Origin of the sequence: Haladaptatus sp. SPP-AMP-3, from assembly GCF_049568665.1 — an archaeon.
Lineage (GTDB): Archaea > Halobacteriota > Halobacteria > Halobacteriales > Haladaptataceae > Haladaptatus > Haladaptatus paucihalophilus.
The window spans coordinates 171,992-229,244 of the sequence record NZ_CP145901.1 but is presented as its reverse complement, the minus strand read 5'-3'; the positions used below and the strand labels follow the sequence as shown (position 1 = coordinate 229,244).

The window sequence follows — 57,253 nt, the reverse complement described above, 5'->3', positions numbered from 1 at the left end:
GAGACCCCGACATCGGTTCGTGAACCCCGCCTCGACCCAAACATCCAACTATCCGTCCCTCGTCTCTGTGCGAAGATGCCGCTATTTCGACGAACCGTCTCCGATTCACGGTTCCACCGCGAACCGACCGTCCGCTTCGTCACCCACCGATGAGTTCCGTTACGTCCAGCGAAACGACCCCGACAGAATGGCACAGCGTTCCGGAAGAACGCGTCTTCGAGGCGCTCGACTCGGACGAAAACGGGCTCTCGACCGACGAAGCGAACGAACGACTGTCGGAGTTCGGACCGAACCGGATTCGGGAGGACGAGGCCGTCTCGCCGTACGAACTCTTTCTCTCCCAGTTCCAGGACTTTCTCATCTACCTGTTGATTCTCGCGGCGCTCCTTTCCGTAGCCGTCGGACTCCTTCCGGGTGCCACCCCCAGATACGAGGAGGCCGGACTCATCCTCCTCATCCTGCTCGCGAACGGCGTTTTCGGGTTCTTCCAAGATTACCGCGCCGAGATGTCCATTAAGGCGCTCCGGGAACTCTCCACGCCGAACTCGACCGTTCTCCGCGACGGAGAGAAGGTGACTATCGACGCCGAGGATGTCGTACCGGGGGATATCGTCGTCATCGAGCAGGGCGACGCCATCCCCGCGGACGCTCGACTCGTGGAGGTGACGGCGCTCGAAACCAACGAATCGGCCCTCACCGGGGAGAGCACCACCGTCGCGAAGGGGACGGACCCCGTTCCCCCGGAGACGCCGCTGGCCGAGCGGGACGACATGGTGTTCATGAACACCACCGCCATCAAGGGACGGGGGAGGGCCGTCGTCGTCGAAACGGGGATGGACACCCAGGTGGGCGACATCGCGACCGAAATACAGGAAGCCGAGACGAGGGAGACGCCGTTTCAGAAGGAGGTGGACGCGCTCGGAAAGCGTATCGGAATCGGCATCGTCGGGCTGATCCTCGTCATCGCGGTGGCGCAGTTCGTCTTCACCGCGGCGGGTTGGCTGTCGATTTTGCTGACCGGCATCACGCTGGCCGTCGCGGCGGTCCCCGAGGGATTACCGGCGGTCGTGACGCTGACGCTCGCGATGGGGTCGCGCAAGATACTCAACCGCGACGCACTGGTGCGGCGACTCCCCGTGGTCGAAAGCCTCGGGTCGGTCGACGTCATCGTGAGCGACAAGACGGGGACGCTCACCGAGAATCAGATGACGGTCAAGCGGGTGTACACCGCGGGGACGAACGGAACCGTCACGGGAACCGGCCTCTCGACGGCGGGCGAGTTTCGTCACGAGGGCGACGATGCCGACCGCGAACGACTGGAACCGCTCCTGACCTGCGGGGCCTACTGCAACGACGCCGAACGAGCGCCGGATTTCGCCGACGACCCGTACTACGGTGACCCGACCGAAATCGCCCTGCTGGTGTCGGCCGCGAAGGCGGGAATCGACCCCGAGCACGAACGACTGCGCGAGATACCGTTCTCCTCGGAACGCAAACGGATGACCGTCATCGCCCGCGAATTTCCCTCGGCGCTCTCGGATACGGACGGGTTCGATGCCGCTACGCCAACGGCCTACATGAAGGGTGCCCCGGAGGTCGTTCTCGACCGGTGTAACCGCGTTCTGGAGGATGACGGCGTTCGGGAACTCACGGCGGCGAAACGGGAGGAAGTCCTCGACCGCAACCGGGCGTTCGGTTCGGACGCCCTCCGGGTGCTCGGCTTCGCCGTTCGCCCGGTCGAGGACCCCGAGGACGACCCGGAATGCGTCGAGCGGGACATGATTTTCGTGGGACTGCAGGGGATGATAGACCCGCCACGGGCGGAGGTTTCGGAGGCCATCGAGGACTGTCGGAACGCCGGTATCCGGGTCGTCATGGCGACCGGGGACAACGTTCAGACGGCCGGTGCCATCGCCCGGACCATCGGATTCGGTTCGGAGGAGGCCGTGGACGGGACGACGGTCGATACGCTCTCGGACGAGGCCCTTTGCGAGGTCGTCGAGAACGTCGACGTCTTCGCCCGCGTGTCCCCGCACCACAAGGTTCGAATTCTGAAAGCGCTGCAGGAGAACGGACACAACGTCGCCATGACGGGCGATGGGGTCAACGACGCGCCCGCGCTCCGCAACGCCGACGTCGGCATCGCGATGGGGACCCGCGGCACCGACGTCGCTCAACAGGCCTCCGATATGGTCCTTCAGGACGACAACTTCGTCACCATCCGCGACGCCATCGCGGAGGGCCGCGCCATTTTCGACAACATCCGAAAGTTCGTGAACCTGCTGCTGTCGGCCAACGCCGGGGAAGTGCTCACCGTCTTCCTCGGCGTTCTCGTCGGGAGCTTCTTCTTCCCGGGGCTGTTCGCGTCGGAATCGGACGCCCTCATCCTGACGCCCGTGATGCTCCTGTGGATCAACGTGGTGACCGACGGCCTTCCAGCGCTCGCGCTCGGCACCGACCCCAAGGCGTCTAACGTCCTCGAACGCCCGCCGCGAGGTGGCGACGAGTCGGTCATCGACCGACGAATGGTCGCTTCGATACTCACCATCGGACTCACGATGACGGTCGTCGGACTGGGACTCTTCTTCTACGGACTGCAGGCCGTTCGCGACATCACGACGGCACAGACGCTCCTGTTCACGTTCATCGTCACCATCGAAATGATAGTCATTCAGGTCATCCGGTCGCGGTTCGACCAACCGCTCCTCTCGAATCGGTGGTTGATAGCCGCCGTCGCCGTGTCGTTCGGCCTCCAACTGGTCGTCCTGTACACGTCGCTGCACACCCTGTTCGACGTGCGCTCCATCTCGGTTCGGGCGTGGGAACTGATAGCGCTCGGGTCGGTCGTATTCCTCCTCGTTATCGGCCTCGTCGAGCGCGCCGTCGATTGACCCGTCGGTATCGCTATTGCGTGCGAACTCGTACCATGCATATGACGAAGCGAATCCTCGTCCCCATCGACGGGTCGCCGCTCTCGTCGAAGGCGCTCGAAGTGGCGCTGTCCGACTATCCGGACGCCGACGTGACGGTCCTGCACGTCATGGACCCCATCGGGTCCGGGTTCAACATCGTCGAGGTGATGCGACCGAAGTTCCGGGACGGTGCCCCGCCGGGGTCCGTCTCGATAGAGTACTGGAACGAGTGGTACGAGTCGGCCCGAGCAAAGACGACGGAACTGTTCGATAAGGCACAGGAAATCGCGGACGAATTCGACGTCACGCTACGAACCGAGACCGAGTTCGGCGAACCGAAACACGTCATCGTCGAGTACGCCGAGGAGCACGATGCGGACCGCATCGTCCTCGGCAGCCACGGGCGGGCCGGTGCCACCCGGCTCGTCCTCGGAAGCGTCGCCGAGACGGTCACCCGCCGGGCATCGATGCCCGTCCTCGTCGTGAAATAGCTCCGCTATCCGTCGCTCGATACCCTCATTCGAGAGCGTACACGAGCGCCTCGTACGGCCGCAAGTCGAACTCCCGTATCGAGTCGCGGGACGCCGACTCGTAGTTGCCGATCAGCTTCTCCCAGCGGTCGTAGCTAACGTCGTTCGGAAGCCGAAACGTCGGCTCCCCGTCGAAGAAGTTCAGGACGACGAGGAGCGACCGCGACCCGTCCGTCGGCGTCCGAAGGTACGCGTATATCTCGGGGTGGTCGTCCAGCAGTTGCGCGTAGCGCCCGTACACCATGACGGGGGTGGAGTGACGGAGGTCGATGAGGCGACGGTAGTACTGCAATACAGAATCCTCGTCGTCGCGTTCCCGTTCGACGTTGACCTCGGGGTAGTTCTCACAGACCTTGATCCACGGTTCGCCGTCGGTGAACCCGGCGTTCCGTTCGTCCGACCACGGTATCGGCGTGCGGGCGTTGTCTCGGCTCCAGAAATCGACCGCCTCCCGAATCTGGTCGAACGTCGAAACGCCCCCGCTCCGCAACGCCAACATGACCTGTTGGATGGTCTCCTCGTCCCGATACTCGTCGAGTCGCTCGAAGGTCGGGTTCGTCATCCCGAGTTCGTCCCCCTGATAGACGAACGGGGTTCCGCGCAGCGTGAAGAGGTACGTCGCCAGCATCTTCGCGGATTCGACTCTGTACGTTCCCTCGTCGCCGAACCGCGAGACCATTCGGGGCTGGTCGTGGTTGCCGAGGAACAGGCTGTTCCACGAGTGCTCGCTGACGCCCCGCTGCCACGCCGCGGTCGCGTCGCGGAGTTCGTCGAGGTCCCAGTCGTCGAAGTCCCACGGTCCCGTATCCCCTCTGTCGATGTGTAAGTGTTGGAACGTGAATACCATGTCGAGGCCGTCCTCGTAGAACCGTCGCGCCTCCTCGACCGTGATGTGGGACGTCTCCCCCACGGTCATGATGTCGTACTCGCTGAGCACCCGGTCGTACATCTCCCGGACGTACTCGTGGACCCGCGGTCCGTCGATGAAGTACTCTCTCCCCCGTGGGGTCGAATCTGGGTCGCCGTCGGGGAGCGCCGTCGGTTTCGAAATGAGGTTGATGACGTCGAAGCGAAATCCGTCGCAGTCCTTTTCGAGCCACCAGCGGAGCACCTCGAAGATGTCCTCCCTGACGGCCGGGTTTCGCCAGTTCAGGTCCGGTTGTTTCTGGTCGAACAGGTGCAGATACCACGCCTCGCGGCGCTCGTCGTAACTCCACGCCGGGCCACCGAAAAACGACTCCCAGTTGTTCGGTGGGCTATCCGGGTCGCCGTCGACCCACCAGTAGTACTCGCGGTAGGGGTCCACCCCTCGCCGCGACTTGCGGAACCACTCGTGTTCGTCGGACGTGTGGTTCGTCACCATGTCCATGATGAGGCGAATCCCTCGCTCGTGGAGTTCGTCGCGCAGCGCCTCCCAATCCTCCATCGTCCCGTAATCGGAGTGTATCGACCGGTACTCTCGAACGTCGTAGCCGCCGTCGACGAGCGGCGAATCGTACACCGGGTTGAGCCAGACGACATCGACGCCAAGCTCGTCGAGATAATCCACCTTTTCGCGGATGCCTCGCAAGTCGCCGATGCCGTCCGCGTCCGAGTTGTAGAAGCTCCGAGGATAGATTTGGTAGACGACGGCTTCCTTCCACCACGCACTGTCGCGCCCCATGGTGGCTGTTCACCCTCATGTGCCTTGAGAGCGGCGACGAGCGCCATCTACTCTCTTTGTCCGTTCGCCACTGACCGACAGTACCGACGTCCGTCAGTTCGCGGCGCAGTTGTTCGGCCCCAGTTCGAGGGACTCGACGTCGCCGCCGGGTTGTTCTTTCCCCCAGTTGATTTGCTTTATCTCGTTGTAGTTCGCGGGTTCGTCGGCGAGGCTCTCGACGATGGTCTCGACGAAGGCCGTCTCGTCGTCGGCCTCGACGTAGCTGAGGAGTTCGTTGGTCGTCTCCTCCTGCAGGTTTTCGAGGTTCGTGGCGAGCGGGCGCATCTCCTCGTCGCTGAAGTGACCGGGGAGGACGAGCGTCTCGTCGTCGCGGTCGGTGAGGCGGTCGAGGCTGTCGAACAGTTCGCTCGCGGCCTCGCGTACGGCGTCCTCGTCCCCGTCTTCGAGGTCCGGCCGACCGACGCTCCGGAGGAACAGCGTGTCCCCCGAGAGGAGCGCGTCGCCGAACTCGAAGGAGACGCTCCCCGGCGTGTGGCCGGGCGTGTACACGACGTCGAGGGAGCGGTCGCCGACGGAAATCGCGTCGCCGTCTTCGATTTCGACCACTTCTTCGAGTTCGCCCGCGTCGTCGTCGTGGAGGTAGTACGGAACGTCGAGTTCGCCGGAGAGTCGTCGTGCGCCGGAAACGTGGTCCGCGTGCGCGTGTGTGTCCGCGACGCCGACGATATCGAGGTTCCGCTCGTCCGCGACGGTCAGATACTCGTCGATGTACTGGGTCGGGTCGACGACGACGGCCTCGTCCTCGTCGTGGACGAGGTAGGAAACGCACCCCGTTCCGGGGCGGACGACCTGAACGACGCCATCCGCCACGTCGAGGTCGTACTGACGGTGGACGCGGCCCCAGCCGTTCATCCCATCTTCGATGGATTCGGCGTCGTAGCCGTGCTCTCGGAGGAACTCGGCGGCGCGCGCCGACGTGATTCCACCGACGCAGACGACGGCTATCTCCTCGTCTTTGGGAATCTCGTCGAGATTGTCTTCGAGCGAGGAGTAATCGAATTCGAGGAGTTCGTCGTAGATGGGCAGGTTCGTACTGTCCGAAATTTGCCACTCCTCGTAGTCCTCTTCCCGTCGGACGTCGAGGACGTACAGGTCCTCGGCGTCGTCGTCCTGTACGCGTCGTGCGACCGTGGACGGCTCGAAGTTAGTATTGCTCATCTCACACAATACTATTTGCTCTATCGACTTAAACGCAATGGCATCGGTGATACACGCGGTCCGTCGCCTAGCGGTGTGCTATGGAACGGCGCGAAACGAAAGAGAGAACCGGGGTTTGAGAGGTTCGAGGTTCCGGACGATGCCGCGTTTCGTTCGGAATCGCGGCGACCGTCCGGTGGTAAGCGTGGTCTTCGATTTCAGTTGGTGAGCGCTTCTTCGCTGGCCGCGCAGTTGTTGGGGCCGAGTTCGAGCTCGAAGGCTTCCTCGTCGTCGGGGTCCTGCTGACCGAGGTTCGTGGCGATGATGTCCTCGTAGTTCGCCGGTCGCGGCGGCATGTCCGCGACGATGAAGTCGACGAACTCGTCTTCGTCCATCGTGAGCGCGTCCATGCGCTCCGTGAGGTCGCCGAGTTCAGCGGTGTACGTGCCGTCGTCGTTCGGGGTCGCCGCGTCGCTGAAGTGGGCGGGCGCGATGGCCGTGTCGTCCGACAGCGGCAGGACCTTCTCGTTGAGGCTCTCGTAGAGGATTTTCGCGGCGTTCTTCGCTGCCTCGGGGTCTTCGAGGTCCGGGCGCGCGACGCTCTCCGTGAACAGGCCGTCGCCGGTGAACAGCACGTCGCCGACGTGGTACGCGGTCATGCCGCTCGTGTGGCCGGGCGTGTGAACGACGCCGATTTCGACGTCACCGACGGTGAGCGAGTCGCCGTCTCGAACGGTTTCGTAGGGCTGGTCGTACTCGACGCCGCGGTCGACCGCGGGCTTCGGGAGCACCGCTTTCGCGTCCGTCGCCGCCGCGACGTCACGAATCCCGGAGATGTGGTCCGCGTGGACGTGCGTGTCGATGGCGTACTTCAGGTCCGCGCCGAACACGCGTGCGTCCTGGATGTACTCCTGCGAGAACGCGCGGAGGGGGTCGATGACCGCCGCTTCGCCGTCGGAGACGACGAGGTAGGCGAGACAGCCGCTCGACGGCCGTCGGTACTGTGCGATGGTCGCGTCGACGTCCACGTCGAGTTCCGTGTACTCGTAGATGCGCGCCCATCCCTTCATGCCGCGTTCGAGGTGTTCGACGTCGTAGCCGTCGTCTTCGAGGTGTTCCGCGACGAGTTCGCTGGAGCCGCCCTTCGCACAGAGGACGGTGATGCGCTGGTCGTCCGGGAGGTCGTCGTGGAGGTCCTCCGGGATGCCGTCCAGCAGTTCGAAGTAGGGGTAGTTGACGATGCCGACGGTCTCCCCGTCGATGTGCCACTCCTCGAAGTCGCCCTCGGAACGCGCGTCGAGGATAAAGACGTCCTCGCCCGCGTCGATGCGGTCTTTGAGTTCTTCGGGAGTGGTCGCTGCGACCGGTTCGTCGGTGGTTGCTTCGGTCATTGTCACTCTCGTCTATCTCCCGCTACCAAATAAGGCTTTTCATGGTTATCCGCATATCACACAATACTATCAGGTCAAACACCGTCTTTAGGATGATATAGTGATAATCGTGCGTGTATTGGGGGATGGTTGTGCCCGATGTACGAACTACTATCGATACGTTTTTCATACCCCATCCAGTATTGGGTGATGACGTCAATACTATGACCGAGTACGAAATCACGGAAACACTCGATGTGAAGGGGCAGAACTGCCCGATGCCCGTCGTCAAAACGAAGCAGAGTATCGACCAGCTCTCCGAAGGGGAAGTCCTCGAAGTACTCGCTACGGACCCCGGCAGCATGAGCGACCTTGGTGGCTGGGCCGACACGACCGATGGCGTCGAACTCTTCGACCAACAGGAAGGCAACGACGTGTACAAACACTACGTCCGCAAAACGGAGTGAATCTCTATGGATAAAATCGGAATCATCGTCGACAACGACAGCCCGAAAAGTCTCGCAATGGCGGTCAACCTCGGACACACGGCAATCGCGTCCGAAACCGAAGTCCTCGTCTACTTCACCTTCGACGGACTGACCCATCTCCTCGAAGGCGAACAGGACCTCTCCGAAATCGAGGACCTGCTCGACGCCGGAATGCCGAATCCCTACGACCTCCTCGACATGCTCGTCTCCGACGGCGGCGATCTCGTCACGACCGTCGCCTGTACGACGACGCTCGATATGCTCCAGTGGGACGAGGACGCGATAGACGACTCCCTCACCACCAAGTTCGCTGGCGCGGCGACGTTCCTCGAAGAGGTCGAGGACGCGGATCAGGTGTTCACGTTCTAACGACGAACCGACCACCTCACCGACACACTCACCCCGGACGGCGCAGCGCATCCCGTCGATTCCCCCTCAACCCCCACCCTCGACGTCGGTCGGTCGCTCGAAGCGTGCCATATACTTCCACCGACCGACGCCGAACGGGATGGCGCTTCGAAGCGCTTCCATCTCCTTCGAAGACCTCCGATTTCTTCGATTTTATCTGTCTCGCGCGCGTACCCTTAGGTATGGCCGACTGGACCGCGGAACTGGAGCAAGAGCGGGCGGAAAAGGACGAGTTCTTCGCAAAACACCCTCGCTCGCCGATTCCCGTCGGCGAGCGCGAGTCCTTCGACGGTCTCGACTACTACCCGCCGGACGAGGACCTTCGGTTCGAACTCGAACTGGCCGTGTTCGACGACCACGAGGAGATAACCGTCGAGACGACGCAGGACGGCGCACAGGGATATCTCCGATGGGGCGAGTTCCGATTCACCGTCGGCGGAGCGGAGTGTACGCTGACCGCATTCAAGGCGGAACAGGGGGAAGAGCGGCTGTGGGTTCCGTTCCGCGACGAGACGAACGGAGAGGAAACGTACCCGGCGGGTCGGTACCTCGACCTCGAATCCGAAGACCGCACCGCCGACGGGAAGTGGGTCCTCGACTTCAACCGCGCGTACAGCCCGTTCTGTGCGTACTCCGAAGCCTACGAGTGTCCCCTCGTTCCGATGGAGAACTGGTTGGACGTTTCCATCGAAGCGGGCGAACGGTTCTACGAGCACTGACGGGAACGGTCGTCGTTTTTCCCGAGCGCCCCAAAGGATTCAGTAGTCAGCCCACCGAAGGGGTATCCATGACGGGGGAGGAGTGGGACACATCGGTCACTCGGCGCGGATTTCTCTTCGGTTCCACGGGGGTCGTGGCGGCCGGGGCGACCGGAGCGTCCGGAACGGCGGCAGCACAGAACGAAAGCGGCGGAAATCAGAGCGGTGGCGGAAACCAGAGCGGCGGAAACGCGAGCGGGGGTGGCGGCGGCGGACCGACGCAGACGGTCCAAGTGGGTCCCGGCGGGGACCTCATCTTCGACCCCGATTCGATGACGATATCGCCGGGAACGACCTTGGAGTTCGTGTGGGACTCGGACAACCACAACATCTTCGTCGAAAGCCAACCCGACGGCGGCAACTGGGATGGCACGCCGGGTGGTCAGAGCAAGGTGTACAACACCGGCTACACCTACTCTCACACGTTCAACACGGCGGGGGACTACGAGTACTACTGCGTGCCGCACAAGAGCGCTGGCATGACCGGTTCCATCACGGTCGGTGCCGCGTCAGGGCCGTCGGAACCCGCGATATCGAACGACGCGAAGACGCTCGGTCTCGCCACGACCGGTGCACTGGCGTTCACGCTCGGGATAGGGTACTTCTTCCTGAAGTACGGCGGGGACTACGGCGAGTCCTGAGACCGCCGTTCCCGGGCGGTCGGTTACCGCGAGCACCGCCGACACGGACCCGACCGGGACCCACCTTCAAGTGGTTGAATCGCAAGGATTCAGGGAAGGACGCCGCTTCGCTTCGTCCCGAACGCCCGTCCCAGCCCACGCATGATAGAAATCGACGGTACCGTCGGTGGCGGTCAACTGCTACGAACGGCGCTTAGCCTCTCGGCCGTCACCGAAACGCCGTTTCGAATGACCGACGTTCGGGGGTCCCGTCCGAATCCGGGCCTCAAACCACAGCACGTCACCGCGGCCGATGTCGTGGCGACCATCTGCGCCGCCGACGTCGCGGGCGCACGACTCGACTCGTCGACGCTGACTTTCCGACCGGGAACCGTTCGCCTCGACCCGATGGCCGTGGACATCGGCACCGCGGGGAGCATCACCCTTCTCTTGGACACCGTGCTTCCGATAGCGATGGCGGCCGACGAACCGTTCCGGATGACTGCCGTCGGCGGAACCGACGTGAAGTGGGCACCGACGATGGCGTACTTCAGACGCGCGAAACTGCCGCTCCTCGCCCGGTGTGGTCTTGACGCCGACGTCGACTGTACGAAAACCGGCTTCTATCCCGCGGGCGGCGGGGAGGCGATACTGCGGACGACTCCGAGGGCGCTCTCGCCGCTGGAAATCGAGCGGCGGGGCGAACTCGAACGAGTCGAAATCCGTTCGAAAGCGGCGACGGAACTCGCGGACCGGGCGGTCGCGGAGCGACAGGCGGAACGCGCGCGGAAACGGCTCGACGACGCGGGCTGTGCGGCCGAGATACGGCGCGCGGAATACGTCTCCACCCGCTCGCTCGGCTCGTCGCTGTTGTTGTGCGCGGTGTACGACCAGTCGGTCGCCGGGTTCGATTCGGTGGGCGAACGCGGGCGAACCTCGGAGGAAGTCGCGGACGACGCGTTCCGCCGGTTCGAAGAGTTCCACGCCGGTGGTGCTCCAGTGGACGAGTACATGGCAGACCAGGTGATGACCGCCCTCGCGCTCGTCGGTGGGGCCGTCCGTATCCCGACCGTCACCCCACACGTCCGAACGAATCTGGCCGTCATCGAGAAGTTCGAGAGCGATATGTCCCTCACCAGCCGTGATGACGGTACGATTCTGCTCGAAGCGTCGCCGCATCCCGCCGTGCGGACCTGACGTGGGACAGCACAGTCCGTGCCCGTTCACCGCCGATGACCGAACGGCAACAGGTACACCGGGTCGAGTTCGGCGGGTAAATCGAGGGTCCTCTTTACACTCTCATCGGAAAACGCGCCGACGGGACAGGTACACAAGTCGTGCGCCTCGCACACGACCTGGACGTTTTCGGCGACGTGCCCGGCCTCCATGTACACGTACCGCGTTCCGTGGTCGGGGTACTCCCGTCTCGTTCGCTCGAAATCGGCGGCGACGACGAGCACCGCGGGGGCGTCCCGCACGACCGCCTGCCCGCTCGCTGCGCTCGTGAGTGCCGACCGAACGGAGGCGTCGCGTATCCGTTCGAGGGAGTGGCTCGGCGGGTCGTACCGGAAGACGCCGGGCGGGAGCGCTTTCGCTCCGTCGGGACCGACGTCCAAAAAGAGTGTGAGCGGATAGGTGGCCCCGGCGCTCGGTGCGGCGCGCATCTCGATGCCGTCCCTCGTGTGCGTCACGCCTTGTGCCGCCCACAGGACGCGCGACGCGTCCTCCCGCGACACGGGTGCCGCGCCGAACGACCGCCGACTGGCCCGCCCCGCGATGGCGCGGTCGACGCTGACCGTCCCATCTAGTTCGGGTTCGGGAAGTGTGATGGAACTCATCGAACGCTGTTCGGGACGCGTGCGGAAATAGCCTCGTCCGTCATTCCCGATGGTGAACCGTGAGCACCGGCACGTCGCTCGTTCGGACGGTCCGTTCCGTGACGCTGCCGATGAGATACCGGTCGAGTCCGGTTCGGCCGTGCGTTCCCATCGTCACGAGGTCGATATCCTGCTCCGGGACGTACTCCCGAATCACGCTCGACGGAATGCCGTGCTCGACGTGCGTCGTGACGTCGAGCCCGCGGTCTTTCGCTCGTTCGGCGACCCCCTCGACCGACCGCTCGCGTGCCTCTTCCACGACGTCCAACAGCCGCGGCGTCCACGAATCCGTCTCGTACATGCCGGTCAACTGGCGCACGTCGACCACCGAGAGCGCGTGGACGGTGGCCCCGTAGCGCTCCGCGATTGAGAGCCCGTGCTCGACCGCACCGGCGGCCGCATCGCTGCCGTCGGTCGGGAGCAAAATCGCGTCGTAACTCGTCTCGCTTTCCGCCGCCTCGCGGGAGGTGAGGACGGGAACGTCGCTCGTTCGTACCACGCGTTCGGTGACGCTGCCGAGCAGATACCGGTCGAGTCCGGTACGGCCGTGCGTCCCCATGGAAACGAGGTCGATACCCCGCTCGTCGACGAAGGACCGAATCGCCTCGGATGGGATTCCGTGTTCGACCACGCGCTCGGACTGCACGTTCGCATCGGCGGCGAGCTCCGCCAGTTCGTCGACCGCCTCCTCGGCGCGGTCTTCGAGCGCCTCCCTGTGTTCTCGAATGTCTCGGTCGATATCGACGAGTCGCGCGCTGTACGCCCGCTCGTCGACGACGCTCAACAGATGCACTCGGGAATCGAACGCGCGTGCGAGGGTCAACCCGTGGCGGGCACCCGCGGTGGCACCTCGACTGCCGTCGGTCGGAATGAGTATGTCATCGTACATGGACCGTCGCTCACCTCTGTCCGTCACTCCGAACCGACTTAACTGATTGCCGACACCGGTTCCCGGCGCGCTGATTTCGTCGCGTCACCGACCGCACATTTGCACGATTGTTTAAGATAATCCCGCCCCTCTCTAGCAGACGACCATGGCACAGCAAGAAGTCCAGCAAGAACTCGCGGTCGACCGGTACACGCTCGGCCTCGTGGGACCGGACCAGGAGTGGGCGGGCACCGTCGCGGACGGGGGAACTATCAAAACACACACGCCACCGGCGTGTTGGGGACCGATGATAACGCCCGAGTTCAGAGGGGGTCACGAAGTCACCCGCCCGATTCGCGTCGAAAACGCGGAGGTCGGCGACGCCATCGCGCTGAAGATAAAGAATATCGAGGTGACGAGCATCGCGACGAGCACCGGCAGCATGCGCGAACGCGAGGGCGCGTTCGGCGACGACCCGTTCGTGGACCACGAGTGCCCGGAGTGCGGGACGAAGTGGCCCGAGAGCGTCGTCGAGGGGACGGGCGAGGAGTCGATAAAGTGCGCCGAATGCGGGGCCAACGCCTCCTCGTTCGGCTTCGAGTACGGGTACACGGTCGCCTTCGACGACGACCGGACGGTGGGACTCACCGTCGGCGAGGAGGGTGCCGACGACTTGGCCCACCGGGCCGACGAGGCGATGGCGCTGCCCGAACACTCCCGCCAGCACCCCATCCTCCTCTACGAACCGTCGGAGATGCCGGGGACGCTCGGCCACCTCCGTCCGTTCATCGGGAACGTCGGGACGACGCCGCCCATCGAGATGCCGGATTCCCACAACGCGGGCGACTTCGGCCAGTTCCTCATCGGCGCGGACCACGATTGGGGACTCGCCGACGAGGACGAACTCGCGGAGCGCACCGACGGCCACATGGACATCAACGCCGTCCGCGAGGGTGCCGTCCTCGTCTGCCCCGTCAAAATCGACGGCGGCGGCGTGTACGTCGGCGACATGCACGCGAATCAGGGCGACGGCGAACTCTCGCTTCACACGACGGACGTGAGCGGACGGGCCGAGTTCGAGGTCGAAGTCATCGAGGGCCTCGACATCGACGGCCCGCTTCTGTTGCCGAACGAGGAGGACCTGCCGTACGTCAGCAAACCCTACACGGACCGAGAGATGGAACGCGGCGAACGCCTCGCCGACGAGTACGACGTCGGAGCGATAGCCGAGACGGGACCGATACAGGTCGTCGGCAGCGGCGCGACCATCAACGACGCGACGGACAACGCCTTCGAACGCGCGGGCGCGCTCCTCGACATGACCGAAGGGGAGGTACGCGCTCGGTGTACGTTCACCGGCGGCGTCGAAATCGGACGCCTTCCCGGCGTCGTCCAACTGACGATGCTCGCGCCGATGGACCGCCTCGAAGAGCGCGGCCTCGCCGACCTGGTTCGCGCACAGTACGACCGCTGAGCGTTCTCCCACTTCCGAGCGTCCCTCGATTTTCCGCGATTCGTCCGGGACCCGTCCCGTGAAACGGAATTCGTCCCGCTGCGCTCCGTCGGTCGGTTCACCCTATCCGTCGGTAGGTCTACCCTGTCCGTCGGTACCTCCGCCCTGTACGGCGGGAAACACCGTCACTTCCGCGTCGGCCGGGCACGCATCGCCTATCTCGACCCGCTCCCCGTTCACGGAGATACGGGCGCTGGTTCGGAGGCTCCCATCGTCGTCGAACAACTGGGTCTCCGCTCGGGGATAGCGCTCGACGAAGGCGACGAGCGCGTCCTCGACGGTTCCCCCGTCGAACGCCACCGAAACCGTCTTTTCCCCCGTCGCGCTCCGAAGCGGGCCGTACACGGTGAGTCGCATGTCGTCCCCTACGGGAACGTGGCGGAAATGGACACCGCTGTCGAAAGTCGGTTTCTCCACCCATAGTTAACCCACTGAAGAACGTGTATCCCGGACGATGGTTTCCGGGGGGATTCAGGCGGCGGGGAGTCTCGAATCGCATCTTTTCACGCTTCTCGCCGTGTTCGTCATCGCGGGGGTCGTCGGGACGTTCACGACGAAAGTCGTTCGCATCCCGTACACCGTCGGCCTCGTTCTGGCGGGATTGACCGTCTCCGTCCTCGACCTTCCGCTGACGACGCCGCTCTCGAACCAACTCATTCTGCTCGTCATCCTGCCGACGTTGATATTTCAGAGCGCGATGAACATCGACACCGAACAGCTACGCGAGGACGTCGTTCCGATTTTGGTGCTCGCAGTCGTCGGCCTCGTCGCGTCGGTCGCCATCGTCGGTGTCGCCGGTTCGCAACTGCTCGGACTCTCCGTGGCCGTCGCCCTTCTTCTCGGTGCGATTGCGATGCCGACCGACCCCGTTTCGGTCGTCGCCCTGTTCGAGGACCTCGGCGCACCGGAACGGCTGTCGGTGCTCACCGAAGGGGAGAGCATTCTGAACGACGGCGTCGGCATCGTGCTGTACTCCGTCCTCCTCTCTGTCCTCCTCGAAGCACGCGTTCGAGACGTCACCGCCACCGAGCTGATCACGCCCGCGCTCGTCGTCAGGGACGTCGGGTTCGGCATCGTCGTCTCGATGGTCGGCGGCGCGTTCATCGGCCTGGTCGCCGGGTACGTCGCCTATCGCCTCCTCATCCTCGTGGACCAACCGATGACGGGAATCGTCTTCACCGTCGTCCTCGCGTACGGGGTGTACGTCCTCGCGGAGCACCTCGACGTTAGCGGCGTCATCGCCGTGTTGGGTGCCGGTCTCGTCGTCGGCACGCACGGAACCCGTGACGCGGTGAGCGCGCGAACGCGGCTGACGCTCGGAACGGTCTGGGCGAGCGCGGCGTTCATCGCAAACACCGTCATCTTCGTCGCCATCGGTGTCGCAACCCCGCTCGACCTGCTCGAACGGTACGCCGGTGAGATTCTGGTCGCCGTCGTCCTCGTCTTTCTGGCGCGAGCGGTCGTCGTCTATCCGCTCGTCGCGTTGCTGAACAGGCGATTCACGAGCACGATTCCCCGGTCGTACCAGCACGTTATGGTCTGGAGCGGCATCCACGCCTCCGTCCCTATCGCGCTCGTGCTCGGGCTACCGCGAAGCCTTCCGGTAGCCCTCCGGGAGGAACTCTCCGCGATCGTGTTCGGCGTGGCCGCGGTCACCCTCGTCGTCAACGGCCTGACGATGGGACGGCTCATCGAGCGACTCGGAATCGTCATCACCTCTGCGGCCGAACGCCGGTACGAACTCCTCATGGGGCGGTTGCACGGCGTCAACGCCGCCCTCGCGGGTGCCGAAGAACTCCACGAACGGGACGACATCTCCGCGGAGATATACGAAAACATCGACACGCGATACACGTCCCAGAAACGGCGGTTGAATCGCGCCATCTCGACGTTGCTCGACGAACATCCACATCTGCGAGAGAAGGAGGGACTCACCGCGGAAGCCGAGGTCGTTCGATACGAAATCGTCGGCATCAAGGCGGCGATGGAACGGGGCATCGTCAGCACCGAGGTCGGCAATCGGCTCCTCGAAGAGACGGAACGGCGGCTCGAACACATCGACGACAGCCAGTACGCGCTCGAAACCGAGGACGAGAGTCACGACGAAACGTGACCCGCGGGCCGACCCCGCGTCGAGCGCTCCCCCGACCCTGCATCAGTTGCCGCCGAGGACGCGCTTGAACAGCGTGAACGTGAGGAGGGTGAAGAACAACCCGTTCAACATCCCCTGACTCGCGGCGAGCACCCGCGCCACGTGCCCGAGCGGGTTGATGTCCCCGTAGCCCACCGTGCTGAAGCTGATGTAGCTGTAGTACACGGTGTCGAAGAGGATTTCCGGTGACGACTTCCCGACCTCCGCCGGGTGGAAGACGCTGCCCGCCTGCGTCAGGAACGGCCCGCCGAGCGCGTAGAGGATGCCGAACAGCGCGGGCAGGAGGAAAGTGAGCGCGGCGATTCGCGGCAGTCGGTTCCCGTAGCCGCAGGTTATCTGCATGAAGAAGTTGAGCGTGACGCTCGCGGCCTTCTTGCCCCGCGCCCACGTGTTCAGCGAGTACTCGTTGAGGATGATGTCGAGGTTCTTCTTGCGGTTGTAGTAGTAGTGTTTGAACTCGAACTCCCTGCTCGTCGGCGTATCGCCGACCGCATCGGCGCTCTCCTGTGCCTTTCGGTACGTCTCCTCGATTATCTCGTTGTTCATCTCGACGGCGAACTGGCCGGTGGCGCTGTTCCCGACGAAATCGTGAATCGTCCAGTCGTTGCGTTCGAGGTACACGTGGTGGTTGCTGAAATCGAAGTGATCGAAGTCGGTGAGGCAGAACCGGAAGTGGTCGAGGAGTTTGTGTTCGTTCCCCTCGCCGTCCAGTTGGACGCTGCCGACGGTCGCGCGCGTGAAGTCGTACGGAATCGCGTTGCCGCCGACCTGCGTGATGGTCCCGCCGTTGACCGTCGCGTCGGTGAAGTCGATGTACGTCTCGCGGTCGCCGCCGAGCAGACGGAAGTTCGCAGTCTCGTGGACGACCGCGCGGCGGAAGTCACAGGACCCGTGGAACGTCGCGTCCCAGAACGAGACGTTGGTGAAGTTCGCTGCCTCGAACTCCGCGTCGTCGCGGAACGTCGCCTCCTTGAACGACGCGTTCTCCTCCATGTGGCGCGCCTCGCCTTCGAACACCGCCCCGCGAAACTCCGCCGGGCCGTCGAATGTCGCGCCGCGGAAACTCGCATCCTCGTTGAACCGCGCTTCGTCGAACCGCGCGCGGCCATTGAACGCGACGCTTTCGAACGTCGCGTCCCCCTTGAACTCGGTTTCGACGGCGACGATATCGTCGCCGACGGTGCTCCCGGTTAAATCGACCTCCTGTTCGAACACCGCACCGTCGAGCTGTATCTCCCCGGCGACCTGTAGGCGCTGGCAGTCGGTGCGCGCCCGAAACGTCGCGCGGTCGAAGTTGACCGACCGTTTGAACGTCGTCCCCTCGAAGTCCGAAAACCGGAAGCGCGCGAGCTTGAAATCCGCTTCGCCCTCGAAGGTCGCCCCTTCGAACGTCACGTCGTCGTTCGTCGTCCGACTGCCGCCGTTGAACTCGACGCCGCGGAATTCGGCCAACTGCATGAATCGAACGTCGGTGAAACTCACGTCGTCGTCGAACCGCGCTTCGTCGAAGTCGGCCATCCGGTGAAACGTCACGCCGTCGAAGCGGGCGTCGCCGCTGAAGTTGACGTGCTCGAAGTCGGACCCGGCGGTGAACTCCGCCCCTTCGAACGTGACGTAATCGAACGTCGCCTGTCGGAAACTCGCGTCGTCGCGGAACGTCGCGTCCGCGAACGAGATGTGGTCGTCGAGGACGTGACTGCTGCCGCTGGTTTCGACGTTGCGGAAGTGCGCGACGCCGTTGAACGTCGCGTCGGCGAAACTCGTGTCCGAGCGAAACACCGTCTCGTCGCAGTCGATGTCGCCCTGAAACACGGCACCCTCGAACCGCACGTCCTGTTCGAACGTCGCCTCGTCCGTCGTGACGTTCTCCCGCACCGTCAGCTCTCTCGCATCGACGGTGCCCGTGACGACCGAATCCTCGAACTTGAGACGGCCGATGCTCGCCTCGCGGAGGATGAGTCCTTGGTCGAGGCGACCGTGGGTCAAATCCAGTCCGTCGATGCTCGCGTGCTGGAAGTTGAGGACGTGGTTCGTCGTTCCGTTGACGTCCTGGTACGTGAGCGAGAGATGTGGCAGGTCCGCCCCGACGTACTCGTTGACGCGGGTGTCCGCCGATTGGAGGTTCGACCGGAGGATTTCGACGATATCGTCGGCCGTGACGTCGTGTGTCGCGCGCTCGTTCCGACTCATGTGGAACACGCAGTATTCGCTTTCCGGGTGGGCCTCGTGCGGGCACTCCCACGTGGTCTGCAGTTGCGCGTCCGTCTGCGTCGCCGGGTCGAACGTGTATCGACAGGTCGTTGACGACATCAGCGCCGGTTGTGGCTCATTTCTCGACATAGCTGTGTAGCGTCCGTGTACCGCCCCATCGACCGTCTGTCGGGACGGGGCGGATGGTTCGTACTTCCTTCATTTATTAGGCATTAGATATATAGTTTATGTAGAACGCGCGCTTCAATCCAGGACCGAACGTCGTTCTTCCGGCGACAGTTCGGCGTGAACCGCGTTCGGAGAGCAGTGTTCGCACTCGCGCGCCGGGTTGGTGCTCCGGTCGTACGTCCGCACGGGTCTGCCGAACAGGAAGAACGCCTCCATCTGGTGTCGCTCGATGATGGCGTCGGCCGCCGCCCCGCAGTTGGGACACCACTCCTCGTCGTCGTCCGCCGGAACCTGAAACGTCACTTTTCTCCGGCCGAATCCCGCGTTCGAGTAGGCTTCGCTCCGGGACATTTCGATGAGGTCCTCGGTGGGATACGGTTCGGCGTCGATTTCGTTGTCGAATCCGGCGTCCGAAACGACGTCGGTCGTGAGATACGGGCCGACGTGGACGGTGTTGTCGTAGCCGACGAAGTGGACCGAGAGGTCGGCGCTCCGTCCCGTGACCGTCACGTCGTGGCCGTGCCCGACGAGGTAGAGTTCGAGGTCGGTTCGCGCCCCCGTCACCTCGATTTCGTGTTCCATGCCGACCGCGTAGACGCCGACCGACGGGTCGCTCGCGCTCCCCGACTGCTGCCAGCCGAGCGTCGAAACGTCGTACTCGTCCGGCGTCGCCGTCGGCGACACGCCGTCGGAATAGACGTTCTCCGCGCCGGGGGCCGAGAACCCGCCGTCGACCGCATCGGCGGCGATGAACACGTCCTCGGCGTCGATGATGCGAACGTCGCCGTCGGCGCGTTCGACGTAGCCGTCCTCGATGTCCCCACGAATCGTCGTTTCCGCGTCTGCGACGTCGCCGTCGCCATCGACGGCGTGGTGGGTGAAGACGTACTCCGCGTTGCGAACGTCGAAATCGCCGCCGACGCTATCGCTCGCCACGAACACGTCGGCGGGGTCCCGGAGTTCGACCGGGGGTCGGTTCGAGCCGTTGAGCGTGATATCTCCACTGTACGTCGTCTGTGTTCGGTTGTTTGCCATCGTGTGTCACTCCGTTGGGTGTCGGTTCGCGACACCGGCCGGTGTCGCGGGTGGTTCGTGCCGTCGAATCAGTTCCGTCTCGGTGTAGAGGGCGAGGCCGTGTTCCGGGTAGGTGTGGTACGTCTCGTATCCGGCGTCGCCGACCAGAATCGTCGTCCACGCGTCGGGGCCGAATCGGTAGGCGACCGTCGCCGCGTCCGGGCCGGGAAACGCGCTCATGGGTCGTCCTTCGACGACGGTCGTCGCGCCGACGCGCTCGCCGCCGAACCGGAACTCCCGCTCGACGGCGGTCGAAAGCGGCGTCTCGTGCGCCGTCTCCGAGGAGATGGAGTTACAGGAACACAGTTCGTGGAACCCGAGTTCCGGGAGGCCGACGTAGTGCGACTCGCCGATGACGGTGAACACCGCCGGGCGGTCGAGGAGCGTGTCGGGATGGACTGTCTTCACGTCGAGCGACGCGAGGTCGGGCGCGTCGCTGGTGTACCCGAAGTACAGCGTCGTGGGCGTGTCGGCCGTGTCGTGCGTGTTGGAGGGCATGGTTAGGTGTCGATGAGGATGTCGTAGTTCGGGTGGAAGATGGTGTTCACCCGGACGCCGCGGTAGTGGGGCACCGGTTGCCAGCGGCGGTCGCGGTACCGGTCGGCGTATCGGTTCACGTACGCGGTTCCGTTTTCGACGCCGAGCGGCCGTCGGTCGCCGGGTGCGAACACGTAAAACCGCTCGATGCGTTCGGTCTCGCCGTCGCTGTCGATGTCTTCCCACGCCCAGTACGGCAGTTGGCGGGTGAACCCGGCGGCACCGACCGTGTTGACGAACGCCTTGTGGTGTTCGGGGTAGCTGTCAGCAGAATACGTCCACGTCACCAGCACGCCGTCCGAGGTGAGGTGGCGACGCACCGAACCGTAGAACTCCTTCGAGTAGAGTTTGAGCAGGTCGTCGTTCGTCGCTCCGGGGATGTCGAGGAGCACGAGGTCGTACCGCTCGTCCGTCTTCCGGAGGTACTGGTAGCCGTCGGCGATGGTCGTGTTCAGCCGCTCGTATTCGTAGGAATCGTGGTGCCACCGGCTGAAGAACGGGTCGTTTTTCGTCCGGTTCATGAACTCGGCGTCGAGGTCCACCTGATCGACGGTGACGTCGTACTTCCGAAGGTGGTCGATGGCGACCCAATCGCCGCCGCCGACGACGAGCACCTTCGTCTCCGGGCCGTGTTCGAACATCGACATCGGGACGTCGACCAACCCGTTGTGATAGCTGTCCGCCCAGCTATCGCACATCTGTATCGCGGAGCCGAGTCGGAGACACCGTTCGGTGTCGCCGGTGAAGTACGGATTCGGCCCGGCACCGGTCCACGTACGCTTGTACCGGATGACGTGCTGGTACGGCGTCGTCTCCTGCGAGACGACCTGGGCCCGCATCGCGCCCGGTTGATACTCGTTTTCGATGTGTTGTTCGAGGTAGAGCTCCGAGAGCCGTTCGTCCGCCGCGTCGTGTTTTGCGACGACGCCGCCGTACGAGACGGTCAACAGCAGGCAGACGACGAGGAGCACCGTCGGAACCCGACGGACGAGCGGCGCTCGAACGTCGAGCGGCGTCCACGACCACTCGCCGAAGCGGACGATGAAGACAAGCGCCGCGACCGCGTTGAGCAGCGCGAGGACGAATATCGTCGGGATGAGTCCCCAGCCGGGATAGAGCACTCTGGCGTACAGCACCGCTCCGGCGAGGCCGCCGACGTAATCCATCGCCAACACGACCGAGAGGCCGCTCCGCGTTCCCGTCTTTCGCTCTACGTCCCAGAAGAGACGGAGGACGGCGATGACGCTCCCGTGCACCCGTCCGCCGAGGCGACGGAGCCACGCGGGGGCCGCTTCCCCGTCGTCTCCGAGTTCGTCCACCATGTGCGTCAACAAGGGGAGTTCGAACCCGGAGAGGAACCCGACGGCGACGACGGGGAGACGCGCGACGACCCAGAGCAGTTCCGCCGGGACGGCCGGGGGAATACGCACGCTGTTGAGGCCGATGACGAGCAGGAATCCCGCCGGGGCGACGGCGGCGAGGAACACTTCCGTCCGGAAGAAGTTCCCGCCGTGAGTGTCGGGATTCAGGTCGTCGGAGAGCGCGGCACCGATGCCGAGGCTGAAGAAGTACAGTCCGACGGTGATGACGTACTGGGTCACCGTCTCGCCGTACATCACCGTCAGCAGTTCGGAGTAGACGAACTCGTAGACGAAGCTACAGAACGACACGACGAACGTGAGTGCGAGGAACGTCGTTGTTCCGGTTCGCCTCTTAGCCATGTATCGCGGGGGTGTGGGGTACCATTGCGTTTCCGTTGATAGTCGTGTTGCGGACCGCGGACGCGTTCAGATGCGCGGCGACACTTTCCACTCTTCGTCGATGTTGAACCCATCGCCGATGCCGCTGTCGATTTCGAGGTCGAAACACTCCCAGCGGAAGTTGTGATTGCCGTCGGCGTCCATGACGTTCGCACCGACGCGATACCAGCCGTCCTGCGAGATGCCGCTCCGACCCGAAACGTCGTATTCGACGGTGCCGCTCGGATTCCGGAACGTCTTGTCCCACGGGACCGCCCCGGCGTCCGGCGCGTCGTCCTGCATTTGCGCGGTGCTGCCGAGGTAGGCGATACCGAGCGTGGCGATTGCGACCTGATACCTGGTCACGTCGTCGTCGTGGTCGTCGTACCAGTCGTCGGCGTAGCCGCCGCCGTGATACCACGCGTAGCCGTGGCCGGTTCGCGGGGCGGACGAGTAGCTCCCCGAGCCGCGACCGGTCGCACCCCGGCCGCCGCCACCGCCGTTCTTGCCTTTGGCGCTGGCGATTCCGACGGGGCTCAACATCCCGGCGGACCCCTGATTCCCGTCGTACCGGGACATGAGCCAGGGGTCGTCGACGAGGTCGATGACGAGCGACCCGGATTGCATCTCGAAGTTCGTGATGACGCTCGATTTCCGTGGAGGGGGGGAGGAGTCGCTACCGAGGCATCCACTCAACGCGGCAACTGCTCCGATTCCGGAGGCGAGGACGAATTGACGACGGCGCATAGTTTTCTATTCAGCTATAGAAATTAGACAACTCCATAATCTATCTTGTGGTTTAGTTTATGACTATGGTACTCATCGGTCGGGAAAAGGGCTAAGCCGAGCGACACCTTGACCGACGCGTTCGTCACTGTCTCGGCCGCTTGCTGGTAACTCTCCCCCGACGCCTACACCGGCGGCGCTTCTTCCCGACCGACCGCGTACCCCGCTTCTCGAAGCGCCGTCACGAACCGGTCGGGTGCGAACAGTTCGTGGAGGTGCCCCACCCCGGCGCTCGTACCGTCGTCCCACAACCGTCGGACGGTCGTGGTGGCGACCAACGCCGTCGCTCGAGCCTGATTCGGGCCGCGAACCCATCGAACGAACCGTTTCCGTCGCCCGTTCGCGGTTCCGACGACTTCCGTCTGGACGACTGACTCGGCCGCGCCGAACGGCGCGCGGTCGATGAGCGACGCGAGGCGGTCGGCCCCGACGAGCGACACGAACGGTCGTGCGAGTCCATGTCGCGTCGTCGCGGCGACGTATTCGGTCAGTAGCCGCGAATCGTAACAGAGTCGCGTCTCGACCGACGGAATGTCCGTCGTCCGCGCGAGGACGTGCTGGTCGGCGAGGTTCGCGCGGTACGCCCGACGGCGACCCCACCCCGACAGGACGACCGTCCGCGGGTCCGTGAACGCCTGAACGGGCGTCCGTCGCCCCTCGCGTTTCACCGCGAAGTCGGTGCTGGCCGCCCCGACCGTCCATTCGAGGCTGTCCGGACCGAACGACTCGCCCACTCCCAGCAGGAGGGTGATGTCCGCTCGGTCCACCGTTTCGAGCGCTCCGGCGCTCTCGGCGACGAACAGGTTCGTCATGCCGGGCGACAGGCCGACGCTGAGGACGCCCGACGCGCCCGTCTCACGGGCCATGTTGTCGAGCGCTTCTATCTCCCGAAGGTGCGTATCCGTCGGTGACACGTCCACGTAGTCGATTCCCCGCTCCAGACACGCGGCGGCGAACGCCGGACCGCCTTGGTCGAGGCACACGACGACCGTGGAAACGCCGTCGAGAACGTCGTCGAAGGTCTCGGGGGCATCGGTATCCGCGACACCGGGCCGGAGTCCTTCGACCGACGCCGCGAACCGCTTCGCTTTCTCGGCCGTTCGTCCGGCGGCGACGACCCGCCCCGGCGCGTCCGCGACGAGTCGGGTGCTGACGACGCGACCAACCGCGCCGTAACCGCCAACGACGAGTACGTCTCCCGGCATCGTCACCGGTCGCTCGGACGGATTTCGACTCCGCCGCGGTCGTTCGATTCGTCGAGCGGGTCGGTCGGACGCCGATTTCTCTCTCCGGAGGGTACCATCGGACTTCGTGTCGGAATCGTGCCGACGTCGTTCATCTCGTTTTCCCGTTCTCGGCCAACTGTTATTACTGTAGCTGCTAAAAGTGGGCCATAATTATAACAAATATAGTAAAATAGTACGGTTTGGTTAATAATAAGTGCCGGGAACGACGACTTTTCTCCCGGTTCATCGACGCTCGACGGGCGAACGCTCTCCCCCGATTTTTGCCGTTCGACCGGCTCACCGACTCTGACCGGTCGTATCGCGTGGTCCCGTCGATTCAGCCGGTAAAATCAGCCGTTGTTCGCACGGAGATATGTGTCGGATTTTCAGAAGGATTCTTGACGACGGCTGTCGTCCGCTTGGTGAATGAGTGATACGTCCACGTCGACGTCCGGGTTCGACCTTCGGTCATCGGCCGACCTCGTCGCGGTGGACGTGTGTTCGGTTCTCGCGGCCGGGTCGCCGTTCGTCCCGTTTCTCGGTGCACAACCGATTCGACTCGTTCTGACGCTTCCCCTCGTCCTCTTCTTTCCCGGCTACGTCCTACTCTCCGCGCTGTTTCCGCCCGGGGACGGAACGACCGACGATACCCGACTCGACGGATTCGAGCGCGTCGGATTCTCCGTCGTGGCGAGCGTGCTCGTCGTCGCGGCGGTCGCGCTGGGTCTCGACGGGTCGGGCGTCGGCATCCGGCCCGTTCCGGTGCTGTTCTCGACCGCCGGGTTCACCCTCCTCGTCTCGGTGGTCGCGGCCGCGCGTCGGCGCCCCGAGCGCCGCTCCGTCGGCTTCCCGTCCCCGAAGCGCACGCTCCGCCGTTTCCGGATTCGGAGGGCGGAAACGCGTCTCGACAGCGTGCTGAACGTCGTGTTAGTTTTGCTTCTCGTCGCCGCGCTCGTCAGCATCGGCACGGCGCTCGGCGGACTCGGGCGGACGGAATCGTACACCGAGTTCTACCTCAGTACCGGAAACTCGTCCACGGCCGCTCCGTCCGCGGGTGTCGCGGCCCCCGATTTCGACGGCAGTATCGGCATCGAAAACCACGAACACAGTCGGGTTCGCTACACGGTCGTCGTGCAACACCAGCGCGTCCGACCGAACGACCCGATGTCGATTCGAACGCGGCGGACCCTCACGACGCGCCGCGTCACGCTCGACGCTGGCGATAGTCGCACCATCCCGTACGCCGTTCCGTCGTCGGTTGGCGGTCCCCACCAGCGCGTCGTGTTCCTGCTGTACGAGGGGGCCGTGCCGCCGACGCCGACCGTCGAGAACGCGGATCAGGAGATTCACCTCTGGGCGACTCGGACCGCGAACCGCTCCGAAACGACGCGGGGACGGGGGTAGTCGGTGGGCTACAGACGACACCTGCTCCGTCGATGGTCGCGCCGCGATGCGCTCGCCGTCCTCGTCGTCGTCGTGGCCGTCGCGTTCCTCACGGGCACGACCCTCGTCGTCCTCGCCGCCGGTGCGCAGACGACCTCCATGGCGAAAGAGTACACGACCGAGGGCCACGCGACTTTCTACCCGACCGTTTCGAGCGCCCGCGCCGCGGCGGACGGCGAAGCGGTGGTTCTCCCCACGGCGACGGTCGAGGGGGCGGACGGTACCGACACCCGTGTCGTCGGCGTCGCCTGTCCGCAAGCGACGTCGTTCGACCGCCGGTCGTCAGTCACGATTCCCTGTCCGCCGGAGTCCGGGGGGGTGACGGGCGACGTCGCGTCGGAAACGAAGCGCGTTGTTCGCGGGCGGGACGCTCGACTGTCGCTGTCGGTTCGCCCTCGACACGCGCCGGAGTCGGTCCTGCCGCCGCGGTGGTACGTGGCGAACGAGTCGGTGGTCGAGCGGCTCGGCACGACGGGTGCGTTCGTCGTCGAACACGCGTCAGCCGCCTCCTCCGCCTCCGTCCCGCCCGGCGGCGTTCCGCTCCGGTCGGCGCTCGCGTTCTTCCTCGCCGGGATGCGGCAGGTCGTCACCGTCCTCGGGTTGACGGCGGCGGGGGCGGGCGTCCTCGTCGGCGTCACCGTCTACGGCGTCACGCGGATGCACACCTACGACCGGCGGCGGACGATTTTCGTCGCCCGAGCCACGGGGGACCGTCCGACCCGGATTCGCCGCCTGTACGCGCTCAGGTCGGGGGCGCTGACCGCTATCGGTACCGCCCTCGGGTACGCCGTCGGCGTCGTCGTGACGCGGACGGCCGTCAACGCCGCCGTGTACCTGCACATGCCGACGTCGCTCTCGATTCGCGTCTCCCCTCGCGCCGCGGCGATACTCCTGCCGCTGTACGGCGTCGTCGTCGTAATCGGCGCGTTCGCCGGGTATCTCGCCGCACGCGCCTGTACTCGCGGGCCACCCGTCCGGTCGCTGTCCCCGCGAGGTGGGTCGGGGTGGAGCGCCCGTCTCGCCGATTCGCTCTCCCGCGGTCGGTCCCTCGCCCTGCTCGACTGGCGAATTCTCGTTCCGAGCGTCGCGCCCCTCGCGGCGTTCTGTCTGGTCGTCGTCCTCGTCGCGTCCATCGCGGGCGTCGTCACGCCGATGGTCCGAACCGGCGGGACGACGGTCGCCCAACCGGGCGCGTCGCATCCGATAGACAGCCGCGTTCCCGAGAGCTACGCGACGGCGCTCCGCGACCACGGAACCGCGGCCAGCCCCGAAATCCTCGCGTTCGCCGTCCGCGACGGCCGACCGATGTTGGTTCGCGGGGCGAACTACGGGCCGTTCGAACGCGTCTCGAACGCGACCCTCGCCCGCGGGCGGCGGCCCGACGACCCCGGCGAAGCCGTCATCGGTGCCGACCTCGCCCGTACCCTCGGCGTGACGACGAACGACTCGCTCACCCTCGGCGGCAGCACGGTTCCGGGCGTGACCCGCGTCGAAATCGTCGGCGAGTATCGCGCGCCGGGTCCCTTCGACGACCAACTGGTCGTCTCGCTCGAAACGGCTCGCCACCTCGCCCGCGTGGACCGCGGGATGGTGCAGGTGATTCGGACCACGGCGACCGTCGCCACCGACCGCGACACGGCCGTCGTCGGCGTCTCGACGCCCGAACGGGTCCCGCGAAACGCCACCGTCCCCGTTCGGGTGCAGATCGAAAACCTCGGTTCGTCCCGCGTGACCCGAACCCTAACCGTCGAAATCGACGGCAGAACGCGCGCTACCTCCGTCACGCTCGGGCCGCACGAACATCGGGAGGTCGCGGTCCGGGTTCGGGCGACGCGACTCGGCCGTCATCGGATTTCGGTCGGCGGGCAGACCCGTTCGATTCGCGTCGTTCCGCGCGACGCCATCGAACTACGCGGCCTTCCGGCGCGAGCGCCGCCCGGTAGCACTCCCCTCGTCAGCGTACTCGGCGTCGGCGGCGCACCGGTTTCCGACGCGACGGTTTCGGTCGGCGGGCGGACGGTGCGGACCGGTTCGAACGGCACCGCACGGGTCCGACTCGACGCGACGGGGAACGCGACCGTTCGCGCCGCGCACGGCGGACGGACGGCGCGCGAGACGGTGACGGTTTCGCGCGACGCGCCGCGCTCCCTCTCCGCCCGCGTTCGGGTTCGGCCGTCGAAGCCGTCCCTCCTCACCCGTCCCACCGCCCTCCTTACCCTGACCAATCCGTGGAACGACACCCTCTCGAAGACGGTGACGCTCGTCGCCGACGGCGAGCGGGCCACCCGCCGGGTCACGCTCGAACCGGGCGCGCGAACGACGGTGAGCGTCGGTCTCGGTCGCCAAACGCCCGGGTCGCACACGGTTCGGGTGACCGCCGACGGACGGGAACTGGGAACGGCGACCTACCGCGTCACGGGCGACGACCGAATCGCCACCGCGCTCGCCAGCAGCGGGGCCAGCGGCGAGACGGGCATCGGCCGCGCGATTTCGACGGCGTTCGGCAACCTCAACCTCCTCGTCGCCGTCCTCGTCTGCTTGGCCGGGCTGATGACCGTCGGGAGCACGACGGCGACCGTCGCCTACACCGTCCACTCGCGCCGACGCGTGTTCGGCGTCCATCGAGCGACGGGGGCGTCGCCGCTCGGTCTCCTCCGAACCGTCCTCGTGGACGCGGCCGTCGTCGGCGCGGTCGCAACCGTCGTGGCGCTCGCGCTCGCGCTCGGCGTGCTCTCGCTGTTGGCGAACCGCGACCTGCTCGTGCTCTACGGCATCCGCATTCCGCCGGTCTTGAACCCGCGCGTCGTCGCCGGTGCCGTGGTCGGCGGCGTCGGCGTCATGTGTCTCAGCGCCGTCCTCGCCGTCGCGGCGCTCACGACCGCGCAACCGGGAGCGCTCCTGTCGGCGGTTCCCCGACACGCACGCGACCCCGATACCGGGGGTGACGCGGATGACTGACCGCCGTCGCTACCTGCTCGTCGGCCTCGCGGTGTTCCTCGTCGGCGCGGCGATGCGGACGCTCCCGCTCCACTGGACGTCCCTGCCGTACAACGTCGACGGCTACCACTTCGCCGCGCTGGCGCGAAAGGCCGGTACCGCGGGGCACCTCGCCGCCGCCGGTCGGTTTCTCAACCCCGACGAGTACGTCTTCGCCGCGTACCTGACCGGGGTGAGTCAGGCGACCGGCGCGAGTCCGCTCGCCGTCTCGCAGTTCCTCGTCGCGGTCATCGGGACGGTTCCCGCGCTCGTCGTCGTGAGCGTCGTTCGCCGGGTCTGTACTCGGCGCGACTGGAAGCCGTCGCACACGCGGTTCGCGGCCGCCCTCGCCGGGTTGGCGTTGGCCGCCGAGGGCGTCTACCTCGGTCGTTCGGCCGCCGTCAGCAGCGAGATGCTCGGCCACGCGCTCGTCCTCGTGACCGTCATCGCGTTCTACCGGGCGCTTCGGACCGAACGACCGGCGTGGATGGCGCTGACGCTCGTGTCCGTCGCGTTCCTGCCGTTCACGCACAACCTCGGCGCGATGGTCGCCGCGCTCGCGTTGCTCGCCGTGTTCGTCCGCTCGCTCCGACGACCGACGACGCGCCGGGTCGCGTTCGGCGTCGTCGTCCTCGTCGGTTTCTGGACGTTCACGGTGGCATACTACCAGGTCACGGGATTGGCGGAGGCCAGCTACGTCTCCTCGCTTCCCGGCCTGTTTCTCGCGTGGGTGGTCTTCCTCGTCGCGTTCGTCTCGCTGCTCCCGTCCGTGGGAACGACCGTCCAGCGCCTCGTTCCGGCGGGCCTCATCGTCGGCGTGGTGACGCTGTTGGTCGCCAACCACTTTCTTCCCATCTTCCCCGGCACGGCCGGTACCGATGCGCTCCAACTCGCGCTGTTGCTCCCGGCCGCGGGTATCGGTCTGCTGGCCGCGTGGGGGTTGCCGCGGGCGTCCGACGCGAGGGGACCCGCCGTCGTCGTCGGTTCCCTCCTCGTCGCCCCGCTCGTCCTCATCGGATTCGCGCTGACCGGTTCCCTCACGCACGAGTACGAGTCGCTCGCCGTCCGAAGTCAGATATTCACCCACTTCACCATGTGCGCGCTCGCGGCGCTGGCGGCCGTCGATGTCGGCGTCCGTCGCACGTCGAAAACCGCGGTTCGGACCGCCGCCCGTCGACTCGCGGTTCCGCTTCTCGCGCTCTGTGTGGTCGCGAGCGTTCCGGTCGCCTTCGCGGGTCTGCACGCCACGTCCGCTCAACCGACGGTAACGCCGTCCGAGTTCGCCACCGCGACGTTCGCCTCGAACGAGATCGACGGCGGGTGGGTCGGCGACGGACACGTGGTCATCCTCTCGACGAACTACTACCCGGCCCGGGCCGACGCGCGATACACGCCGCTGTACGGGTGGCTCCACGGGAACGGACCGCCGCCGAACTGCCCGGTCGTCGCACAGCGGTCGTGGACGACGGTCGGGGCGCAACTGTTCCCGTCGTCCCCGACCGCGGTCACGACGCGCCGCTACGACCGCTGGGTCGCCCGGCGAAACGTCGTCTACTCGGCACACGGGCGCGACCCGCTCGTCATCACCACGCCGCGCGGGAGCGGCGCCTGTTCCGTCGATACCGGTCGCGGTCCCGCGGCGGGGCTGTCCGCCACCGGAAGCGGTCGCGGAAACGTCACTCGACGGTGACGCTCTTGGCGAGGTTTCGCGGTTTGTCGATGTCGCGTCCGAGGTGGTCGGCCGTGTGGTACGCGAGCAGTTGGTACTGCACGTTGACGAGTATCGGCGCGAGCGTGCGATTCGTCCGCGGAATCGTCAGCACCTCGTCCGCGAAGCGGTCGACGGACGACACGCCGTCGGTGACGGCCACGAGCGGCGCGCCGCGCGCTTTCACCTCCTTCGCGTTGGCGACCGTCTTCTTGGCGGTTTCGTCGTCGCCGACTACGGAGACGAAGACGGGCGTGTCCTCCGTCACGAGCGCGAGCGGCCCGTGTTTGAGTTCGCCCGCGGCGAACCCCTCCGCGTGCTCGTAGGTTATCTCCTTCATCTTGAGCGCGCCCTCCAACGCGACGGGATACTGCAACCCGCGGCCGATGAAGAAGTAGCTGGAACTGTCCGCGAGTCGCCGGGCCGTCGTCGCCGACGCTGTCGTCTCGAGGAGACGTTGGACGTGCCCCGGCAGTTCGGTGAGCGCCGAAACGAACCGCTCCGTCTCGGCGCTCGGCCCACCGGCCGACTGGAGCGCGAACAGCACGAGCGTGACGAGTTGGCTGGCGAACGTCTTGGTCGCCGCGACGCTGATTTCCGGTCCCGACCGGATGTAGAGCGCGTCGTCGCACTCGCGCGCCGCGGTGCTGTCCACGACGTTCGTCAGCGCGAGCGTGCGCGCACCCTCCGCGGTGGCCGTTCGGAGCGCACCGAGCGTGTCCGCCGTCTCGCCGCTCTGGGTGACGCCGACGACCAGCGTCCCGTCCCGTACCGGTGGCGGGGACAGCGCGTACTCGCTCGCCAGATACGCCTGCGCCGGGATTCCCCGCTTTCGCAACAGCTTCGCTCCGTAGAGCGCCGCGTGATAGCTCGTTCCGCACGCGACGAGGTGGACGGACTCAGGACGGTAGCCGTCCTCGATGGCGTCGAGCGAGACGGAATCGCCCATCGAGAATCGGTTACGGAGGCACTCGCGCAGCGCGTTCGACTGTTCGTGAATCTCCTTTCGCATGTAGTGGTCGTGGCTACCCTTGGTAACCGACTCCGCGTCCCACTCGATTTCCGTCCCCGTCTTCGACTGCGGCGTGCCGTTCCCATCGACGATGGTGTACCCGTCGTCGGTGAGGAATGCGAACTCCCCGTCGTGTAGGTGGACGACGGTATCGGTGTGCCCGACGAGCGCGGTCACGTCGCTCGCAACGTACGTCCCGTCGCCGACGCCGAGGACGAGCGACGAATCCTTTTTCGTCGCCATCACTCGGTCGTGGTCGTCGAATATGACCGCGAGCGCGTAGCTTCCGTCCAACTTTTCGACCGCACGGCGGAACGCGTCCCGCCGCGTCGCTCCGGTGTCCAAGTAGTGACCGATGAGGTGCGGGACGACTTCCGTGTCCGTCTCGCTCTCGAACTCGTGGCCTAACGCCCGCAACTCGTCGCGGAGGAGTTGGTAGTTCTCGATGATGCCGTTGTGCACGACCGCGACCCGGCCCGCACAGTCCGTGTGCGGGTGTGCGTTCTCGTCCGACGGCTTTCCGTGCGTGCTCCATCGCGTGTGACCGATACCTGCCGCGCCGCCGCGGTCGAACTCCGAATCGACCGTCCCGACGAGTTCGTCGAGGTCCCCTTCGCGCTTGACGACTCGGATAGCGGAGTCGCTGACCGCCAATCCCGTCGAGTCGTAGCCGCGATACTCCAACTTCGACAGTCCGTTCAGCAACGTCGGAACCATGTCGCCGCCGTCCCCCGCACACCCGATGATGCCACACATAGAACGGTCACCTCCAGTGGGCGGCGTTTGCTCGTTCCATCGACGCTCTCTCGTCTTCGCTTTCCCCGATCGATTTCGACGCTTCTTCGCGCTCCGGCGGTTGTGTCGTGTGAACGCGGCGCCCACTAGCGGTCTGTCGTCCATCGAGCCATGACGGTATCATATATATCACGGCCCTCCTAAGTGGGCACCTTTATTTGTTATTTAGAGGGTTCCGACGGTCTAACCTGGATATCTTGACGCTATCTGGAGGCCGCTCGTCTCCCCTCGTGACCGCTCCGGGATGGCGGGACCACGAGTCGGGGCGAATGCGGCCACTTCGACGTTACATCCCGTCGCAGCGGTCGATAAGGACGTTACGACCGGTCTATCTCGAACGTACCGTTCGTCGTGACGTGCGTTCATCCGTTCGAACCGTTGTTCGTCCGACGTAACGAATCCGTTCCGCGGAAATCGCCGCGTAAAACGGGTTGTGTATGGTGAATTTACAGTACCATTTCATTTCTCCACACTGGATGAACTGTTCTTCGTTCATCGTGCCATTCTGTTCCCGATGGACCGGCCCGTCTCGGATTCGAGCGATATACTCCGCCGTTGATTCGTCACGATAGCCGATAGCTTTGTAAGGACCATCGTCGCATCACCGGTGATGACCGGAGCGCGTTTACAGGCGGTACCGTGCGAAACGCGCGTGGGGGCCGTTCTCGGACCGGGCGGGACCGACAGACGATGGCGAGCGACCGGGACGAGGATAGCGTCCTCGGGGTGTGAGGAGCGACAGTGAACGGACGCGGCTCACCCCGTGCCCCGACCGCCGCACTGCTCGTCCTGTCGATACTCGTTCTCGTCACGATAGCCGCCGGAAGCGTTAGTTCGACCCGCGATTTCGGCGCGTACAATCCCACGTGGGACGGGACTTCGACCCTTCGCGGGTGGATAGACCGCGCCGGGGGCGGACCGAACGTCGTGCTCGAACCGTCGCGGTATCGTACGCTTCGCGCGAACGGGACGGTCGCCTTCGTCGTCGCCCCGCAGTCGGATTCGCGGGGGATGGCCTTGCGCCGGTTCGTCCGTCGCGGCGGCACCGTCGTCGTGATGGACGACCGTGCGAACCGAAGCAACGACCTCCTCGCGTCGCTCGGCGCGGACGCCCGAATCGACGGGGCCGCCCTCCGCGACGAACGACACAACTACCACTCACCAGCCATGCCAATCGCAACCACCGCAAACACGACCGCCGCGAACGATTCGCTCGTCGCAACGGCGGACCGACTGACGCTCAACTACGGAACCGCTATCCGACCGAACGGGGCGACTACGCTCGCCGCCACGTCCGACTTCGGCTACCGCGACGTGAACGGCAACGGGACGCTCGACGGGACCGAACACCTCGACAGCTATCCCGTTGCGACGGTCGAGACCGTCGGCGACGGGCGAGTCGTCGTCGTCGGCGACCCGAGCATCGCCATCAACTCGATGCTCTCCCGTCCGGGCAACGAACGCTTCGTTCGGGACCTGCTCGCCGCACACGACCGCGCCGTCTTCGATTACGCGCACGGCGAAGCGCCGCCACCGTTCGCCCTCGTGCTCGTCGTCCTTCGGCGGTCGCTCGCGGCACAGCTCGCCCTCGTCGGCGCGCTCGCCCTCGTCGCCCTCGCTGTGCGCCACCCGGAGCCGATTTCGAACGCTGTTTCCCGGCTGTCGGCGCGCGTCGGCTGGAGCCGCCGGTTCGGGACGAACGCCGACGCGTCCGCCGTGTCCGTCGATGCCGACGAGTTGGCCGCCGCCATCGAACGTCGGTATCCGTCGTGGTCGCGGGACCGCATCGAGCGCGTCGTCGCCGCCAGTCGCGCCGCGCAAACGGGGGGTGAGGACGGTGACTGACGCCGAGGCGCTGTACGACTCGATTCTGACGGAGGTCGGCCACGTGCTCATCGGGAAGGAACCCCTCGTCGAACACCTCACGGTTTCCTTGCTGACCGGCGGCCACGTCCTGCTCGAAGGCGTCCCCGGCATCGCAAAGACCATGGTCGCGAATCTCTTCGCGGGGGCGACCGGCCTCTCGCACAGCCGGATTCAGATGACACCCGACCTGCTGCCCGCCGATATCACCGGCACCCACGTCTATCGGGAGGGGACCGGCGAGTTCACGCTCCAGAAGGGGTCCATCTTCGCCAACCTCGTCGTCGCCGACGAGATCAACCGCGCCACGCCGAAAACCCAGAGCGCGTTCCTCGAAGCGATGGAAGAAGAGCACGTGACCATCAACGGCGAGACGCTCTCGCTTCCCGACCCGTTCATGGTCATCGCCACGCAGAACCCCATCGACATGGAGGGCACCTACCAACTCCCGGAGGCCCAGCGCGACCGGTTCCAACAGAAAGTCGTGGTCGACCTCCCGTCCGCCGACGAAGAGCGGGAACTGCTCGACCGCATCGATGCGAACCCGAACCTCGGGCCGGACGACGTAGCGCAGGTCGTGACGACCGACGTCATCGACGATGCGCGACGCGAGGTCGCCGAGGTCCACGTCGCTCCGGAGATAAAAACGTACATCCGGCGGCTCGTCGAGGCGGTTCGAACGCACGGGGCGGTCGAGTACGGCGGCTCTCCGCGTGCATCGATAGCGTTCCTCCAGACCGCGAAGGCGCGCGCCGCGATTCACGGCCGTTCCTACGTGGTACCCGACGACGTGAAGTTTCACCTTCGTTCCGTGCTCATCCACCGGGTGGTGCTCGACGCGGACGCGGAGTTACGCGAGACGACGGTGACGGACGTGCTCGATTCCGTCGAGGAGTCTATCGACCCGCCGGGAAGCACGATGGACGAACTCGTCCCGACCCCCGACGGCGGGTACCAGGAGGGTGACGACCGGCAGGACGACGGGGACCAGCAGGACGACCACGAGCGGGGGGACGACGACCAGCAGACGGACGACGACGTCTGATCACTCGCCCCAGCGAAGTTCGACGAGGGAGTCGGCGTCGCCGGTGGATTCGACGTGTTCGACGCGGACCGGTTCGTCGAGCGTGGCGGCCAGCCCCACCGCGAAAAGCGAGACGACCGGGTGGTCGAACCGGTCGAGCGAGCCGTACGACTGCCCGGACACGGACACGGTGAGGCGATTTTCGTCCTCGACCGCGGCCGAGGCCGCATCGACGATGCCGAGGGTTTCGACGGCTTCCGCCAGTCCGTTACCGAGGTCACCCGGCGTCCGTCCCACCTCGTCGGGTATCGACCGTCGAACGGAGTCGAGGAGGGACGCGCCGCTCGGGTGGAGCGCGACGCCGTGTTCGTCCGCCCCGTCCGAAATCACGAACAGGGAGTCCGAATCCGGGAGCGACGGCCGGTCGTCGTCCGTCGCCCGCGTGACGAACAACACGACCGACGGCGTTCCCGAGACGTCGGTGGGAACGTACGTCGGCGAGCCGTCCAACCCCAGTTCGGCGACGAGCGACGATTCGTTGGCCGCCAGCGTACCGTAGACCGCTTCGCTGACGCTCGCGGGGAGCACCCGCGTCGGTTCGAGGGAGTAAACCAGCGTCGCGGTGAACAACCCGGTCGCACCGAGCACGAGGAGAATCGTTCGCACGGACGGTAGGACCGCCGCCCCGCCGACCGCGACCAGTCCCACGACCGCGAGGCCGACCGCGGCGTTTCGGTTTCTGATCCGCCGAACGCGGGCGTACTCCTCCCGGAGCGCCGCGTTCTCCTCGCGGAGTATCTCGACTTCCGCCTTCAGCCGGAATCGCTCGTCCTCTCCGGGCGAATCGCGCTCCACGTCCGGTCGGGGTGGCTCGCTGCTCATCGAACGTCACCCCGCGTGACCGCGCGGCCGTACCGGGAGACCAGCACCGACGCGGTACCGGCCGCGAAGACGACGATTGCCGCGACGGTCAGCGTACCGAGTTCGAGGAGGCCGACCCACGTCAGGCCGACACAGCAGGCGACGATGGCGGCGGTTTCGGATTTCCTCCGCGCGGTCGACGTCCGAACCGACGGCGACAACAGCGCGAGCGTCACCCCGAGTTCGACGACCGGGACCGTCCAGTCGAGGGCGTGGGGCGGATACAGCGCGACGACGGCGAGTTGCCCGCCGACGAACGCGTACACCGCCGGGGTGAACGCCCAGAGCGCGACCAGTGCGACCCCCGCGACCACCCCTTCCTCCCGGTGGGCGAACGCCAGCGCGCTCGCCGCCGCGACGACGGCGACTCCGCCGAATCGCGTTCGCACGTTCGATTCGAGCATGGTCAGACGCGCGCCTCCCGTGCAGAGGAGAGAACGGTTTCGAGCCTGTCTCCCGGTCCGACCTCGAAGGCCGACACCCGCGGATACGCGCCGAGTTTCCGTCGGAACCGCTCGAACGAGACGTATCTGCCGTACGTCTCGTCGAGATCCGTCAGGTCGGTCGGGTCGAACAACACGCGCGGCGCGAGAAACGCGTTCGCCCACGTCGCTTGCTGACTCGCGTGCCGAACGCAGTCTCGCACTTCGTGTCGGTGGGCGTCGGACGTGAGAACGACGGCAGAGACGTTCTCGGCGTGTCGCGTGAGTCCCCGCTCGACCGTCGAACGCAGGGGCGTGGCGTTCGCCCCCGCCCCGGTCGCGTTCGTCAGGAAGGGTCGGAGTCGCGCCGCGAACGCCGAGTCGTCCCCGCGGAGGGTTTTCCGCCGTCTGGACGCGACCGACCCGGACATTCGTTCGGTGGTTGCTCGCTCCTCGACCCTCTTTCCGTCGGCACCGCCCTCGGAACCTTCCGGGCCGAGCGAGTAGAGCGTCTCGCGGATGGCCGCGTAGTGCGTCGGCGTCGAACGGAACGGATGGCGTGCGGCTATCCCGTCGCGACCGACCGCGTACAGGGCGACCGAATCCGACCGTTCGTTGGCCTCTTCGACGAGTGTGAGCGCGACCTCCCGAAGATACGCGAACTGGGTTTCGCCCGGACGACCGTTCCCGACCGACGGCCGCCGGTCGATGAATATCACCACCTTGCGGTCGGCTTCGTTCTCGTACTCGCGGACGTGCGGATAGCTGAACCGAGCCGTCGCGTTCCAGTCGACGTGGCGGAGGCTATCGCCGGTCGTGTACTCTCGTATCTCGGCGGTCGCCTGTCCGCTCGTGTTTCGTTCCGCCTGCTGATTCCCGTACCTCGTCTGTGCCATTTTGCCGCCGCGCCCCACGTGAACGTTCCGCGGCGTTCGCTGCGTGACGGTCACCGTCGGTTCGTCGTCCCCGACCCATCGGGCGGTGAACAGTCCCAACTCGTCGGTGCTTTCGAGCACCGGGGGCCGAAACGAAACGGTTCCGGCGGTCGGAACCGTCACCGAATAGGTCGTCGTCGCGGTCGCCTCGTCCGCACCGAGTGTCGCGGTCCGGGCCGCCGCGCTCGCCCGGCGACTCGAAAGCGGCGGACGAGATTCGACGCCGAGGTCGAGTCGCGTGTCACGCGGTCCCTCGACGTCCACGCTCACCGATAGCGGCGTGTCCGTTCGAACGCTGTCGCGGGCGGGCGTCTGGGTGACGGTCGTTTCCTCGACCTGCCGCCGGAGTTCCGACGCGAAGGAGACGGAGCGAACGAGCGACCAACACGCGACGCCAACCGTGCCGAAGACGAGCGCCGGACGGTCGAGCAGCACCGCCAACACCGAAAAAGAGAGCCCGAACGAGACGACCATCCAGTGGCGACGAGTCGCGTGCATCGTCCTGAGGGTGAGCCGACGATGGCAGTTAACACATCTACATCGTTCTGGCGGTAAGCGGTCGTTTCCGTCGTCCGAGGTGGCGTCGCCATCGGTGCGCCGAGAATAGCCGTCCGCCGTCGAGTCAGCGCTCGCGTTCCCGCGCGGCTAGCCCCCTCATACCGTCGCTAACGGTCGTCCGGTTTTAAGACCCGCTCCGGCTTACGTCGGCGTCAGCGTGGCGGCCGTAACGCCGGACAGCCGTCGGGTCGTCGCCCGACGACCCGGCCGACGGTCCGCCGGGACCCGAGTTCCATGAACCGTTCGAGATACGTGCTGGCAGTGGCGGTAGTCGCCACCCTCGTCGTCTCGTCGGCCGTCGGCGGTGGACAATCGACGGTCACGACGTCGCCCGAGCGACGCGTCGCCGAAAACGGGGCGAACGGGTCCATCGCCGCGAACGAGTCCGTCGACGGTCGGACGACGGCGACCGTTCCGCGCCACCGGGACCCCGACCGAGTGCAACAACGGGGCGATTCGGCGGCGGTCGAACGGTGGCTCCGGGAACGACTCGCCCATCGGCTCGGCAACAGCATGGTGCGGGTCAAACGGGGGCAGTACGAGAAGGCGCGCGGCATCGTCGGCGACCGGTTCTCGAAACAGCTCGGTCAGTACGTCGAGGTCCAGCAATCGGCGCCGGGGAACGCGAACCACACGGAGCAGTTCCGGCGGGGTAAGAAGAGTCAACGGCGGTTCATCGATTCGGTGCAGGACTATCGCCGGACGTACAAGCAGTACCGGAAGGCGCGTCGGAACGGAAACACGAAGCGCGCACGACAGCGGGCGCGGCGACTCGACCAACTGGCCGAACGGACGAACCAGTCGGGTACGTCCTTGAAATCGACGTATCGGAACGTCTCCGGGACGACGGGGGCCGACCTGAACCGCTCGTCGCGGCAGGTAACGACCATCTCACGGAACATCTCGACCACGCAGTCGGGCGTCGAGTCGGCCGTGTTCGAGCGGACGGAGTTGGACGTTACCGCGCAGTCGAACCACGTCTCCTTCCTCGACCCGATGAACTTGACCGGCGTGTTGACGACGGCGAACGGGAGTCGCGTCTCGAATCGCAACGTCACGCTCGACGTGGGGAACCGAACCGTCGAGACGCGGACGGACAATGACGGGCGGTTCACAGCCTCGTACCGCCCGACGACGCTTCCCCTGAACACGAAACGACTGACCGTCCGGTATCGCCCGCTGAACGAATCCGCCTACCTCGGATCGACCGACTCCGTGGCGGCGAACGTAACGCAGGTCGATTCGACGCTCGGACTGACGCGAACGCCGAACGAAACCCGATTCGGGAAGTCGGTCGCCGTCTCGGGAACCGTCGGCGCGAAGGGCGTCTCGGCGGGGGACGTCCCGGTCGTCGTCAGCATCGGCGACGAACGCATCGGGACGACGACGACGGGTCCGAACGGCACGTTCACCGTTCGAACCCGGATTCCGTCGTCGATTCGGGCCGGGAACCGAACGCTCCGGGCGACGGTCCCGCTCTCGAAGAAGGCCCTGTCGGGGGCGAACGCGACCCGTAAGCTCCGCGTGAAACGGACGAACACCTCGCTGTCGATGGACGCCGCTCGCAACGGCAGCCGCGTCGAGGCGCACGGGCGACTCCGAGTGCGGAACGATACCGCGGTGACCGGTGGCGCGGTCGTGATTCGGGTGAACGGCAATCGCGTCACGTCGGTCGAAACGGGGTCGAACGGGAGCTACAACGCGACGTTCGAGCTTCCGTCGTCGGTCGGCCCGGACCGGTCGGCGACCGTGGTCGCGGCGTACGAACCGTCATCGTCGAACCTCGAAAACGCACGGGTGAGCGACGTCGTGGAACCCGTCTCGAAACCCACCGGCCTGCTCGGTTGGATTTCGTTGCCGTGGGCCGGTGCGGCGCTGTTGACCCTCGTTTTCCTCCTCGGGACGGTCTTCGTGCGGTCGCGTCGGAGCGACGATGTAGACGGCGTAGGAGAGGGCGAGGGGACGTCCAGCGGCGAGGACGCGCGAGGCGATTCGCCGGACGGCGATATCGAGCAGGAACCGCCAGAGACGGAAGACGACGCGGCGAACGAACTGGACGCGCTCGACACCGCTCGGACGCGACTCTCGTCGGGCGACCACGAGCGAGCGGTCAAAATCGGTTACGCGGCGTTCCGTCGGTATCTCCTCCGGAACTACGACCTCACTCCGTCGTCGACGCCGCGCGAACTCCGAGACGCGGCCGAGTCGGTCGTCACCGACCGCGAATACCAGACGCTCGCCGACCTAACCGCGTGTTACGAGCGGGTCGTGTTCGCGTCGAACGGAATTTCGACGGACACCGTGTCCGTCCTGCTCGACGCCGCCGACGGCATCGTAACCGACGAACGAACGGACCAGAGGACGGAAGAACGGATGGACGAGGACACGGAACCGTGACCGACGCTCCCGCGGGTAGGTCGCCGCTATCGGGGTTCGCTCGATGGGGCCCGAACCGACGCCGACGGCCGTTCCGACGGCCGTCGGATTATGTTCCCGTTTCTCGTACGGCTCGGCGAGAAACGACGGAGAATCCCGTCGTACTGCCTCGTTTCGGACGTTTCACCGCCGTTACGCCCACAATCTTGAAGACGGAACGGATGGTTCCCTGACACTCAAATGAGACACGAACGCGAACACGCTCGCCACCTTCACGACGTCGAGGACGGCGTGGGCTGTACCGAAATCTGGGAACACCTGAGCGACCGCCGAACCGAGGCGGACGAATCGACCCACGAGGAGGGAAATCCATGACGATTCTCGTGACCGGCGGCGACGGCTACATCGGCTGGCCGACCGCGCTTCGCATCGCCGACCGAACAGACCAGCGCGTCGTCAGCGTCGACGACTGCGGGCGGCGTCGATGGGTCGAGGAGGTCGGCGGTCAGAGCGCCGTTCCGGTCGTCGACCCGAACGAACGCGTCGCCGCCGCGCGCGACCGACTCGGCGTCTCGAACCTCTCGTTCGTCGAGGGCGACCTGACGGAGAAGTCGTTCGTGGACGAACTCCTCCGAGTTCACGAACCGAACACTATCGTTCACACGGCCGCACAGCCGTCGGCGCCGTACTCGCAGATCAACGGCGAGCGCGCGAACTACACCCAGCACAATAACCTGCAATCGACGCGCAACCTCCTGTGGGGACTCGAAGAGAACGGCCTCACGGATACCCATTTCATCGAGACGACGACGACGGGCGTCTACGGCGCGCCCGCGTTTCCGATACCCGAAGGGGGCGCGATGATGGAGAACGGCGGCGAGCGCGACGAGGTGCCGTTCCCCGCGATGGCGGGCAGCTGGTACCATCTCACGAAATCCCACGACGCCGCGAACATGCGCCTCGCGCACAAGCAGTTCGGGATTCCCATCAGCGACGTTCGGACCGCCATCGTCTACGGTACCGAAACCGAGGAGACGCGGGGGTCCGGCCGACTGAAGACGCGCTTCGACTTCGACTACTACTTCGGCACCGTCGTCCACCGCTTCTGTGCGCAAGCGGCCGCGGGCTACCCGTTGACGGTGTACGGCAAGGGAGAACAGAGAAAACCCTTTGCCAGCCTCGAAGATACGGTCGAAGGACTCGCACGCCTCGCGCTCGGCGACGCGGACGACCGCTCCGAGAACTTCGTGGTGTACAACCAAGTGACCCGCGCCATCAGCATCGTCGAAATCGCCGAGACCATCGACGAGGTGGCGTCGGAGTTCGACTTCGACACGTCGGTCGAGCACTTCGAAAACCCGCGCGAGGAGAACGAAACCCACAAGATGGAGATAGAGAACGACCGCTACATGTCGCTCATCGGCGAGCAGCGACAGTCGTTCGAGGACGGGATTCGGGACGTGCTGCAGGCGCTTTCCCGCCACACGGACCGGATAGAATCGCACGAAGACAGGTTCGTTCCCGACGTGATTCGGGACGAAACCGAGTCGGTCCCGGCACAGTCGGATTAGAATCACCGCTGTTTCGATTTTTCGCGCCGGTCACGACCGCCGATAGGTTTCTACGTGTTCCGGTCGAGCACCGATACCGATGACTCTCGACCACCGGCGCCGGTTCGTCTACGGCCAACTCGGGCTGATGCTCGTCGCGGCCGCCACGCTCTCGATTCTGGGCGTGCTTTCGGGCGAGACGTTCTTCCTCGTCTCGTTCGTCGGCCTGCTGATGCTGCTCGAACTCACGTCACCGGCGCACGTCCGACCGCGATGGCAGCTGCGACTTCGTTGGATACTGCTCGCCGGTCTGTTGGGATTCGGTTACGTCGTCTTCACGCACGTTCAGCGCGCGTTTTCGGGCGGCCTGTCGTAGCGGGTTCGCCTGTCGTACCGGATTTCGCGACCCGACCGACGGAAAGCGGGACCTCCCGCTTATCGTTCCGCGTTCCCGTCGCTCGTGTCGGTGTCGGACGACTCGCGCGAGAGTCGAACCGGGAGCGAAAAGGAGAGCGTGTAGCTGGCCCAGTGCAGTTCGAACAACAGCCAGAGCACGACCACTCCCGCCAACGCGAGCGCCGCAATCGCGCTCACCGGCGTTATCCACACGGGAAACACGAAGAGGAGCGCGTGGAGTATCCGCGGCGGCAGGAGACTTATCCCGGTGTGCACCGCTTGCTCGGCCATCGACGCGACGACGTACGACGTCCCGTCCGTGGTCGAACCAGTGGCGTGCGGTTCGAGACCGAGCGCCTTCGCGCTCGTTCCGTTCGTGCTCTCGTCGCCGGTTCCGAGCCGCTCCGCCTCGTACGGTCCGGGGAACGACATCGACCAGACGATTTCGTTTTGCTTGTTGACCTCCAGCACTCGGTCCCCGTTGGAGTCGGTGATGAGCGTGTGACCGTTCGGCAGTCGGTCCGCGTCGCGGGGCCACTGCATCTTCGAATCGCTCCACGCCCACGTCCGGTTCCAGCTACCGTTCGTCCGCTGATACTCGACGGCACGGTTGTTCTCCGAGTCGGCAACGAGGAGCGCCGGTCCGCCGTTCGACTCGTTGATGTAGTCCGGGTTGTGCTGCTCGAAGAGCGTCTCGTGCCGGTCGTCGGCGCCGAGCGTCCAGTTGGACTTCATCCCCGTCGACCGATTGAGGAAGATGACCTGATCCTGATTGCGGACGCTGACCGCGATTCGTCCGTCGTGCAGTTGCTGGACGTTGTTGATGTGCGTCCAATCCCGCGGGAAGTTCCCGCCGCTCGCGTGCGAAAAGTTCTGCTCCGCCCGCCAGTACCACTCGATGTTGTCGGTGTTCGTGTCCACGATGTACACGCCGTCCGGCGGATTGATCTCCGCCACGAGGAGCTTCCCGTTCCCGAGGTAATCGACGTCGTGAATCGCGCTCGAACCGCGGGACGGGCGCACGTCCGACCAGATACGGGTTATCTTCCCCGTCGTCAGGTTGAGCCGTTCGACGACGCTCCGTCGGCATTTCACGGATGAATCACACTCGCTCTTGCTCACGTCGTCGGACGCCACGTAGAGGACGGTCATCTTCCCCTTCGCACTCGGGTCCACGTCGTGGTAGAAGTCGTGTGAGTCGTTGTAGTACAGCGTCTTTCCGCTCGGTCCGTATGCACCGATACGACCGCCACCGTACGCGTCCGACGTCACGACCGTCACCCCGTTGGCGGGCGGGACGGTTCTGTTTTCCATCCTCGCGCTCGACCATTCGGTCCCGCTCTGGAGATACGCGCTTGCAATCGGCGCGCTCAACACCAGTAAGACGAGAACGAACGCGATTCGAATGACGCGCCTCGATGGGACGTAGCTACGATACCCCGCACTCTCCTCGTTCGTGTCTGATTTCCCCCCGTCCATGCTGAATGACCAGATACTTTATTTAAATTATTAACTCTTATGACCGTCGTCGCTCGGTGGACAGGCACGCCCCCCCGCGGCGTACGGAGCCGAATCGGTGTTCGCTCACCCGCCAGCGAGAATCGCGGCGTACTCGTCCATCATCGAATCGACGTCGAAGTGTTCGACCGTGTACTCCCGCGCCATCCGACCGCGGGCGGCGAGGTCCTCCTCGGCGAGCGTCTCGATTCCGTCCGCCAGCGCGTCCGGGTCGTTCGGCGGGACGACGACGCCCCCGTGAACCAAATCCGAGACGCCACCGACGTCGGTGGCGACGACGGGCGTCTCACAGGCTTGGGCCTCCCGTATCGCCGCCGGTGGTCCCTCCGCCACCGACGCCAGCACGAACACGTCCGCCGCCAACAGGAACGGCCGAACGTCGTCCTGATATCCGGCGAACGTGACGGCATCCTGCATCCTCCGTCGTTCAACGAACCGTTCGTAGTCGGACCGCTTCGTCCCGTCGCCGACGAGCGTCAGATGGTAGTCCCGCGTCCCTCGCTCATGCAGTTCGACGAACGCTTCCAGCAGGTTCCGTACGCCCTTCACCGGGTCGAGGCGACCGACGTACACCAGTTCGATGGAATCCGTTCGCTCGAATTCGGCGGGCGACGTCGCGCCCGGCGCGTAGTGGTCGAGGTCGATTCCGGTCGAGATGACCGACGTTCTCCCCTCGGGCGCGAATCGGGTCAGTCCGTCGCGGACGTACTCCCCCTGACCGACCACGTTGTGGGCGGCCGAGAACGTGAGGCGGCCGACGGAGTGCGTGTAGACTTTCGATACCGCATCGATGAACCGGTCCCCGTAAAACCACTCGACGCCCACGAGGTTGTTCACGATGACGGTCGTCTCGACGTCGAACCGTCGCCCCAGTATCGCCGCTATCGAACACACCGGATAGAGGTAGCCGCCGATGACGAGTCTATCGAGCGTCGGTACGTCGTCCGTCAACAGCCGATAGAATCCCGGCGTCGGAAGCGTATAGCGGATTTTCGGGATGAAGCGTGCCGGATAGTATTTCACAGTGATGTTCTCTCCGGTCGGCGGATTCCCCCGCCCCTCTTCCGGTTGGTAGAACACGACTTCGTGTCCCGCCTCCGCTAACCGCGGCGCGAGTATTTGCGGGTGTCTGACCAAGACCGTCGGATTCAGTATTCCAATCTTCATGGATATTCGGTAGCGCCCGTGAATCGGCGGTACGGAGCGGCAAAAAGATTCGTCGAAAGTTACATCTCGAAGACGAACCAACTATGTCGGGTCCGCTCTCTAATCAATTCGAGAATACATAGGACGGATAGGTAGACAGGCCGATAGATTCGTAACCGTCTCGGTCGTGTCCTGAACGGACCGAGATGAATTTCCGCTCCGTCGTGACGCTTCGTTCTGCGGACGTGCTCAAGGTGATCACGATCGTCGCCAGTTGGATTTTGCTGGCGACGTCGATTTCCGTCCATCTGAACGGCCGACTGTACCCGTCCCTTACCGTCGGTGTCGGGGCCGTCACCGTGCTTTTCGTCGCGTACGTCGTTTCCGTCGGGTCGTTTCCGACGCGGTATCTGCTCGCGGCACTCGTCTGCCTCAGCGTCTACTACCGGGCACTCGTCGTGCTGTTTCCGAGTAGCTACGTCGGAGTGGACCCCGACAAGTACGCTGGCGTTATCGTTTCGCTGATGGAGACGGGTCGCGTGGTTAACCTCGACTTCCCGTTTTACGGCAAAGCTCCCTTTTTTCTCGTCTCGGGTGCCCTCACGGGAGACGTGATGGGCGTGGACGCGTTGCGGATGTTGGACGTGTACGCTTTCGTCTTCGGAGCCCTCTTTCCTCTCCTCGCGTACGTCGTCGCGCGCCGACTGTCGTCCGAGCGCGTCGGAATCTACGCCACGCTCTTGGTCGCCGTCGGTGCCGCGTCCGTCATCTACGCCACCAGTCCCCTCGCACAGACGCTCGCGGTCGGCCTCTGGATACCGTTCCTCGTCGTCTTCGGGCGATACCTCCGATACAAGCGAACCGTGGACCTCGTTCTGACGTTCCTCTTTACGGTTGCGATGGTGTACACGCACAAGCTAACGGCGCTCCTCGTGTTCGGTACGGTCGTCGGGAGTTCCGCCTTCATCCTGCTCCAGTCGAGGGAGTGGATGGACGACCCGATCAAACGGGCGACGACGCCATCGACCCTGCTGATGCTCACCGTTCTGTCGGGCGTGCTCGTCGTCGTCCAACTGACCATCATCACGGATTACATCGTCGGCGTTATCGGCCGATTCCTGCTGGCACTTCAGGTCACGTCGGTCGAAACCGTTCACGTCGTCCCGCGGGCGGCCACGCCCGTCGCCAGCGAACCGGTGAACTTCGTCCTCCGACGCGGGCACGGGTTGACGCTTGTTCCGCTCGCCGGAATCGCGTGGCTCGTTCTCGCGCGGCGGACGGATTCCCACGAAACTCGGGCCATTTTGGCCGGTATCGCCGTCTGTATCGCACTCACCGGAGTCGGTGCCGTGAGCGTTTCCGCGGTAAACCCGTCCCGGATGTACTTTTACATGGAACTGCTGTTGTTCGTCGTCGTGGCCGTGGCGGTCCTTCGCCGACACGTTCCGGGGCGGCGACGGAGCGTCGCCGTCCTCGCGGTCTTCCTCCTGCTGGTGACGTCGCAGTTGATAACCCCGCTCGTTGTTCCCGACCACCCGCAGGGCGAACGCCAGTATCTCACCGCCGAGGAAACCGCGGCGAAACGGTTCAGCACCCACGTTCCGGGGGACATCGCCACTGACTTCTTCTACGCGAAATCGACGGTTCGACTCCACAACCCGAGACCAACTCGACTCGACGACCCGAGTGCGGATACCTACATGTACATGGACGAGGAGCTGTTGAACCACACGACGTTGAACGAAGATACTAGATACATCGCTTACCGGACGCAGGTTCGCGTGTATCGCACGTACGGAGCGATGCAAGGTCGATGGGAGTTGACCTACGACCCCGAGCCGGGGTTCGACCGACGTCACGAACGCGTGTATTCGAACGGCGGCGTCGTCGTCTATCGGCGGTAAGCGGCGGTCTTCCCTACTCGTCACGCGCATCCGACCGCTGCGGCGTCGCCATTCGGCCGATCTCCCCAACCCGGTCGCACAGCGATTTGGTGAGGAACCGGGCGAACTCCGTCGGGTCGGGGCGGGTGTAGAGCGACCCGAGGTCCTCAACGGACGTTGGTTCGAACGAGGGATCATCGAGGCGCCGAACCGCCTCCGCGAGCATCGGGTCGGACGCCCGGTAGAGTCGCCCCAACACGTCCCCCCACGTCGTACAGTCCTCGATGGCAACGTCGTCCTCCACGACGATGCGTCCCGCGTCGAGTTCGTCGGTGATCCGTTGGAGCGTTACCCCGGCCGTCCCCTCGTCGTGAAGGTACTCCCAAAACCCGGCGGGACGGCCGCGATATCGTCGGAGGTTTCCGTGGTGGTAGCTCAACACGCCGTTGGTCGGGGCGGTCAAGGCGTCGCCGACGAGGATGCCGAACCCGTATCGCACCGCCACGTCGGTGTCGGCGAGGACCGAAACCGCTCCCGGCGGGAGTTCCGTACCGAACCCGTCCGTTTTCACGGGGGGACACCGGTAGTGGGCCACATCGCCCATATCGATAACCTCCGACACGTGTCGGCGCTCCCGATATCCCGGTGGAGCGATCGTTCGACGGAGCATCTTCGCCGCCTGCATCGATGTCCAAATCCCGTCGTTTCGGGCGATTTCGAGATATCGTCTGTAACCCGGCGGATTGGCGTTTTCGACCACCGTGGTCACGGTGGCATCGGTCTCCGCTTCCATCCGTTCGACGGGACGTGCCATCCACTCCTCCATTATTTCCCCGTCGATGAGGAGTCCGACCCGCATCTCAGCCCCCCTCCGCGTACCGGTCGGCACAGTCCCGGAGGGTGAGAATTTCGATGCCGTTTCGCCGCTGAAATAGCCCCGCCCGCTGCAGAAACTCGTCTATCAACGACCACTGTTCGTCGTTCGCCATGTTGTACAGGTGAGTCCACAAGTGAACGTGCGAATCCTCGATGAGCGCACGGTCCAACGAGGAGCGGAGGTAGCGGCGATGGATGCGCCGTCGAATTTGCTTCGGTATCGGACGAAATCCGGGATGGGTCGAGTGACGGCCTTCCGGCAGGAGCGCCGTCGTCAACGACGGCGGGCGCGTACTCGGCACTTCGACGATTTCGTTCCGCTCCCGCGGTTCGGCGACCGGATGGTCTCGTGTCAGCATGTGCCACGCATTGCCGGGAGCATGGTCGGACGGTTTGACGACGGGGACCCTCATCGCCCGGATTCCGTGCTTCGACAGGACCTCTCGTTGGACGGAGTGATGTCGTGGGGGGACTATCGACTCAGGCGTCGGTAAACCATGTCGCTCGTACAGTTCCTCTACTTGGTCGAGTTCCCAGTCGAGATGCTCGGCATCGAACCGCTCGGCTAGCAAGTGCGAGTACGTGTGCGTGCAAATCTCGTGCTCCGTCTCCGCGTTTTCGATTTCCTCGATCAGATCTGGGGCGTAGTACGTCGGGTGGGAATCGAGACACGACCCGGGTCCGATGGGCCACCAGTCGTCGTACGGGTCATCCTCCGGCGGAGCGTACTCCCGATGGAGGAGATAGCCGACCACGTCGAACGAGATGGGGATGTCGTATTCGTCGCAGGTGGACAGGAGTCGGCGCATCGCGCGCGTCTCGTGTGATCGTCCGTCGCTGATGTATTCGGATTCGGTTTCCATACCCTGTCTTCCCCACTGGAGTTCGAGTTCGATGCTCACGCTCATCGATGCGCTCATGACGCATCATTCACGCTAGTCGTTCGTAAAGTAATTGTGGCTGTACAGGCGTTCTGCGGAGGAAGGGCGACCGAACTCCGCACACGAGGTTACTCGCCGATGATGGTGGGCGCGTACCGACGACGCCGATTCGACGTTCGACCGATGCCGAAGTCGGATTTCTGCGACCGACGTCTACGACCGATGAGTGTCGAAATGCGTTCGATATCGGTCGAATTTTCGCCCGTCGTTACGCGGTGGGTTCCGTCGTCGGGAGATTTCCGTCCGTCTCACCCAACATGGTCAGCAACTCGGCTTTCGAAAGCCGTCGCGCGTCGGCCGACGTGTACTCCCCGGAGAGCGCGTTTCCGTCGGCCTCGGACGGCATCGACTCGTCGTTCGGATAGAGGACGAACCGGTCGCGCTCCTCGACGGCGTGTTTCACCTCGTCCTCGGATACGAGTTTTTCGTGGTAGCGCTCGGTCGGCCCGGACCCGACGACCCTCGTCGGGATTTCCGCGGGCTGATAGCCGAACTCCGACGCGTACTGCTCTCGAAGCGCGTCGGCTAGAGTTCCGACCTTGAACGCGGGCATCTTGCGGACGACGACTTCGCCGCCGGTGGTCGTCCCGAACGCCTCCACGACGAACTCCGCGGCGTCTCGCGGCCGCATGACGAACCGCGTCATCTCCGGGTCGGTCACGGTGATGGGTCCTCCTCGTCGAATCTGCTCTACGAACACCGGAACCACGGAGCCGCGCGTCCCGAGCACGTTGCCGAATCGGACGCAACCGAATCGAACGTTCTGTCCGTCCGCGCTCTCGTTCGCGGCGACGGTCAGTCGCTCGGAGAGCAACTTCGTCGCACCCATCGCCGAAACGGGGTTGGACGCTTTGTCCGTGCTGACGGCGATGACGGCTTCGACGTCGGTCTCCGTCGCGGCGCGAAGCACGTTTTCGGTCCCCTCGACGTTCGTTCTGACGGCTTGAAACGGGTCGCGTTCGACGATACCGACGTGTTTCAACGCCGCCGCGTGGAATACGACGTCGATTCCCTCCATCGCCTGTCTCATCTCGTGAAACTCGCGGACGTCCTTGTACGACGTCTCCAACCGACGCGGGTACTGTGCGCCCAGTTTCGTTTTCATCTCGTGCAGCCGCCCCTCGTCGTTGTCGATCACGCGAACCAACTCCGGGCCGTCCTGTAACACTCGCCGAACGAGCGACGATCCTATCGAACCGCATCCCCCCGTGATGAGTACTCGTTTACTACTCAAATCTGTCATCTTTGTCCCCCGATTGTCAAACTACTCACCATTACTTATCGGTTGTGCCCGCCACTTTCACTACGTACGACCATCGTTTTGACTAATTGTTTTTTGATCAGTCGGAAATCATTTCTCTTCTTCGAAAATTCAGGTATTTTATCGACCCGGTCATCCGGCGCTTCATACGCTCACGTCCGAGTGAACGACGTAGTTGGCGTAGACGTAGAGGAGCGCGAGCGGGAGATACGCGGCGAACACCCGGTCGAGGATGATGACGCTCGTGGCGACGCTCGGCGAGACACCCAACGCGACGAGCACCGTCGTCCCCGTCACCTCCGTGACTCCGATGCCCCCGATGGAGACGGGGAGCACGGTGACGGAGTAGATGAGCGTCGGGATGAGCAGGTAGCGAAGCGGCGACAACTCCAATCCCTGACTCGCACCGACGATGCCGAAGCGAACGCCGGAGAGGACGACGAAGGAGACGAACAGGAGCGCGACGGATTTGAGCTTGTTCGACGAGAGCAGGTCGTGTTGCATTTCGCCGACCGATGCAAGCAACTTCGGTGCCCTGTCCGTGACGAATCGCGGAAGGTCTACCCACCCCAGCAGGAACGCGAAGACCGGGAGCGCGAGATAGACGGTCGCGCTGGCGAGCAGCACGAGGGCGATGTTCCGTCCCAGGTATCGAAGGAGCACGAACAGCCCCGTCAGCGCGACGAGACCGTTGATGGCCGCTATCATCTGCAGTTGCACGCCCTTGATGACGAACGCGCGCCGGAGTTCGATACCCGTGTACTTGTTCAGGATGAGTGGCGTCGTCGCGAGCGAACCGAGTCTGGTCGGCAGAAACGAGTTGACGACGAAATCGACCGTATCCACCTTGAATATCGGCAGAAAGCGTACCGACTCGTGTTCCTCGTACAGCAACTGCAACGACCGGGACGTGAGGAAGATGGGCAACAGCACGACCGGTACGAGCACGACGAGGTAGGGGGCGCTGATTTCGAACATGGAGCGAAACGCCCGTTCGACCGGAAACTTCCACAGCAGGTAGCCGAACGACGCGACGGATACCAGTACCTTCAGCACCGTTCCGACGGACCGCCACCGCGAGTCGGTCTCCTCTCGGGTTTCCCCTGTCGTGTCGGCGTTTCCTCGGTCGCCTCGAGTCTTCTCGGTCATGTTGGAGTCTTCTCGGTTTTGTCGGGTTCCCTCGGTTACGTTCGAGTTTTCCTCGGTCATGTCGGGCATCCGTCGTGAGCGTTCATCGGAGATACGACCCCACGAGTGTCCGGGCGATACCCAGTCCGTAGCCAAGTTTCGGTTTCTTCGTCGTGCTGCCCTGCCGCCGTTCCACGGTCACGGGCACTTCCTTCATCCTGAGTCCGCTCTTTCGTACTTCCACCAGCAATTCGACTGCGCAAAACCGCTCTTCGACCCACGAAATTCGTTCGAACGCGTCGATGGTGAGCGCGCGGAAGCCGTTCGTCGCGTCCGTGATGGACGACTTCGTGAGGACGTTGATGAGCGTCGTGAACGCCCAGATGCCCCCGCGCCGGACCGGCCCGTTTTCGGACGCGTCGGTGCCGCGGTATCGGGACCCGATAACGTAGTCGGCCTCGCCGTCGAGAACAGGGCCGACGAGACGCTGCAGTTCGTCGCCGCGGTGTTGGCCGTCGGCGTCCATCCCGACCACCACTTCGGCGCGTTGTCGTCTTGCGATTTCGAACCCGGTTTTCAGGGAACTACACTGCCCCGTGTTGACGACGTGTTCGACCACGACGGCGTCCGTGGCACGGGCCGCGCGGACGGTTCCGTCCGACGACCCGTCGGAGACGACGAGGGGAACGACCGCGCGACCTCTGAGCGTTTCGGGGAGCGATTCGACCACCGCGCCGATGGTCTCGGCCTCGTTGTACGCCGGGATGACGACGTACACCGTGTCCTCGTCCGACCGCTCCATCGGCACGTCCCGTATCGCCAGTTCGCGGACGAGCGCGTTGAACCGTCGCCTGTTCCGGACAGCCTTGCGGCGTGAGACCCCGGCCGCGACGAGCGCGAGTACGATAGCGATACCGACCACGATTTCCACGAGTCCCACGTCGTTCAGCAGTCCCGCGATGCGGGGTGCGAACGCGACGGCGACGACGAGGAGCGCGCCGAGCAACGCCGCCCCTAATTCGTGCCTCTCGAAGCGGGTGCGGTAGCGTTCGAATCCGACGCCGAGCACACCGACGACGAGGACGAGATAGGCTACGCGAGGAATCATCGTGTCTCATCAACCACGCTCCGACGGATAACTCTTGATAGATATCTAACAACAACTCACCGCTAATTCCAAATCGGTGACGGGCCAGAACGATGGCGTGCTCGCCAAACGGTCGGCGAGTTCGGCGGTGGCAGGCGGTCGGTCGCGGACAACGACGCCGTCGCGTCCGACCCCGACCTCGCGGTGGACTCCCCGAAATTCACGTCGTACGAGGTGGTTCGCCGCAAACGTAATGTCGTTCGTCGTTGAGACTCGACGTAAAATGGGGGAGAAGATTCTCGTAGTGGAGCCAGCGCTGGGTGAACAGGCGCGTGAGAACGTCACGTCGGCGGTCGAACCCGTTCGGTTTCCGCGAGGGCCATTCGACGCGTCGTTCGAACGGAGACGGGGCGACGATGCGGGGACCACGGAGAGGAGATACCGATGAGCGACACGGACGCACCCGCGGAGACGCCGACCGTCAGTGTCACCGGCGCGGGCGGGTACGTCGGTAGTTGCGTCGTAAACGCCGTTCGAGAGCACCATCCCGAGTGGGAAATTCGCGCATTCGACAACTTCTACCGCGGCGAAATCCACCGCATCGGCGATACCGACGTGGAGTTCCTCGACGTTCGACGGCGCGACCGGCTCGAAAGCGCGTTGGACGGTTCGGACGTCGTGCTCCATCTCGCCGCCGCGAGCGACGTGGATTCGTGCCGCGACGACGAGGAATTCGCGCTCGAAACGAACGTTCACGGGACGACCAACGTCGCGTGGTTCTGCAAGCGAACGGGCGCCGGGTTGGCGTTTCCGTTCAGCATGGCCGTCCTCGGCGACCCCGAGGAGTTCCCGATAACCGTTGACGCGTCGCGGCGACCGATGAACTGGTACGGGGAGACGAAACTCGTCGGGGAGCGGACCATCGAATCGCTCGCGGCGGACTCGTTTCCGGCGCATTTGTTCCTCAAGGCCAACGTGTACGGCGAGCACACGGTAAACGACCGCGGCATCTCGCGCGGAATGGTCCTCGAGTTCTTCGTTCGGCGCGCGTTCGCGGACGAGCCGATTTCGGTGTACGAGCCGGGAACACAGGCGCGAAACTTCGTTCACGTGCGGGACGTCGCCGACGCCTACCGACGGAGTGCGGAGCGATTGGTGGACCGAAGCGATGCGGGTCGGACGGGCGTCTCGAAGTACGAGATTGCGAGCGACGAGGAGTGGACGGTCATGGAACTGGCCGAACTGGTCCAACGGACGGTCGCCGAGGAAGTGGGACGGGAACCGGACATCGAAGTCGTCGAAAACCCCCGCGGCGATGAGACGCTCGTCACCGATTTCGACGTGGACATCTCCGCCGCACGGCGGGAGTTGGGGTGGCAACCGGACCGCTCGATTCGGGAGTCCGTCGAACGCCTCGTCCGACGGCGTGCGGAGGGCTGAACGCATGCACGGACCATCAGAACCGCCGACGGTCGCGGTAACGGGGGCGACGGGATACATCGGGAGTCGCGTCGTCGAAGTGCTCAGAACCGCGCATCCCGAGTGGACCGTTCGGCCCCTCTCACACAACGAGAGCGGACCCGCCGTCGACGGCGGCATCGAACACGTCGACATTCGTGATAGGGACCGCTTAACCGACGCGCTGGACGGTTCGGATGTCATCGTCCACCTCGCCGCGGTCAGCGGCGTGAAGAACTGCGATGAGAACCCGGAACTCGCCTACGAAGTCAACGTACAGGGGACGAACAACGTCGCGTGGTTCTGCTGGCGGGAGACGACCGCCCTCGTGTTTCCGTTCAGCGTGGCCGTCCTCGGCACCCCGGAATCGATGCCGGTGACGGTCGATTCGGAACGGACGCCGATGAACTGGTACGGACGAACCAAGGTCCTCGGGGAGCGCGCGGTCCAAGTCTTCGCCCGCGGGTCGTTTCCGGCGCACCTGTTCCTCAAGTCGAACATCTACGGCGAACACACGGCGAACGGGGAACGGATCAGCAAGTCCACCGTCATCAACTTCTTCATCGAACGCGCGATGTCGGGCGAGTCCCTGCCGGTCTACGAACCGGGGACGCAGGCGCGAGATTACGTCCACGTGCGGGACGTCGGGGACGCATACCGTCGGAGCGTGGAACGGTTGATGGACGAACTCGGCGACGGAACCACTGGGACGAAGGGATACGAGATAGCGAGCGAGGAACAGATGGACGTGCTGTCGCTGGCCGAACTCGTCCAGCGGACGGTTGCGGACGAAACGGGTCGCTCCCCGGACATCGAACTGATAGAGAATCCCCGGAGCAACGAAACGCTCGTCACCGACTTCGACGTGGATACCACGAGGGCCGAACGGGAGTTGGGATGGCAGCCGGACCGCTCGATTCGAGAAACCGTCCGACGACTCGTCCGTCGAAAGGTCGAGGAGAGCTACTGATGAACGCGAACCCAGAGGTGCGTCCGTCGATACGCGTTTTTCGCCGAGGGCGACGCCGGAGCCCCCCCGCGATACAGGAGGAACTGGAGCCGAAGCCGTTCACCGGTCATCGTCGGTTCGAGACTGCGGTTTTCGACGACCGTTTGTCCCTGCCCGACGGAAACGCGGAACCGGTCGAGCCGCCGTTCGGCCGTGACCTGGGTCGCCCCGTTGTTCCGTTTCACCCGTTGTAAGAGGACGACGACGGTGTAGTTCGCGCGCTCGTACTCGTGGTTTCCGATTCCGACGCGGAGATGCTTCGCGTCTCCGGCGGTGAAGTTTTTCGGGTACGCGTCCGTGACCGTGTTCCCCGACGCGTTTTTCGTCCCGAGATAGAACTCGGTGAACCGCTCGTCGCTCCGCGGGGTCGTCGTCGTGTAGACGATTCCGGCGGCGGCGACGACGAGGCTGACGACGAGGATGACGTTCAGCGGCCGCACGTAGCTCGTCGCCGTCGAAACGTCGGGCGTGAAGTGCGCATACGCGTCCTCGATAGGGACCGACAACCGATCCGACTCCGGGAGCGCCCACTGGCGAACCGCTCCGGCGAGGGCACAGACGATGGTGAAGCCGCCGATAGCGAGGAGGCTCGGGTCAAGATTCAACCCCCACGGCGAGTAGCTGACGAGGTAGCCGATGAGCGGAACGACGGCCAGGCTAACCGCGATGGACAGCGTGATGCGCTCGATACCGTCGATACGCCGCGGAAAGCCGGTCGATGTTCCGTCTTCGTCGTCCCCTCCCTCGGATTCTCCATCTCCGCTCGCTTCGGGGAACAGCACCGCGACGAGGCCGTATCCCGGCAGGAAGAACAGGAACAGGAATCCGAACGACAGTCGAACCGGCGTCCAGATTCCTCCGGCGCGAACGACGCCGACCGTCACCAAGACGAGTGCGATGACGACGGCGAGGTCGGCGGGAAATCGGCGAACGCGTCGTGGAAGCAACTGCCACATATCGGACGTATCTATCATTGTCATCGTCGTGTGTCGATGCCGAACTCGTCGAACGGTGGTCGAACCGTTCGTGAACGGCGGTCGAATCGCTCGCTACCGCCTCGCCCGTCGCCGCGGGCGTACCGACGGCCCGACTCGGGAGCACTCACCTACGACGACGACCGAACTAAAGATTGGGGGCGTTCGCCTTACTGCCGTTCGCGGCGCGGGTCGGAGCCGAGCGGGAGGACGGACGCGACGCCCGGTGCACCGTCGGCCAGCCAGACGTAGACCGCCGCGACCACCAACGACAGTTCTATCGGGAAGTCGCCGGGTACGCCGACGACTGACGGACCAGAATTCGGCGACGAGAGCGGGAGAATCGGCCACAGAAGAAACGTCGCCCGTCCGTACCCACCGGCCAGCACCGGTAGGAGCACGTCCGCGAACGGGTGTGACACGTAGCCCACGGCGAAGGCGGCCCAGCGGGACCGGTGTCCGTTTCGTCGGCAGATGCCGTAGGTAACGGCGAGCAGCACGCTCGCGGTCAGCAGCGAGTGTGCGAGCGACCGTCCCGTCGGGAGGACGCCGACCCACCACGCGAGCGGTTTGTCCATCAAATCGGGAAACTGCGTCCCGACGGCCAACGCGATTACGTCGGTGCCGGTCGGCGGACGGGTCGTTCTCGTCCGTCGAAGTCCCGAGTAGGCGAGGTACCCCACCGCCAGATGTCCCCACGGCCACATACCGACCGCCTCGACGGGACGTTCCTTAACCGCTCTGGGGTGAGCCGTGACGACGGATACTCGCTCTGCGGGCGCACGACCATCGAGCGCGTCGAGGCGACCCCAGATTCGACAATTCTCGTGAGACGTATTCGACATCTCTCGTGGAGCGTACTCAACAGCCCTTGCGGAACTTGTATAGGTTGTAGAGCGCTGTACCGCGTTGGATGAGTCGCTGTTTCCGTTGTTCCGGTAGGTCGCTGTTCCGAACTCGTTCGACACCCCGTTCGTACGTCGCACGGAGTTCCCCGCACGACATCGATCCGAGTTGCGACGCCGACGGTTGCTGTGACTGTGTTTGCGAGAGACGGTGCGAGTCGGCCATCGGTTGCCCTCGTCCGACGGCCGTTCCGGCGAGTCCGGTCACGAGCAGACTGGACGCGACGAGGACGACGAGCGCGTGTTTCAGTGCAGTTCTCATTTGTGACACGGGAGTCGAGACTCCCTTCCGGTGTGTCACTGAGTTACGGTTTCAAACCCGAGAACCGTTTTCAGGACGCGATTTCGTTTTCGGTTCCGTAACCGTCGTTCCGTCGAACGAACGTCACACATCCCACACACGGAATCCCGGTAATCGTGGTTACGCGGATGACGAATGGCGACCGTTCTCGTCCCGTCGACACCCCCGATGTCGAGTGAAAATTCCGGCGTCACTCGGCGATAGAAATCGTCGAAGGAGTGGCCGCTCCGGACGGTTACTCGACGGTAACGCTCTTGGCGAGGTTCCGCGGTTTGTCGATGTCGCGGCCTTTCTCCTTTGCGACGTGGTAGGCGAACAGCTGTAGATACACGTTCGCGACCACGGGTTCCATCAAGCCGATGGACGGAACGTCGAACGTCGTATCGAATACGGCGTTGGGTTCGTCGTCCGAAGTAACGCCGATAACGGGTGCCCCCCGCGATTCGACCTCCTTGACGTTGTGAAGCGTCTCGGACGCGTTCGTCTCGTCGGTGAGGACCGCGATGACCGGGGTTTCGTCCGTCACGAGCGCGAGCGGCCCGTGTTTGAGTTCGCCGCCCGCGAACCCTTCCGCGTGCTCGTAGGATATCTCCTTGAGTTTCAGCGCGCCTTCGAGCGCGACCGGATGGCCGAGTCGTCGCCCGATGAAGAAGAACGAATCGCTGTCGGCGAACGCCTTCGCCTCCCGTT

The 57,253-nt window shown here is 64.8% G+C and carries 52 protein-coding genes (2 of these 52 cut by a window edge); 23 read left to right on the top strand and 29 right to left on the bottom strand.

The features are described 5' to 3' along the window. The 3 genes from V5735_RS21285 to V5735_RS21275 form a co-directional block, all read left to right on the top strand. On the top strand, positions 1 to 23 hold the final stretch of the coding sequence (locus V5735_RS21285; protein WP_423747154.1) for a DUF998 domain-containing protein. It extends 619 nt beyond the left edge of the window; only the last 23 of its 642 coding nucleotides appear in the window; its start codon lies off the left edge, out of view; it ends in the stop codon at positions 21 to 23. Positions 24 to 149: 126 nt separating this feature from the next. Beyond that, complete coding sequence (locus V5735_RS21280) at positions 150 to 2,891, top strand: cation-translocating P-type ATPase (RefSeq protein ID WP_423747153.1); 2,742 nt, start codon at positions 150 to 152, stop codon at positions 2,889 to 2,891. A 41-nt stretch (positions 2,892 to 2,932) separates the two neighbouring features. Continuing rightward, positions 2,933 to 3,403, top strand: a complete 471-nt coding sequence (locus V5735_RS21275) for a universal stress protein (protein ID WP_423747152.1) — start codon at positions 2,933 to 2,935, stop codon at positions 3,401 to 3,403. 25 nt (positions 3,404 to 3,428) lie between these two features. Here V5735_RS21275 and V5735_RS21270 read toward each other — a convergent pair whose 3' ends face one another. The 3 genes from V5735_RS21270 to V5735_RS21260 form a co-directional block, all read right to left on the bottom strand. Beyond that, positions 3,429 to 5,105: a glycoside hydrolase family 13 protein gene (locus V5735_RS21270; RefSeq protein WP_423747151.1), complete on the bottom strand. Its 1,677-nt coding sequence runs from the start codon at positions 5,103 to 5,105 to the stop codon at positions 3,429 to 3,431. 93 nt (positions 5,106 to 5,198) lie between these two features. After that, positions 5,199 to 6,323 (bottom strand): MBL fold metallo-hydrolase, encoded by a 1,125-nt coding sequence (locus V5735_RS21265; protein WP_423747150.1) that lies wholly within the window; start codon positions 6,321 to 6,323, stop codon positions 5,199 to 5,201. Between the two features lie 197 nt (positions 6,324 to 6,520). Then, positions 6,521 to 7,693: an MBL fold metallo-hydrolase gene (locus V5735_RS21260; RefSeq protein ID WP_423747149.1), complete on the bottom strand. Its 1,173-nt coding sequence runs from the start codon at positions 7,691 to 7,693 to the stop codon at positions 6,521 to 6,523. Positions 7,694 to 7,896: 203 nt separating this feature from the next. On the opposite strand from V5735_RS21260, the gene V5735_RS21255 reads away from it, so the two are divergent. From V5735_RS21255 to rtcA, 5 genes are all read left to right on the top strand, one after another. Next, complete coding sequence (locus V5735_RS21255) at positions 7,897 to 8,139, top strand: sulfurtransferase TusA family protein (protein WP_069452368.1); 243 nt, start codon at positions 7,897 to 7,899, stop codon at positions 8,137 to 8,139. A gap of 6 nt (positions 8,140 to 8,145) precedes the next feature. Beyond that, positions 8,146 to 8,529: a DsrE family protein gene (locus tag V5735_RS21250; RefSeq protein WP_423747148.1), complete on the top strand. Its 384-nt coding sequence runs from the start codon at positions 8,146 to 8,148 to the stop codon at positions 8,527 to 8,529. 221 nt (positions 8,530 to 8,750) lie between these two features. Beyond that, complete coding sequence (locus V5735_RS21245) at positions 8,751 to 9,287, top strand: DUF1684 domain-containing protein (RefSeq protein ID WP_423747147.1); 537 nt, start codon at positions 8,751 to 8,753, stop codon at positions 9,285 to 9,287. A gap of 68 nt (positions 9,288 to 9,355) precedes the next feature. After that, positions 9,356 to 9,967 (top strand): plastocyanin/azurin family copper-binding protein, encoded by a 612-nt coding sequence (locus V5735_RS21240; RefSeq protein ID WP_423747146.1) that lies wholly within the window; start codon positions 9,356 to 9,358, stop codon positions 9,965 to 9,967. Between the two features lie 141 nt (positions 9,968 to 10,108). Beyond that, entirely contained in the window at positions 10,109 to 11,143 is a 1,035-nt protein-coding gene (gene rtcA / locus V5735_RS21235; RefSeq protein ID WP_423747145.1) for an RNA 3'-terminal phosphate cyclase, read from the top strand. A gap of 26 nt (positions 11,144 to 11,169) precedes the next feature. Here the strand turns inward: rtcA and V5735_RS21230 are convergent, their stop codons facing one another. Further along, on the bottom strand, positions 11,170 to 11,784 hold the full coding sequence (locus V5735_RS21230) for a SagB/ThcOx family dehydrogenase (protein ID WP_423747144.1): 615 nt from the start codon (positions 11,782 to 11,784) through the stop codon (positions 11,170 to 11,172). Positions 11,785 to 11,824: 40 nt separating this feature from the next. Then, positions 11,825 to 12,712 carry a universal stress protein gene (locus V5735_RS21225; RefSeq protein ID WP_423747143.1) on the bottom strand — a complete coding sequence of 296 codons (888 nt, stop codon included), beginning with the start codon at positions 12,710 to 12,712 and terminating at the stop codon, positions 11,825 to 11,827. 145 nt (positions 12,713 to 12,857) lie between these two features. Here V5735_RS21225 and V5735_RS21220 point away from each other — a divergent pair, with 145 nt between their 5' ends. Beyond that, positions 12,858 to 14,165 (top strand): acetamidase/formamidase family protein, encoded by a 1,308-nt coding sequence (locus V5735_RS21220; RefSeq protein ID WP_423747142.1) that lies wholly within the window; start codon positions 12,858 to 12,860, stop codon positions 14,163 to 14,165. 102 nt (positions 14,166 to 14,267) lie between these two features. On the opposite strand, the gene V5735_RS21215 is transcribed toward V5735_RS21220, so the two are convergent. Next, a complete protein-coding gene (locus V5735_RS21215; RefSeq protein ID WP_423747141.1) occupies positions 14,268 to 14,561 on the bottom strand; it encodes a ubiquitin-like small modifier protein 1 in 294 nt (97 codons plus the stop codon). Between the two features lie 97 nt (positions 14,562 to 14,658). Here V5735_RS21215 and V5735_RS21210 point away from each other — a divergent pair, with 97 nt between their 5' ends. Then, complete coding sequence (locus tag V5735_RS21210) at positions 14,659 to 16,317, top strand: cation:proton antiporter (RefSeq protein ID WP_423747140.1); 1,659 nt, start codon at positions 14,659 to 14,661, stop codon at positions 16,315 to 16,317. Between the two features lie 42 nt (positions 16,318 to 16,359). Here V5735_RS21210 and V5735_RS21205 read toward each other — a convergent pair whose 3' ends face one another. From V5735_RS21205 to V5735_RS21175, 7 genes are all read right to left on the bottom strand, one after another. Continuing rightward, positions 16,360 to 18,666 (bottom strand): pentapeptide repeat-containing protein, encoded by a 2,307-nt coding sequence (locus V5735_RS21205; protein ID WP_423747139.1) that lies wholly within the window; start codon positions 18,664 to 18,666, stop codon positions 16,360 to 16,362. A 144-nt stretch (positions 18,667 to 18,810) separates the two neighbouring features. After that, positions 18,811 to 19,770: a hypothetical protein gene (locus V5735_RS21200; RefSeq protein ID WP_423747138.1), complete on the bottom strand. Its 960-nt coding sequence runs from the start codon at positions 19,768 to 19,770 to the stop codon at positions 18,811 to 18,813. Positions 19,771 to 19,776: 6 nt separating this feature from the next. Further along, positions 19,777 to 20,307 carry a hypothetical protein gene (locus V5735_RS21195; RefSeq protein ID WP_423747137.1) on the bottom strand — a complete coding sequence of 177 codons (531 nt, stop codon included), beginning with the start codon at positions 20,305 to 20,307 and terminating at the stop codon, positions 19,777 to 19,779. A 2-nt stretch (positions 20,308 to 20,309) separates the two neighbouring features. Further along, a complete protein-coding gene (locus V5735_RS21190; RefSeq protein WP_423747136.1) occupies positions 20,310 to 22,067 on the bottom strand; it encodes a spermidine synthase in 1,758 nt (585 codons plus the stop codon). A 66-nt stretch (positions 22,068 to 22,133) separates the two neighbouring features. Further along, on the bottom strand, positions 22,134 to 22,832 hold the full coding sequence (locus tag V5735_RS21185; RefSeq protein ID WP_423747135.1) for a hypothetical protein: 699 nt from the start codon (positions 22,830 to 22,832) through the stop codon (positions 22,134 to 22,136). Between the two features lie 164 nt (positions 22,833 to 22,996). Beyond that, on the bottom strand, positions 22,997 to 24,076 hold the full coding sequence (locus V5735_RS21180; RefSeq protein ID WP_423747134.1) for a saccharopine dehydrogenase family protein: 1,080 nt from the start codon (positions 24,074 to 24,076) through the stop codon (positions 22,997 to 22,999). A gap of 2 nt (positions 24,077 to 24,078) precedes the next feature. After that, positions 24,079 to 24,210 carry a hypothetical protein gene (locus V5735_RS21175; RefSeq protein ID WP_423747133.1) on the bottom strand — a complete coding sequence of 44 codons (132 nt, stop codon included), beginning with the start codon at positions 24,208 to 24,210 and terminating at the stop codon, positions 24,079 to 24,081. Between the two features lie 313 nt (positions 24,211 to 24,523). Between V5735_RS21175 and V5735_RS21170 the strand changes: the two genes are divergently transcribed. Genes V5735_RS21170 through V5735_RS21160 form a run of 3 tightly spaced genes read left to right on the top strand, consistent with a single transcriptional unit; the run spans position 24,524 to position 30,206 of the window. Next, positions 24,524 to 25,501: a DUF1616 domain-containing protein gene (locus tag V5735_RS21170; protein WP_423747132.1), complete on the top strand. Its 978-nt coding sequence runs from the start codon at positions 24,524 to 24,526 to the stop codon at positions 25,499 to 25,501. A gap of 3 nt (positions 25,502 to 25,504) precedes the next feature. Next, positions 25,505 to 28,498, top strand: coding sequence for an FtsX-like permease family protein (locus tag V5735_RS21165; protein ID WP_423747131.1), 2,994 nt, complete (start codon positions 25,505 to 25,507; stop codon positions 28,496 to 28,498). Next, the gene (locus V5735_RS21160) at positions 28,491 to 30,206 is read left to right on the top strand and encodes a sodium/phosphate symporter (RefSeq protein WP_423747130.1); all 1,716 of its coding nucleotides are present in this window, start codon (positions 28,491 to 28,493) and stop codon (positions 30,204 to 30,206) included. The genes V5735_RS21165 and V5735_RS21160 overlap by 8 nt, the downstream gene beginning before the upstream one ends. Here V5735_RS21160 and glmS (V5735_RS21155) read toward each other — a convergent pair. Next, complete coding sequence (gene glmS, locus V5735_RS21155; RefSeq protein ID WP_423747129.1) at positions 30,193 to 31,992, bottom strand: glutamine--fructose-6-phosphate transaminase (isomerizing); 1,800 nt, start codon at positions 31,990 to 31,992, stop codon at positions 30,193 to 30,195. The genes V5735_RS21160 and glmS (V5735_RS21155) overlap by 14 nt on opposite strands. Before the next feature lie 649 nt (positions 31,993 to 32,641). Here glmS (V5735_RS21155) and V5735_RS21150 point away from each other — a divergent pair. The 3 genes from V5735_RS21150 to V5735_RS21140 are packed head-to-tail and all read left to right on the top strand — an operon-like array spanning position 32,642 to position 34,939. Further along, positions 32,642 to 32,776, top strand: a complete 135-nt coding sequence (locus V5735_RS21150; RefSeq protein WP_423747128.1) for a hypothetical protein — start codon at positions 32,642 to 32,644, stop codon at positions 32,774 to 32,776. Then, positions 32,773 to 33,876 (top strand): DUF4350 domain-containing protein, encoded by a 1,104-nt coding sequence (locus V5735_RS21145; RefSeq protein ID WP_423747127.1) that lies wholly within the window; start codon positions 32,773 to 32,775, stop codon positions 33,874 to 33,876. The genes V5735_RS21150 and V5735_RS21145 overlap by 4 nt, the downstream gene beginning before the upstream one ends. After that, entirely contained in the window at positions 33,869 to 34,939 is a 1,071-nt protein-coding gene (locus V5735_RS21140) for an AAA family ATPase (RefSeq protein ID WP_423747126.1), read from the top strand. The genes V5735_RS21145 and V5735_RS21140 overlap by 8 nt, the downstream gene beginning before the upstream one ends. On the opposite strand, the gene V5735_RS21135 is transcribed toward V5735_RS21140, so the two are convergent. From V5735_RS21135 to V5735_RS21125, 3 genes are read right to left on the bottom strand one after another with little or no spacing between them, the layout of a single operon-like run. Further along, positions 34,940 to 35,800 carry a hypothetical protein gene (locus V5735_RS21135; protein ID WP_423747125.1) on the bottom strand — a complete coding sequence of 287 codons (861 nt, stop codon included), beginning with the start codon at positions 35,798 to 35,800 and terminating at the stop codon, positions 34,940 to 34,942. It lies immediately after the preceding gene. Continuing rightward, positions 35,797 to 36,243, bottom strand: a complete 447-nt coding sequence (locus V5735_RS21130) for a hypothetical protein (RefSeq protein ID WP_423747124.1) — start codon at positions 36,241 to 36,243, stop codon at positions 35,797 to 35,799. The genes V5735_RS21135 and V5735_RS21130 overlap by 4 nt, the downstream gene beginning before the upstream one ends. Positions 36,244 to 36,245: 2 nt before the next feature. Next, positions 36,246 to 37,694: a DUF58 domain-containing protein gene (locus V5735_RS21125; RefSeq protein WP_423747123.1), complete on the bottom strand. Its 1,449-nt coding sequence runs from the start codon at positions 37,692 to 37,694 to the stop codon at positions 36,246 to 36,248. 294 nt (positions 37,695 to 37,988) lie between these two features. Here V5735_RS21125 and V5735_RS21120 point away from each other — a divergent pair, with 294 nt between their 5' ends. From V5735_RS21120 to V5735_RS21105, 4 genes are all read left to right on the top strand, one after another. Continuing rightward, positions 37,989 to 40,151, top strand: coding sequence for a hypothetical protein (locus V5735_RS21120; RefSeq protein ID WP_423747122.1), 2,163 nt, complete (start codon positions 37,989 to 37,991; stop codon positions 40,149 to 40,151). Positions 40,152 to 40,370: 219 nt separating this feature from the next. Then, positions 40,371 to 40,505: a hypothetical protein gene (locus V5735_RS21115; protein ID WP_423747121.1), complete on the top strand. Its 135-nt coding sequence runs from the start codon at positions 40,371 to 40,373 to the stop codon at positions 40,503 to 40,505. Next, on the top strand, positions 40,502 to 41,701 hold the full coding sequence (locus V5735_RS21110; RefSeq protein WP_423747120.1) for an NAD-dependent epimerase/dehydratase family protein: 1,200 nt from the start codon (positions 40,502 to 40,504) through the stop codon (positions 41,699 to 41,701). Before V5735_RS21115 ends, V5735_RS21110 begins: the two co-directional genes overlap by 4 nt. Positions 41,702 to 41,780: 79 nt before the next feature. Beyond that, positions 41,781 to 42,056: a hypothetical protein gene (locus tag V5735_RS21105; protein ID WP_423747119.1), complete on the top strand. Its 276-nt coding sequence runs from the start codon at positions 41,781 to 41,783 to the stop codon at positions 42,054 to 42,056. A gap of 59 nt (positions 42,057 to 42,115) precedes the next feature. Here V5735_RS21105 and V5735_RS21100 read toward each other — a convergent pair whose 3' ends face one another. Continuing rightward, positions 42,116 to 43,555 carry an aryl-sulfate sulfotransferase gene (locus V5735_RS21100; protein WP_423747118.1) on the bottom strand — a complete coding sequence of 480 codons (1,440 nt, stop codon included), beginning with the start codon at positions 43,553 to 43,555 and terminating at the stop codon, positions 42,116 to 42,118. 105 nt (positions 43,556 to 43,660) lie between these two features. Further along, positions 43,661 to 44,761, bottom strand: coding sequence for a glycosyltransferase (locus tag V5735_RS21095; RefSeq protein ID WP_423747117.1), 1,101 nt, complete (start codon positions 44,759 to 44,761; stop codon positions 43,661 to 43,663). Positions 44,762 to 44,946: 185 nt separating this feature from the next. Between V5735_RS21095 and V5735_RS21090 the strand changes: the two genes are divergently transcribed. Next, positions 44,947 to 46,644: a hypothetical protein gene (locus V5735_RS21090; protein WP_423747116.1), complete on the top strand. Its 1,698-nt coding sequence runs from the start codon at positions 44,947 to 44,949 to the stop codon at positions 46,642 to 46,644. Between the two features lie 13 nt (positions 46,645 to 46,657). Here V5735_RS21090 and V5735_RS21085 read toward each other — a convergent pair whose 3' ends face one another. The 5 genes from V5735_RS21085 to V5735_RS21065 form a co-directional block, all read right to left on the bottom strand. Next, the gene (locus V5735_RS21085) at positions 46,658 to 47,482 is read right to left on the bottom strand and encodes a formyltransferase family protein (protein ID WP_423747115.1); all 825 of its coding nucleotides are present in this window, start codon (positions 47,480 to 47,482) and stop codon (positions 46,658 to 46,660) included. 1 nt (position 47,483) lies between these two features. Then, positions 47,484 to 48,419, bottom strand: a complete 936-nt coding sequence (locus tag V5735_RS21080) for a polysaccharide deacetylase family protein (RefSeq protein ID WP_423747114.1) — start codon at positions 48,417 to 48,419, stop codon at positions 47,484 to 47,486. A 229-nt stretch (positions 48,420 to 48,648) separates the two neighbouring features. Continuing rightward, a complete protein-coding gene (locus tag V5735_RS21075) occupies positions 48,649 to 49,683 on the bottom strand; it encodes an SDR family NAD(P)-dependent oxidoreductase (RefSeq protein WP_423747113.1) in 1,035 nt (344 codons plus the stop codon). Positions 49,684 to 49,845: 162 nt separating this feature from the next. Beyond that, positions 49,846 to 50,850 (bottom strand): lysylphosphatidylglycerol synthase transmembrane domain-containing protein, encoded by a 1,005-nt coding sequence (locus V5735_RS21070; RefSeq protein ID WP_423747112.1) that lies wholly within the window; start codon positions 50,848 to 50,850, stop codon positions 49,846 to 49,848. An 82-nt stretch (positions 50,851 to 50,932) separates the two neighbouring features. Further along, complete coding sequence (locus V5735_RS21065) at positions 50,933 to 51,937, bottom strand: glycosyltransferase family 2 protein (RefSeq protein WP_423747111.1); 1,005 nt, start codon at positions 51,935 to 51,937, stop codon at positions 50,933 to 50,935. 423 nt (positions 51,938 to 52,360) lie between these two features. On the opposite strand from V5735_RS21065, the gene V5735_RS21060 reads away from it, so the two are divergent. Both V5735_RS21060 and V5735_RS21055 read left to right on the top strand, forming a co-directional pair. Then, on the top strand, positions 52,361 to 53,356 hold the full coding sequence (locus V5735_RS21060; RefSeq protein ID WP_423747110.1) for an NAD-dependent epimerase/dehydratase family protein: 996 nt from the start codon (positions 52,361 to 52,363) through the stop codon (positions 53,354 to 53,356). Positions 53,357 to 53,360: 4 nt separating this feature from the next. Next, a complete protein-coding gene (locus tag V5735_RS21055) occupies positions 53,361 to 54,344 on the top strand; it encodes an NAD-dependent epimerase/dehydratase family protein (RefSeq protein ID WP_423747109.1) in 984 nt (327 codons plus the stop codon). Here V5735_RS21055 and V5735_RS21050 read toward each other — a convergent pair. From V5735_RS21050 to glmS (V5735_RS21030), 5 genes are all read right to left on the bottom strand, one after another. Further along, on the bottom strand, positions 54,338 to 55,357 hold the full coding sequence (locus V5735_RS21050; RefSeq protein ID WP_423747108.1) for a DUF1616 domain-containing protein: 1,020 nt from the start codon (positions 55,355 to 55,357) through the stop codon (positions 54,338 to 54,340). The two genes, V5735_RS21055 and V5735_RS21050, sit on opposite strands and share 7 nt — an antisense overlap. A 2-nt stretch (positions 55,358 to 55,359) precedes the next feature. Next, positions 55,360 to 55,488 carry a hypothetical protein gene (locus V5735_RS21045; protein WP_423747107.1) on the bottom strand — a complete coding sequence of 43 codons (129 nt, stop codon included), beginning with the start codon at positions 55,486 to 55,488 and terminating at the stop codon, positions 55,360 to 55,362. 39 nt (positions 55,489 to 55,527) lie between these two features. Further along, positions 55,528 to 56,064, bottom strand: coding sequence for a metal-dependent hydrolase (locus V5735_RS21040; RefSeq protein WP_423747106.1), 537 nt, complete (start codon positions 56,062 to 56,064; stop codon positions 55,528 to 55,530). Positions 56,065 to 56,218: 154 nt separating this feature from the next. Next, complete coding sequence (locus V5735_RS21035) at positions 56,219 to 56,524, bottom strand: hypothetical protein (protein ID WP_423747105.1); 306 nt, start codon at positions 56,522 to 56,524, stop codon at positions 56,219 to 56,221. 274 nt (positions 56,525 to 56,798) lie between these two features. Beyond that, positions 56,799 to 57,253, bottom strand: the 3' portion of a protein-coding gene (gene glmS, locus V5735_RS21030) for a glutamine--fructose-6-phosphate transaminase (isomerizing) (protein WP_423747104.1). 1,351 nt of this gene lie beyond the right edge of the window; only the last 455 of its 1,806 coding nucleotides appear in the window; its start codon lies off the right edge, out of view; it ends in the stop codon at positions 56,799 to 56,801.

Coding starts and splice junctions, on each gene's coding strand:
- V5735_RS21135 (WP_423747125.1), bottom strand. CDS start 35,800: ATGAGCAGCGAGCCACCCCGACCGGACGTGGAGCGCGATTCGCCCGGA.
- V5735_RS21190 (WP_423747136.1), bottom strand. CDS start 22,067: ATGGCTAAGAGGCGAACCGGAACAACGACGTTCCTCGCACTCACGTTC.
- V5735_RS21255 (WP_069452368.1), top strand. CDS start 7,897: ATGACCGAGTACGAAATCACGGAAACACTCGATGTGAAGGGGCAGAAC.
- V5735_RS21265 (WP_423747150.1), bottom strand. CDS start 6,323: ATGAGCAATACTAACTTCGAGCCGTCCACGGTCGCACGACGCGTACAG.
- V5735_RS21060 (WP_423747110.1), top strand. CDS start 52,361: ATGAGCGACACGGACGCACCCGCGGAGACGCCGACCGTCAGTGTCACC.
- V5735_RS21275 (WP_423747152.1), top strand. CDS start 2,933: ATGACGAAGCGAATCCTCGTCCCCATCGACGGGTCGCCGCTCTCGTCG.
- V5735_RS21075 (WP_423747113.1), bottom strand. CDS start 49,683: ATGACAGATTTGAGTAGTAAACGAGTACTCATCACGGGGGGATGCGGT.
- V5735_RS21210 (WP_423747140.1), top strand. CDS start 14,659: ATGGTTTCCGGGGGGATTCAGGCGGCGGGGAGTCTCGAATCGCATCTT.
- V5735_RS21065 (WP_423747111.1), bottom strand. CDS start 51,937: ATGATTCCTCGCGTAGCCTATCTCGTCCTCGTCGTCGGTGTGCTCGGC.
- V5735_RS21120 (WP_423747122.1), top strand. CDS start 37,989: ATGAACCGTTCGAGATACGTGCTGGCAGTGGCGGTAGTCGCCACCCTC.
- glmS (WP_423747129.1), bottom strand. CDS start 31,992: ATGTGTGGCATCATCGGGTGTGCGGGGGACGGCGGCGACATGGTTCCG.
- V5735_RS21250 (WP_423747148.1), top strand. CDS start 8,146: ATGGATAAAATCGGAATCATCGTCGACAACGACAGCCCGAAAAGTCTC.
- V5735_RS21195 (WP_423747137.1), bottom strand. CDS start 20,307: ATGCCCTCCAACACGCACGACACGGCCGACACGCCCACGACGCTGTAC.
- V5735_RS21055 (WP_423747109.1), top strand. CDS start 53,361: ATGCACGGACCATCAGAACCGCCGACGGTCGCGGTAACGGGGGCGACG.
- V5735_RS21090 (WP_423747116.1), top strand. CDS start 44,947: ATGAATTTCCGCTCCGTCGTGACGCTTCGTTCTGCGGACGTGCTCAAG.
- V5735_RS21085 (WP_423747115.1), bottom strand. CDS start 47,482: ATGCGGGTCGGACTCCTCATCGACGGGGAAATAATGGAGGAGTGGATG.
- V5735_RS21245 (WP_423747147.1), top strand. CDS start 8,751: ATGGCCGACTGGACCGCGGAACTGGAGCAAGAGCGGGCGGAAAAGGAC.
- V5735_RS21105 (WP_423747119.1), top strand. CDS start 41,781: ATGACTCTCGACCACCGGCGCCGGTTCGTCTACGGCCAACTCGGGCTG.
- V5735_RS21175 (WP_423747133.1), bottom strand. CDS start 24,210: ATGAACGACGTCGGCACGATTCCGACACGAAGTCCGATGGTACCCTCC.
- V5735_RS21200 (WP_423747138.1), bottom strand. CDS start 19,770: ATGGCAAACAACCGAACACAGACGACGTACAGTGGAGATATCACGCTC.
- V5735_RS21215 (WP_423747141.1), bottom strand. CDS start 14,561: ATGCGACTCACCGTGTACGGCCCGCTTCGGAGCGCGACGGGGGAAAAG.
- V5735_RS21050 (WP_423747108.1), bottom strand. CDS start 55,357: ATGATAGATACGTCCGATATGTGGCAGTTGCTTCCACGACGCGTTCGC.
- V5735_RS21230 (WP_423747144.1), bottom strand. CDS start 11,784: ATGAGTTCCATCACACTTCCCGAACCCGAACTAGATGGGACGGTCAGC.
- V5735_RS21205 (WP_423747139.1), bottom strand. CDS start 18,666: ATGTCGTCAACGACCTGTCGATACACGTTCGACCCGGCGACGCAGACG.
- V5735_RS21115 (WP_423747121.1), top strand. CDS start 40,371: ATGAGACACGAACGCGAACACGCTCGCCACCTTCACGACGTCGAGGAC.
- V5735_RS21170 (WP_423747132.1), top strand. CDS start 24,524: ATGAGTGATACGTCCACGTCGACGTCCGGGTTCGACCTTCGGTCATCG.
- V5735_RS21040 (WP_423747106.1), bottom strand. CDS start 56,064: ATGTGGCCGTGGGGACATCTGGCGGTGGGGTACCTCGCCTACTCGGGA.
- V5735_RS21280 (WP_423747153.1), top strand. CDS start 150: ATGAGTTCCGTTACGTCCAGCGAAACGACCCCGACAGAATGGCACAGC.
- V5735_RS21150 (WP_423747128.1), top strand. CDS start 32,642: ATGACCGGAGCGCGTTTACAGGCGGTACCGTGCGAAACGCGCGTGGGG.
- V5735_RS21260 (WP_423747149.1), bottom strand. CDS start 7,693: ATGACCGAAGCAACCACCGACGAACCGGTCGCAGCGACCACTCCCGAA.
- V5735_RS21180 (WP_423747134.1), bottom strand. CDS start 24,076: ATGCCGGGAGACGTACTCGTCGTTGGCGGTTACGGCGCGGTTGGTCGC.
- V5735_RS21220 (WP_423747142.1), top strand. CDS start 12,858: ATGGCACAGCAAGAAGTCCAGCAAGAACTCGCGGTCGACCGGTACACG.
- V5735_RS21035 (WP_423747105.1), bottom strand. CDS start 56,524: ATGAGAACTGCACTGAAACACGCGCTCGTCGTCCTCGTCGCGTCCAGT.
- V5735_RS21225 (WP_423747143.1), bottom strand. CDS start 12,712: ATGTACGATGACATACTCATTCCGACCGACGGCAGTCGAGGTGCCACC.
- V5735_RS21160 (WP_423747130.1), top strand. CDS start 28,491: ATGACTGACCGCCGTCGCTACCTGCTCGTCGGCCTCGCGGTGTTCCTC.
- V5735_RS21110 (WP_423747120.1), top strand. CDS start 40,502: ATGACGATTCTCGTGACCGGCGGCGACGGCTACATCGGCTGGCCGACC.
- rtcA (WP_423747145.1), top strand. CDS start 10,109: ATGATAGAAATCGACGGTACCGTCGGTGGCGGTCAACTGCTACGAACG.
- V5735_RS21130 (WP_423747124.1), bottom strand. CDS start 36,243: ATGCTCGAATCGAACGTGCGAACGCGATTCGGCGGAGTCGCCGTCGTC.
- V5735_RS21185 (WP_423747135.1), bottom strand. CDS start 22,832: ATGCGCCGTCGTCAATTCGTCCTCGCCTCCGGAATCGGAGCAGTTGCC.
- V5735_RS21100 (WP_423747118.1), bottom strand. CDS start 43,555: ATGGACGGGGGGAAATCAGACACGAACGAGGAGAGTGCGGGGTATCGT.
- V5735_RS21095 (WP_423747117.1), bottom strand. CDS start 44,761: ATGAAGATTGGAATACTGAATCCGACGGTCTTGGTCAGACACCCGCAA.
- V5735_RS21125 (WP_423747123.1), bottom strand. CDS start 37,694: ATGCACGCGACTCGTCGCCACTGGATGGTCGTCTCGTTCGGGCTCTCT.
- V5735_RS21240 (WP_423747146.1), top strand. CDS start 9,356: ATGACGGGGGAGGAGTGGGACACATCGGTCACTCGGCGCGGATTTCTC.
- V5735_RS21270 (WP_423747151.1), bottom strand. CDS start 5,105: ATGGGGCGCGACAGTGCGTGGTGGAAGGAAGCCGTCGTCTACCAAATC.
- V5735_RS21080 (WP_423747114.1), bottom strand. CDS start 48,419: ATGAGCGCATCGATGAGCGTGAGCATCGAACTCGAACTCCAGTGGGGA.
- V5735_RS21070 (WP_423747112.1), bottom strand. CDS start 50,850: ATGACCGAGAAGACTCGAGGCGACCGAGGAAACGCCGACACGACAGGG.